At 42.8% G+C, this 57,671-nt stretch carries 51 protein-coding genes; 21 read left to right on the top strand and 30 right to left on the bottom strand.

Annotated elements, in window-relative coordinates:
* Positions 1 to 173 precede the first annotated feature (173 nt).
* Both AUJ82_01005 and AUJ82_01000 read left to right on the top strand, forming a co-directional pair.
* Positions 174 to 980, top strand: a complete 807-nt coding sequence (locus AUJ82_01005; GenBank protein OIO60589.1) for a hypothetical protein — start codon at positions 174 to 176, stop codon at positions 978 to 980.
* Positions 977 to 1,762, top strand: a complete 786-nt coding sequence (locus tag AUJ82_01000; GenBank protein ID OIO60588.1) for a hypothetical protein — start codon at positions 977 to 979, stop codon at positions 1,760 to 1,762. The genes AUJ82_01005 and AUJ82_01000 overlap by 4 nt, the downstream gene beginning before the upstream one ends.
* Positions 1,763 to 1,824: 62 nt before the next feature.
* Here the strand turns inward: AUJ82_01000 and AUJ82_00995 are convergent, their stop codons facing one another.
* The 3 genes from AUJ82_00995 to AUJ82_00985 are packed head-to-tail and all read right to left on the bottom strand — an operon-like array spanning position 1,825 to position 3,395.
* Positions 1,825 to 2,076 (bottom strand): hypothetical protein, encoded by a 252-nt coding sequence (locus AUJ82_00995; protein ID OIO60587.1) that lies wholly within the window; start codon positions 2,074 to 2,076, stop codon positions 1,825 to 1,827.
* Between the two features lie 15 nt (positions 2,077 to 2,091).
* A complete protein-coding gene (locus AUJ82_00990; protein OIO60586.1) occupies positions 2,092 to 2,925 on the bottom strand; it encodes a hypothetical protein in 834 nt (277 codons plus the stop codon).
* A 17-nt stretch (positions 2,926 to 2,942) separates the two neighbouring features.
* Positions 2,943 to 3,395 carry a hypothetical protein gene (locus tag AUJ82_00985; protein OIO60585.1) on the bottom strand — a complete coding sequence of 151 codons (453 nt, stop codon included), beginning with the start codon at positions 3,393 to 3,395 and terminating at the stop codon, positions 2,943 to 2,945.
* Positions 3,396 to 3,563: 168 nt separating this feature from the next.
* Here AUJ82_00985 and AUJ82_00980 point away from each other — a divergent pair, with 168 nt between their 5' ends.
* From AUJ82_00980 to AUJ82_00960, 5 genes are all read left to right on the top strand, one after another.
* Positions 3,564 to 3,797 (top strand): hypothetical protein, encoded by a 234-nt coding sequence (locus AUJ82_00980; protein OIO60584.1) that lies wholly within the window; start codon positions 3,564 to 3,566, stop codon positions 3,795 to 3,797.
* A gap of 14 nt (positions 3,798 to 3,811) precedes the next feature.
* Entirely contained in the window at positions 3,812 to 5,359 is a 1,548-nt protein-coding gene (locus AUJ82_00975; GenBank protein OIO60583.1) for a glutamine-hydrolyzing GMP synthase, read from the top strand.
* A gap of 65 nt (positions 5,360 to 5,424) precedes the next feature.
* The gene (locus AUJ82_00970) at positions 5,425 to 5,859 is read left to right on the top strand and encodes a hypothetical protein (protein OIO60582.1); all 435 of its coding nucleotides are present in this window, start codon (positions 5,425 to 5,427) and stop codon (positions 5,857 to 5,859) included.
* 62 nt (positions 5,860 to 5,921) lie between these two features.
* Positions 5,922 to 6,953, top strand: coding sequence for a dihydrouridine synthase (locus AUJ82_00965; GenBank protein ID OIO60794.1), 1,032 nt, complete (start codon positions 5,922 to 5,924; stop codon positions 6,951 to 6,953).
* A gap of 164 nt (positions 6,954 to 7,117) precedes the next feature.
* Positions 7,118 to 7,471 (top strand): hypothetical protein, encoded by a 354-nt coding sequence (locus AUJ82_00960; protein ID OIO60581.1) that lies wholly within the window; start codon positions 7,118 to 7,120, stop codon positions 7,469 to 7,471.
* A gap of 8 nt (positions 7,472 to 7,479) precedes the next feature.
* Here the strand turns inward: AUJ82_00960 and AUJ82_00955 are convergent, their stop codons facing one another.
* The 6 genes from AUJ82_00955 to AUJ82_00930 form a co-directional block, all read right to left on the bottom strand.
* A complete protein-coding gene (locus AUJ82_00955; protein OIO60580.1) occupies positions 7,480 to 8,241 on the bottom strand; it encodes a succinate dehydrogenase in 762 nt (253 codons plus the stop codon).
* Between the two features lie 22 nt (positions 8,242 to 8,263).
* Positions 8,264 to 10,180: a succinate dehydrogenase flavoprotein subunit gene (gene sdhA / locus AUJ82_00950; GenBank protein OIO60579.1), complete on the bottom strand. Its 1,917-nt coding sequence runs from the start codon at positions 10,178 to 10,180 to the stop codon at positions 8,264 to 8,266.
* Positions 10,181 to 10,201: 21 nt separating this feature from the next.
* Positions 10,202 to 10,915 carry a hypothetical protein gene (locus AUJ82_00945; GenBank protein ID OIO60578.1) on the bottom strand — a complete coding sequence of 238 codons (714 nt, stop codon included), beginning with the start codon at positions 10,913 to 10,915 and terminating at the stop codon, positions 10,202 to 10,204.
* A 134-nt stretch (positions 10,916 to 11,049) separates the two neighbouring features.
* Positions 11,050 to 13,692, bottom strand: coding sequence for a hypothetical protein (locus AUJ82_00940; GenBank protein OIO60577.1), 2,643 nt, complete (start codon positions 13,690 to 13,692; stop codon positions 11,050 to 11,052).
* Between the two features lie 131 nt (positions 13,693 to 13,823).
* Positions 13,824 to 14,498 (bottom strand): hypothetical protein, encoded by a 675-nt coding sequence (locus AUJ82_00935; protein OIO60576.1) that lies wholly within the window; start codon positions 14,496 to 14,498, stop codon positions 13,824 to 13,826.
* Positions 14,495 to 17,143 carry a hypothetical protein gene (locus tag AUJ82_00930; protein OIO60575.1) on the bottom strand — a complete coding sequence of 883 codons (2,649 nt, stop codon included), beginning with the start codon at positions 17,141 to 17,143 and terminating at the stop codon, positions 14,495 to 14,497. Before AUJ82_00930 ends, AUJ82_00935 begins: the two co-directional genes overlap by 4 nt.
* 141 nt (positions 17,144 to 17,284) lie before the next feature.
* Here AUJ82_00930 and AUJ82_00925 point away from each other — a divergent pair, with 141 nt between their 5' ends.
* Positions 17,285 to 17,938: a hypothetical protein gene (locus tag AUJ82_00925; GenBank protein OIO60574.1), complete on the top strand. Its 654-nt coding sequence runs from the start codon at positions 17,285 to 17,287 to the stop codon at positions 17,936 to 17,938.
* Positions 17,939 to 18,037: 99 nt separating this feature from the next.
* Here AUJ82_00925 and AUJ82_00920 read toward each other — a convergent pair whose 3' ends face one another.
* Positions 18,038 to 18,667, bottom strand: a complete 630-nt coding sequence (locus AUJ82_00920; protein ID OIO60573.1) for an endonuclease III — start codon at positions 18,665 to 18,667, stop codon at positions 18,038 to 18,040.
* Between the two features lie 131 nt (positions 18,668 to 18,798).
* On the opposite strand from AUJ82_00920, the gene AUJ82_00915 reads away from it, so the two are divergent.
* Positions 18,799 to 21,750: a glycine dehydrogenase gene (locus AUJ82_00915; protein OIO60572.1), complete on the top strand. Its 2,952-nt coding sequence runs from the start codon at positions 18,799 to 18,801 to the stop codon at positions 21,748 to 21,750.
* 24 nt (positions 21,751 to 21,774) lie between these two features.
* On the opposite strand, the gene AUJ82_00910 is transcribed toward AUJ82_00915, so the two are convergent.
* Positions 21,775 to 22,290, bottom strand: coding sequence for a hypothetical protein (locus AUJ82_00910; GenBank protein OIO60571.1), 516 nt, complete (start codon positions 22,288 to 22,290; stop codon positions 21,775 to 21,777).
* Positions 22,287 to 23,654, bottom strand: a complete 1,368-nt coding sequence (locus AUJ82_00905; GenBank protein ID OIO60570.1) for a succinate-semialdehyde dehydrogenase — start codon at positions 23,652 to 23,654, stop codon at positions 22,287 to 22,289. Before AUJ82_00905 ends, AUJ82_00910 begins: the two co-directional genes overlap by 4 nt.
* A 164-nt stretch (positions 23,655 to 23,818) precedes the next feature.
* Here AUJ82_00905 and AUJ82_00900 point away from each other — a divergent pair, with 164 nt between their 5' ends.
* The 5 genes from AUJ82_00900 to AUJ82_00880 all read left to right on the top strand — a co-directional run bounded on the left by AUJ82_00900 (position 23,819) and on the right by AUJ82_00880 (position 29,133).
* The gene (locus AUJ82_00900; protein OIO60569.1) at positions 23,819 to 25,048 is read left to right on the top strand and encodes a hypothetical protein; all 1,230 of its coding nucleotides are present in this window, start codon (positions 23,819 to 23,821) and stop codon (positions 25,046 to 25,048) included.
* Positions 25,049 to 25,179: 131 nt separating this feature from the next.
* Positions 25,180 to 25,950 (top strand): hypothetical protein, encoded by a 771-nt coding sequence (locus AUJ82_00895; GenBank protein ID OIO60568.1) that lies wholly within the window; start codon positions 25,180 to 25,182, stop codon positions 25,948 to 25,950.
* 85 nt (positions 25,951 to 26,035) lie between these two features.
* On the top strand, positions 26,036 to 27,319 hold the full coding sequence (locus AUJ82_00890; GenBank protein ID OIO60567.1) for a hypothetical protein: 1,284 nt from the start codon (positions 26,036 to 26,038) through the stop codon (positions 27,317 to 27,319).
* Positions 27,320 to 27,432: 113 nt separating this feature from the next.
* A complete protein-coding gene (locus AUJ82_00885; protein OIO60566.1) occupies positions 27,433 to 28,674 on the top strand; it encodes a cysteine sulfinate desulfinase in 1,242 nt (413 codons plus the stop codon).
* A 3-nt stretch (positions 28,675 to 28,677) separates the two neighbouring features.
* Positions 28,678 to 29,133, top strand: a complete 456-nt coding sequence (locus AUJ82_00880) for an SUF system NifU family Fe-S cluster assembly protein (GenBank protein ID OIO60565.1) — start codon at positions 28,678 to 28,680, stop codon at positions 29,131 to 29,133.
* Here AUJ82_00880 and AUJ82_00875 read toward each other — a convergent pair.
* The 7 genes from AUJ82_00875 to AUJ82_00845 form a co-directional block, all read right to left on the bottom strand.
* On the bottom strand, positions 29,120 to 29,617 hold the full coding sequence (locus tag AUJ82_00875; GenBank protein OIO60564.1) for a hypothetical protein: 498 nt from the start codon (positions 29,615 to 29,617) through the stop codon (positions 29,120 to 29,122). The genes AUJ82_00880 and AUJ82_00875 overlap by 14 nt on opposite strands.
* The gene (locus AUJ82_00870; GenBank protein ID OIO60563.1) at positions 29,614 to 29,970 is read right to left on the bottom strand and encodes a hypothetical protein; all 357 of its coding nucleotides are present in this window, start codon (positions 29,968 to 29,970) and stop codon (positions 29,614 to 29,616) included. The genes AUJ82_00875 and AUJ82_00870 overlap by 4 nt, the downstream gene beginning before the upstream one ends.
* A complete protein-coding gene (locus tag AUJ82_00865; GenBank protein OIO60562.1) occupies positions 29,957 to 30,400 on the bottom strand; it encodes a hypothetical protein in 444 nt (147 codons plus the stop codon). Before AUJ82_00865 ends, AUJ82_00870 begins: the two co-directional genes overlap by 14 nt.
* Before the next feature lie 8 nt (positions 30,401 to 30,408).
* Entirely contained in the window at positions 30,409 to 30,933 is a 525-nt protein-coding gene (locus tag AUJ82_00860; protein OIO60561.1) for a hypothetical protein, read from the bottom strand.
* 66 nt (positions 30,934 to 30,999) lie between these two features.
* Positions 31,000 to 31,350 carry a hypothetical protein gene (locus AUJ82_00855; GenBank protein OIO60560.1) on the bottom strand — a complete coding sequence of 117 codons (351 nt, stop codon included), beginning with the start codon at positions 31,348 to 31,350 and terminating at the stop codon, positions 31,000 to 31,002.
* 39 nt (positions 31,351 to 31,389) lie between these two features.
* The gene (locus AUJ82_00850) at positions 31,390 to 31,938 is read right to left on the bottom strand and encodes a hypothetical protein (GenBank protein ID OIO60559.1); all 549 of its coding nucleotides are present in this window, start codon (positions 31,936 to 31,938) and stop codon (positions 31,390 to 31,392) included.
* Between the two features lie 62 nt (positions 31,939 to 32,000).
* Positions 32,001 to 33,341, bottom strand: coding sequence for a glutamate dehydrogenase (locus tag AUJ82_00845; protein ID OIO60793.1), 1,341 nt, complete (start codon positions 33,339 to 33,341; stop codon positions 32,001 to 32,003).
* 263 nt (positions 33,342 to 33,604) lie between these two features.
* Between AUJ82_00845 and AUJ82_00840 the strand changes: the two genes are divergently transcribed.
* From AUJ82_00840 to AUJ82_00830, 3 genes are read left to right on the top strand one after another with little or no spacing between them, the layout of a single operon-like run.
* The gene (locus AUJ82_00840; protein OIO60558.1) at positions 33,605 to 34,309 is read left to right on the top strand and encodes a di-trans,poly-cis-decaprenylcistransferase; all 705 of its coding nucleotides are present in this window, start codon (positions 33,605 to 33,607) and stop codon (positions 34,307 to 34,309) included.
* A complete protein-coding gene (locus AUJ82_00835; protein ID OIO60557.1) occupies positions 34,306 to 35,154 on the top strand; it encodes a hypothetical protein in 849 nt (282 codons plus the stop codon). Before AUJ82_00840 ends, AUJ82_00835 begins: the two co-directional genes overlap by 4 nt.
* A 6-nt stretch (positions 35,155 to 35,160) precedes the next feature.
* Positions 35,161 to 36,351 (top strand): 1-deoxy-D-xylulose-5-phosphate reductoisomerase, encoded by a 1,191-nt coding sequence (locus AUJ82_00830; protein ID OIO60556.1) that lies wholly within the window; start codon positions 35,161 to 35,163, stop codon positions 36,349 to 36,351.
* Between the two features lie 32 nt (positions 36,352 to 36,383).
* Here the strand turns inward: AUJ82_00830 and AUJ82_00825 are convergent, their stop codons facing one another.
* Positions 36,384 to 37,022: a hypothetical protein gene (locus AUJ82_00825; GenBank protein ID OIO60555.1), complete on the bottom strand. Its 639-nt coding sequence runs from the start codon at positions 37,020 to 37,022 to the stop codon at positions 36,384 to 36,386.
* 188 nt (positions 37,023 to 37,210) lie between these two features.
* On the opposite strand from AUJ82_00825, the gene AUJ82_00820 reads away from it, so the two are divergent.
* Together AUJ82_00820 and AUJ82_00815 are read left to right on the top strand one after the other, a co-directional pair.
* Positions 37,211 to 37,837, top strand: coding sequence for a hypothetical protein (locus AUJ82_00820; protein ID OIO60554.1), 627 nt, complete (start codon positions 37,211 to 37,213; stop codon positions 37,835 to 37,837).
* Between the two features lie 175 nt (positions 37,838 to 38,012).
* A complete protein-coding gene (locus AUJ82_00815; protein OIO60553.1) occupies positions 38,013 to 39,806 on the top strand; it encodes an RIP metalloprotease RseP in 1,794 nt (597 codons plus the stop codon).
* A gap of 3 nt (positions 39,807 to 39,809) precedes the next feature.
* Here the strand turns inward: AUJ82_00815 and AUJ82_00810 are convergent, their stop codons facing one another.
* A complete protein-coding gene (locus tag AUJ82_00810; GenBank protein ID OIO60552.1) occupies positions 39,810 to 40,229 on the bottom strand; it encodes a hypothetical protein in 420 nt (139 codons plus the stop codon).
* Positions 40,230 to 40,360: 131 nt separating this feature from the next.
* On the opposite strand from AUJ82_00810, the gene AUJ82_00805 reads away from it, so the two are divergent.
* Entirely contained in the window at positions 40,361 to 41,881 is a 1,521-nt protein-coding gene (locus AUJ82_00805) for a hypothetical protein (GenBank protein OIO60551.1), read from the top strand.
* Positions 41,882 to 42,458: 577 nt separating this feature from the next.
* Here the strand turns inward: AUJ82_00805 and AUJ82_00800 are convergent.
* From AUJ82_00800 to AUJ82_00760, 9 genes are all read right to left on the bottom strand, one after another.
* On the bottom strand, positions 42,459 to 43,826 hold the full coding sequence (locus AUJ82_00800) for a hypothetical protein (protein ID OIO60550.1): 1,368 nt from the start codon (positions 43,824 to 43,826) through the stop codon (positions 42,459 to 42,461).
* 65 nt (positions 43,827 to 43,891) lie between these two features.
* Complete coding sequence (locus AUJ82_00795) at positions 43,892 to 48,184, bottom strand: hypothetical protein (GenBank protein ID OIO60549.1); 4,293 nt, start codon at positions 48,182 to 48,184, stop codon at positions 43,892 to 43,894.
* Positions 48,185 to 48,379: 195 nt separating this feature from the next.
* Entirely contained in the window at positions 48,380 to 49,048 is a 669-nt protein-coding gene (locus tag AUJ82_00790) for a peptidase (protein ID OIO60548.1), read from the bottom strand.
* 28 nt (positions 49,049 to 49,076) lie between these two features.
* Entirely contained in the window at positions 49,077 to 51,113 is a 2,037-nt protein-coding gene (locus AUJ82_00785) for an oligopeptidase A (protein ID OIO60547.1), read from the bottom strand.
* A gap of 89 nt (positions 51,114 to 51,202) precedes the next feature.
* Positions 51,203 to 52,438: a hypothetical protein gene (locus AUJ82_00780; protein ID OIO60546.1), complete on the bottom strand. Its 1,236-nt coding sequence runs from the start codon at positions 52,436 to 52,438 to the stop codon at positions 51,203 to 51,205.
* A gap of 240 nt (positions 52,439 to 52,678) precedes the next feature.
* Positions 52,679 to 54,061, bottom strand: coding sequence for a transcriptional regulator (locus AUJ82_00775; GenBank protein OIO60545.1), 1,383 nt, complete (start codon positions 54,059 to 54,061; stop codon positions 52,679 to 52,681).
* A 29-nt stretch (positions 54,062 to 54,090) separates the two neighbouring features.
* Positions 54,091 to 54,561 (bottom strand): EVE domain-containing protein, encoded by a 471-nt coding sequence (locus AUJ82_00770; GenBank protein OIO60544.1) that lies wholly within the window; start codon positions 54,559 to 54,561, stop codon positions 54,091 to 54,093.
* The gene (locus tag AUJ82_00765; GenBank protein ID OIO60543.1) at positions 54,536 to 55,351 is read right to left on the bottom strand and encodes a metallophosphoesterase; all 816 of its coding nucleotides are present in this window, start codon (positions 55,349 to 55,351) and stop codon (positions 54,536 to 54,538) included. The genes AUJ82_00770 and AUJ82_00765 overlap by 26 nt, the downstream gene beginning before the upstream one ends.
* Positions 55,352 to 55,361: 10 nt before the next feature.
* Positions 55,362 to 56,933 carry a hypothetical protein gene (locus tag AUJ82_00760; protein OIO60542.1) on the bottom strand — a complete coding sequence of 524 codons (1,572 nt, stop codon included), beginning with the start codon at positions 56,931 to 56,933 and terminating at the stop codon, positions 55,362 to 55,364.
* 113 nt (positions 56,934 to 57,046) lie between these two features.
* Here AUJ82_00760 and AUJ82_00755 point away from each other — a divergent pair, with 113 nt between their 5' ends.
* Complete coding sequence (locus AUJ82_00755) at positions 57,047 to 57,538, top strand: hypothetical protein (protein ID OIO60541.1); 492 nt, start codon at positions 57,047 to 57,049, stop codon at positions 57,536 to 57,538.
* The last annotated feature ends 133 nt before the right edge of the window (positions 57,539 to 57,671 follow it).

Below are 57,671 nucleotides of genomic sequence, written 5' to 3'. Positions count from 1 at the left end.
AGTTTCCGGTTACACGTATTTTTTAGGTTGGTATGTGGCTATAATTACACTATTTGTAATTATACAATCATGCTGGCGCAAAAAATCAAATGTTTTGCTCGCGCCCACCTAAAAATAGATGTATCATGTTCTTATAATTACACTATTTGTAATTTTGGAAGCATGACAATCATATGAATCTACAATCTTATATAAAACAGCTCAGGAAATATGGGAAACGAGCCTTCACTATTGAAGAGATTTTGGAGGAATTCAAAGTATCTCGCAATTATGCCCGGGTGGCTTTATATCGCCTTATTCAAAGTGGTGACCTTGTCTCACCCGCTAAAGGTTTTTATGTCATCGTGCCTCCTGAATATCAAACATACGGTTGTATACCAGCAGAACAACTTATTCCGATACTCATGAAGCATTTAAATACCGCTTATTATGTTGCCGTGTTATCAGCGGGTTTATTTTATGGTGCGACTCATCAAAAGCCAGCTAGGTTTCAAGTCATGTTGAATAAAAGGATGAACGGTAATTTGGTTTTTGGTGATGTTGAAATAGAGTTTATTTACAAAAAGTCAATATCTGGACTCCCAACTAAAGATTTCGTTGTTGATACTGGCTATCTTAAAGTTGCATCACCTGAACTCACTGCAATCGACTTACTCAATTACCCCTCTCATGCGGGTGGGCTTAACCACATAGCAACCGTTTTTTCTGAATTAGCCGAAGCCATAGATCCGGGTAAACTGATAGAGCTTGCCGAAAAGATCAATGCTAGATACCAACTACAACGTATTGGTTATATTTTAGAGAAGATTGATGTCATGGATGAAAATAAAAAAGCTGAGATAATGGAAGCCTTAGAAGCTTTTTTAAACGGAAAAATGAAATATTACATACCCATCGCTTCTGAAATAGAAAAAATGGGTTACCCGAGGTCCAAAAGATGGAAAATAATAGAAAATACTGAAATTGAGAGCGATTTATGATCCCAAATATTTTTATACAAAACTGGTCTAATCATGTTAAATGGCAAACACCAGCACAAATTGAACAAGATCTCATTATCAGTAGAGCGTTAGTAGATTTGTACAACGATCCACATATCAAAGACGCTTTAGTTTTCCGTGGCGGTACAGCACTAAACAAACTGTTTATTAATCCTCCGTCCAGGTATAGTGAAGATATTGATTTCGTGCAGAAAAACGCTGACCCAATCGGTCAAACAATTAATGCGATTCGTGAGGTACTCAAACCATGGTTAGGCGATCCGAAATGGAAAATTACTCAAAGAAGCGCAAAGTTGATTTACAAATATGAATCCATAAACAGATCTGCATCAAAACTAAAAATTGAGATCAATACAACAGAGCACTTTCAGGTATTGCCTTTAAAAACAGTGCCTTTCTCTATGGATTCAGCTTGGTTCAAAGGGACTGCTGATATCACTACTTATGAAATGGATGAGCTGATGGCAACTAAATTGCGAGCTCTGTATCAGCGCCGCAAAGGACGAGATTTATTTGATATATGGTATGTGACAACCAACGAATTGATTAACTTAAATCAAGTTTTTGATATTTTTGCTAAGTATTGCACTTATAACGGCATGAAAATCTCACGAGAAGAATTTATAAAAAATCTTGAGCAGAAGAAAGATAATCGGGACTTTCATGTAGATATGAGCCTGCTATTGCCGTCGAAATTGCATTGGGATTTCGAAGAAGCTTATCAATTCGTTGTAGATAACGTAATTAGCAGGCTACCGTAATGCAAAGAACTAAACTGTATAGTCAAATCTCAACAAGCCTAGCATGTCTGAGCAATGAGAAGCTAAAGCAAATTTTGGACGATGCAAAACCAATGCATGAAGGTATCGGTTTGCGGTTTTTGTTTTTTGGCTTTGCGAATGAGGTTTTGAGGATTGTAGTAGTACGGATCGCTGGATGCTTTTCGACTATCAATGACTTTTTGCGTGGTGGCACCATCTGTGTAAATGGAGTTGCTGGTGGTCGTTTTCGTTGCCGGATAGGCGGTAAGGGTTGAAAACGGCGTGAGTAGGATGGTGAGTAGGAGGAGTGGCATGTTTAGGATGATTTTTTACCAGAAGTTGTATGCTCTATAGGTTTGTTTTATTTTTTCAACCTCTTCCAGAGTGGCATTTACAATCGTTTGTTTAAAAACGTTTATGTAATCTTTATCAGTGATATTTATTGCGAGTTCTGTGACTGAGCCTAGGTCATCATTGACTAAAGGAAGACAGTAACCTCTTATTTTTAATTCAAGAATTTTTATATCGTTTTCACCAATCTCTATTTTACTTTCTAGCGTTTTTGCTATCCAAATATATTCGAGTCCGTCTATTTTGGTGTATTCGATAGATTCCTTTAATGGAAATTGCATGGGTATAACTCTCTTGGGTGCTATATTTTTTGGAATATTCATGCCGGCATTTTTTAATGCCACTAAGCAGGCGTTATAAAAAATTATATCCTCCAGTAGCATTTTTGTGCTCTGGATAATAAAAAGTCTCTGTAGAGACCAGCTTTCAGGATACTCTTCTGCTGCTAATTTCATTATTTTTGAGAATTTGTATGTATTAAGGCCTTTGGGGTACCCATGCATGATGTACCAACTTTTTTGCTTTGTTTGTTTGTATAGAGCAATTTCGGTACTAAAAACGTCTAGCTGCCTCGTATAATCTTTTGGCCAATTTCGTGTGCAGAAATTGACTAGTTTGTTGACATAGGAGACATAATCAGGAGAATTCGCACTAATTTCACGTTTGATATTGGAGTGTAGAACTTTGTAAACTTCATCATTCTCGTTAACGAAGTTGCCGTCAAACCCGATTCTTGACGAGCCTTCGCTGCAGTTACTTGTACTTAATAAAAGCAGAAGGTTAAATAGCAAGATCTGAAAAATGTTTTTCATGCTTTTTGAATTCTGTATTAATGTTGCTTCTTGTATTCTTTTAGCTCCCTTTTATACATTTCCTTTTGTTTTACATAATCGTTCGGGTAGGCGGATTGTGCCTTTTGGCGCATGCTGTCTACTTTGTCTGAAGGAACATGGTTACTTTTAGTTTTTTTATGCTTTTCGTAATAGACAGAATTTTGGATAGATTTTTTGGCTTTCTGTTGTTCTGTTGAAAGGTATGCTTTTTGCTTTCGATGGGAGGACTTTGGAGATTTTGGAGTGCTTTTTTTGGGTTTTTTCTTATAGGAGCGTTTAGGTGTTTTGTAAGAATGCTTCTTGGGTTTAGCAGTTTTTGCTTTTGCGATTATATACTCTGTATTTGATAAATAATTGTTCGCTATGATGGAGGAAGCCGGCAAAAACGATAGAAACAGTAGGATTGCAAGTGTTTTTATACTCGTTTTAATTACTTGTTGATTCTTCATTCAAAAACCTCCTTACCCTAAGTTAACCCCATACCCTCTAAATCGCAAAGATAGGGGTGATTTTATGTTAGGTACCGCCTCCTTGCTTGCCTGCAATTTCTCTATAGTTTTGCGTTGATTTGGGAGGGGGTGAACGGCTATTATGGCATGCTTATTTACTGATGCAGGATGTTCTCGGTACCGATACAGTTTTTAGCGTTAATCTACTTGGGGATAGGCATGGTGGGTATTTTTGCTTTGTGGGTGTATTATGACTTTCGGGATAAGGCGGAGTATGAGGCGGAGCGGAATGTGACGGTTTTTCATTGTGTGAAGTGTGGGCGCGTTTATTCTAAAAAAGCAGGAGCGGAAATGGGGGAATGCCCGGATTGTGGCTTCGATAACGTGCGTTTGAAATTTTAATAAAAAAATAATATATGTCTGAAACAATTATAATACTGGATTTTGGCTCTCAATACACGCAAGTGATCGCGCGTAGGATACGGGAATGCCAGGTTTATTCTAAAGTGCTGCCGTTTGATACGCCCGTTGATGTGCTCAAGAGCGAGCCGAATTTGAAAGGGATTATTCTTTCCGGTGGGCCAAGAAGTGTTTTAGAAACAGATTCCCCGAGGCCAGATAAGGGCATCTTTGAGCTCGGCGTACCCGTGATGGGCATTTGTTATGGTCTGCAATTGATGGGAATTATGCTCGGTGGAAGAGTAGAGTGCTCTGAGGCGCGTGAGTACGGGCACGGCCGTATGAAGATCTTCCAGGGCGGGGAGCTTTTACACCATTTGGAAGAGTTTGGTTCCTTGCGTGTTTGGAATTCCCATGGTGACCATATAACGCAGTTGCCCGAAGGGTTTAAGCGCTTGGCCAGTACCGAGAATTCTGAATTTGCGGTGATAGAAGACAGCAAACGCCGTTTCTATGGTCTGCAGTTTCACCCGGAAGTGGCTCATTCGGAGCGCGGTTTAGAGATTATTAAAAACTTCCTCTTCACGATCTGTGGTTGCACGGGAGATTGGGTGATGAAGGAGATTATTGACCACTCGATTGAAGAAATTAAAAAGCAAGTGGGTGATAAACACGTCATTCTCGGCTTGAGCGGTGGGGTAGATTCCTCTGTAGCCGCAGCTCTTATTCATAGGGCGATCGGCAAGCAGTTAACCTGCGTATTTGTGGACAACGGCTTATTGCGCCAGAAGGAACGTGCGTTAGTCGAAAAGCTTTACGGTGATCATTTTCATGTGGATTTAAGAGTAGTTGATGCCTCGGATCATTTTTTAGGCGCGTTGGCAGGGGTGACAGATCCTGAGCAAAAGCGAAAGATCATAGGCCGCGTCTTTATAGAAGTGTTTGATAAAGCCGTAGAAAGTGTTGGAGACGTAGACTTTTTAGCTCAAGGTACCCTGTACCCAGATATTATCGAGAGTGTACCGATTGCGGGTAACCCGGCCTCGATGATCAAAAGCCATCATAATGTAGGCGGCCTTCCTGAGAACATGAAGTTGAAGTTGCTCGAGCCGCTACGTGAGTTGTTTAAAGACGAAGTGCGTGCATTGGGTGAAGCGTTAGGGTTGCCGCATGAAGTTGTTTGGCGCCACCCATTTCCAGGGCCAGGTTTGGCGGTTCGCGTGATGGGAGAGATCAAAAAAGAATACCTCGAAATATTGCGCAAAGCGGATGCTATTTTGCAAGAAGAGATGGTCAAAACAGGTTATTATGACAAAGTATGGCAATCCTTCTGTGTATTCTTACCGATTAAGACCGTTGGCGTGATGGGCGATGAGCGTACCTATGATTACGTGATCGCGCTCAGAATAGTAGAGAGCCAGGATGCTATGACAGCAGACTGGGCGAGAGTACCTCATGATGTTTTGGGGGCTATTTCAACCCGTATCATTAATGAAGTTGCCGGGGTGAACCGCGTTGTGCTGGATATTAGTTCCAAGCCGCCCGCAACAATTGAGTGGGAGTAGGGCAGGACTTGTACAACGTTGTTAAAAGCTTGCTGCTATTGAAGTAAAAATGCTAGTATAATTATATGAAAAAGGATGTCGTAGAGGTAGCAATAAAGGGTGTGATGCCGACATCCAATGGTTGTGCTGTTTTTTTAGGGGATGATTCTAAGACTTTTGTCATACATGTGGATACTGCATTAGGTAACATCTTAACGGCAACGCTTAATGGCGTGCACAATGAGCGCCCATTGACGCATGAGCTTATTGATTATATTTTTAAAGGACTGGGTGTAGATGTAGAACGGGTTGTGATCAACGCCATGGATCAAGGTACTTTTTTTGCACGGTTGATTATCTCTATGTGTAACGAGCTGGGGACAAAAGTAATCGAGATCGATGCTCGCCCCAGTGACTGTATGGTATTGGCTTTGCAAGCGCAGAAGCCGATTTATGTTGCTTCAAAAGTGTATCAAGAAGTTGATGACATGACCGAGGTTCTGCAAAAACTCATTAATTAAACAGGGCTTAGGCCAATCAAGGGGTGAAGGAGTAGGTTGTGGGAAGAGATTTGCCAGAAGGCATGATTAAGGGAAAACCGATTAGCGCGCTGGCGCCGATGCAAGACGTTACCAACTTGCCGTTTATGCAGGTTGTGGGTGGTTTTGGCGCACCGGATTATTTTTTTACGGAGTATTTAAGAGTCCACGAACACTCGCGCTTAGAACCCTCTATACTGGATTGTGTCTTAAAAAACCCGACCGATCGGCCTGTTTTTATACAACTGATCGGGGAAGATATCCCGCATATGATTCGTACGGTAAAAGGGCTACAATCGTACCCATTGGCCGGAATTGATTTAAACATGGGTTGCCCTGCGCCCAAAGTTTATAAGAAAAATGTTGGTGGTGGTTTGTTGCGAGATATAGACAAGGTGGATCAGTTGCTTGGCGCGCTAAGAGAATCAATCGATGGCTTATTTACCGTAAAAATGCGAACTGGGTTTGATCATACAGAGAACTTTGGCCGCTTTTTGGAGCTCATTAACAAACATGAAGTGAATTTACTAAGTGTGCACGGCCGCACTGTCAAAGAGCTTTACCGCGGAGGCGTGAACTACGATTTGATCAAGCAAGCGGTGGAGACGGTTAAATGCCCCGTGCTTGCTAACGGGAATATAGATTCGGTGGAGAAAGCCCAATGGGTGTTGAATTATACCGGCGCGCACGGCGTGATGATTGGCCGGTCCTGTATCAGAAACCCCTGGATATTTAGACAGTTGCGAGAATATTTTTCTGGAAAAGACTATTATAGGCCGAAACTGAGAGATGTTTTCGATTATATAAAAAAACTGCACACGGCTACTTCTATGGGAGAATCCTTTGAGAAACGCCACGTGAATTACTTAAAAAAGTACCTGAATTTTGTAGGACAGGGGGTAGACCCTGAAGGCGTTTTCTTAAAAAGCATGCGCCGAGTACAATCCGCCGAAGAACTCTTTTCCTTGTGCAAAACCCTGCTTTTAGATAACGGAAACGCCGATAAATATTTCGCGGAACAGCCGTACGAAGGCCTGGTTGCTCGCCCTAATTGTGAAGACGGGTGCCGATTGTAGGAAGGGGCTTGTGGTGGTTTTTTTTAGTTATTAAGTTGTTTACTATTAATGGTTTATTTTGTTTCTCCTTAACGAACTTGAGGAAATTTAAAAAACGGCTTAAGTTAAGGATTATAGCGTAAAGTTTACGTTATAAGGGCAAATCGTTTATATAGTCGGGCAAAATGCATACTTCTTTAACCATTTTAGAGAGGAAAGCGGACGTTGGTTATATGGAGCTGACGAGACGTGGGTATGATGCTGCCCTTATTTCCAGCTATGGTATAAACGAGATACCTGAACAAAAGTTTAGCTTGGGGGTGATTTCCTCTACTAAAGCGTTAGGGATTGCGGAGAATAAAAAGATTGCGGATGTGTTTGCGCATAATAGCCCAACTATAGGCGCTTATCATCCCAGGAAGTCGAGTGGGATAGCTTTGATCAGAGAAGATCTGCCTTCCCGTGCCATGCGAGCTTACTATGCCGCGAGTGCACCGAGTGGCTATCTGACAGGTGAGTTTTTAAGCTTAAAAGGTTAGAAATCCCCTTACTTAACTCCCCAAAGGACGTCTTTGGCTTTAGCAACGGCGTAATCACGGTTGAGTTTACCGATCATATCCACCGGAATCTCCTTAGGGCAGACAGCTTCGCAGGAAGTGTAGTTGCGGCAATTACCGAAACCTAATTCATCCATGGTCTGTACCATTTTAAGCGTACGGCGATCCTTTTCCGGCTGGCCTTGTGGAAGCGTATTTAAATGAGCGACCTTTGCTGCTACAAACAGCATGGCGGAACCATTGCGACAAGCGGCTACACAAGCGCCACAACCAATACAAGCCGCAGCGTCCATAGCCGTGTCTGCTTTGTCCTTAGGGACTAAAATAGAATTGGCGTCTTGAGTGCTACCGGAGCGTGCGGTGATGTAGCCACCGGATTGTATGATGGTATCAAAACTACTACGATCTACTACCAAGTCCTTAACCACGGGAAACGGTTTTGCGCGCCACGGCTCGATGGTGATTGTGTCTCCATCATTAAAGTTGCGCATATGAAGCTGGCAAACCGTTAAGCCCTTTTTAGGGCCATGAGGATCCCCGTTGATGACAAGTGAGCACATACCGCAAATACCCTCACGGCAATCATGATCAAACGCAACGGCATCCTTATTTTCGGAGATGAGCTGTTCATTGAGGAGATCGAGCATTTCGAGGAAAGAAGAATCTTCGGAAATATCTTTTACCTGATACTCCACGAATTTGCCGGTATCGGTTGCGTTTTCTTGTCTCCAGATTTTGAGTGTGAGGTTCATGGTCGGTCTTAAAAGTTAAAATTTATTTGTAGCTACGCACTGCCAGTTCAACGTTATCGAAAATGAGAGGCTCTTTAGTGAGACTTGGCGCTTGGTTGTGCCCTTGATATCCCCATACAGAGGCATAACAGTAGTTTTCATCATCCCGCCTAGCTTCACCTTCTTCTGTTTGATATTCTTCACGGAAGTGGCCGCCGCAGGATTCATTTCGGTTAAGGGCATCTGTACAGAGCAGTTCAGCGAATTCTAAAAAGTCTGCTACTCGACCGGCACGCTCGAGTTCTTGATTTAAATTATTACCTTCTCCTGTTACGCGAACATTCTGCCAAAATTCCTGTCGAAGTGCAGGGATAAGTTCTAACGCCTTTTTTAATCCTGTTTCGTTTCGCGCCATACCACAATATTCCCAGAGAATTTTACCTAATTCGTGGTGGAAGCTGCGAGGAGAACGATTACCCTTATTATGCAGGAGTTTATCGTTCAGGCTGACAACATTTTCTTCTGCCTCCTTAAACGGTGTGGCATCCGTGCTCGGGCGGTTATAGCCAACGCGAGCCAGATAATCCGGTAGTGTGTAAGGAATGACAAAATAACCATCTGCAAGGCCCTGCATAAGCGCACTAGCGCCCAGACGATTCGCACCGTGATCCGAAAAATTAGCTTCACCCAGAACGAACAGGCCAGGGATATTGCTCATGAGGTTGTAATCAACCCATAGGCCGCCCATTGTGTAGTGAATGGCAGGATAGATACGCATCGGGCGATCATAGGCATTTTCGCCCGTGATACTTTCATACATATCGAACAAGTTGCCATAACGCTCTTTGATGGCATCCTCGCCTAAACGTTTAATCGCATCCGCAAAATCAAGATAAACACCACGACCCCCCGGACCAACCCCATGGCCGCTATCGCAGGCTTCTTTGGCGGAACGAGAAGAGATATCACGAGGAGCAAGGTTGCCGAAGCTGGGGTACTTCCGCTCCAAATAATAATCGCGATCAGCCTCTGGGATGTCCTTTGGGTTCTTTTTACAATCCTCTTTTTTCTTGGGAACCCAGACACGACCATCGTTACGCAGAGACTCACTCATTAACGTGAGCTTGCTTTGTTGGTCGCCATGTTGAGGAATGCAAGTTGGGTGAATTTGTGTGTAGCAAGGATTTGCAAAACCGGCACCGCGTTTATACGCACGATAGTTTGCTGTCACATTACAACCCTGTGCGTTTGTAGATAAATAAAAAGCATTGCCGTAGCCACCTGTTGCTAAAATAACGGCATCAGCAGACCAGCGTTCTATTTTCCCGTTAACGAGATTTCGTGTGATGATCCCCTTGGCATGGCCGTCTACGATGACGAGGTCTAGCATTTCATGCCTGTTATACATGTTTACCTGACCAAGACCTATTTGCCGACTGAGCGCGGAATAGGTGCCTAGAAGAAGCTGTTGCCCTGTTTGACCACGCGCGTAAAAAGTACGGGAAACTTGAGCACCCCCGAAAGAACGATTTGCAAGTAACCCGCCATATTCGCGTGCAAATGGAACCCCCATGGCCACGCATTGGTCAATGATATTAGCGCTGACCTGGGCGAGGCGGTAGACATTTGCTTCACGGGAACGAAAGTCGCCTCCCTTGATGGTGTCATAGAAAAGGCGTTGGATGCTATCATTATCATTTTGATAATTTTTAGCCGCGTTGATACCGCCTTGGGCAGCTATACTATGGGCTCGGCGTGGGCTATCCTGAAAGCAAAAACAATCAATATTGTAACCCTGTTCCCCTAATGTAGCGGCCGCGGAAGCGCCCGCAAGCCCTGATCCTACGATAATGATTTTGTATTTACGGCGGTTGGCGGGGTTAACCAGTTTGACATTAAATTTATGGTTGTCCCATTTTTCTGATAATTTTCCTTCAGGGATTTTGGCATCTAAGTTCATAGTAAATAAAAAGGCAGAGGATTAGGCGAATATTGTGAATCCAAAGTATTTGGTAAGTAAAACGCAGGCGGGAATTGAAGAGAAGCCGAGGAAGATCACCCAGCCGTATAAACGAGCAAAGCCGTTAAAGAACTTGATCCATTTATTGTTTCTTAGCCCTAGACTTTGGAACATGCTACTGACCCCGTGGGATAGGTGCATACAAAGGAAAGCCATTGCTAGAATATAGAATGCAGATACCCAAGTCTTGGAAAACCCGGTGATGACCATTTTGTAAACATTGTAAACGGGCTCACCGTTGAGTAATGTGTGAAACGCCATGCTTTGGTATTCCGGAAAAACGATCCGCATCGTGAAGTGAGCGATATGGAATACTATAAAAAAGAGAAGAAAGGATCCCGTGAACCCCATGGTGCGAGAGCTAAGCGTTGTGGCAAGCGATTCCGTTTTGGAGTAACCGATTGGCCGAGCCCTTCTGTTTTCTTGAGTGATCAAGATGGCCATCCAGACATGTATGCCGACAGTGAGAATTAATATTGCCCGAAAGCCCCATAGTACCGATCTCGGGAGCGTTTGCAGGAAATGGGCGTATGTATTCATGGCATCGCTGCCGAGGAACATATTTAAATTTCCGAGCATGTGAACCAGGACAAACCCAGTTAAGATTAGCCCCGTAAGAGCCATCAGGAATTTTTTTAGAATGGAAGGGATTCTACCTTTAGGTTGGTGAGGCATAATAAAAAAGTTTTAACAACGAGATGCTAAAGCATTTTTACGAACTTGTAAAATATTTTCCCAAAGAAAGCCAATTGAATTCTAACTATAAGCCATTGACGTGTTGCCCATTAGGAAAAAAGATGACGCGTGGCTCAATCGGTTTTGCAGCACCTTTTATTTAACGTAATGTTTTCCAGAGCTTTGGCGAGCTCGATGACCTTGATGGGCTTGCTGATGAAATGATCCATACCGGCTTGCTTACAGGCTTGTTTGTCTGATTCCGTAACGGCGGCAGTCATAGCGATGATGCAAGGTTGGTGCTCATTAGGAAGAATTTTGCGTATCTCTCGAGTCGCTTGTAAGCCATCAATGTCCGGCATTTGCATGTCCATTAAAATAACGTTATAGGATTGGCGTTGGACGGCTTGGATTGCTTCAAGTCCGTTGCTCGCCAAGTCCGCGTGGTAGCCCATGCGCTTCAATAGCATGAGAACGACTTTTTGATTTACGTTGTTATCCTCTGCTAACAAGATTTTAAGTTTCTTGGGCTGCTCATCTGAATCGACTAAAAAGGGAGCTATGCTGACGGCTGTTTTTACTCGTTTAGGATCGCCGCCAGAGAAAATAGCTTTGAGCGCTTTTTTCAGCTGGTTCATTTTGACCGGTTTATTCAGATGTAAACTAATGTAAGCGTTTTCCGCTAGCCCTTGAACGTCATGGATGTGTGCGGGTAATAAAAGCACAATAGGAGGCCTTTGAAAACCATCATTGGTATAGATTTGTTTAATGAGCTCGCTACCGGTCATCTCAGGCATATTACGATCTATAATGGCTGCGTCAATTGCACGCGATTGGCGGAAGTACTTTAGGGCCTCGTAGCCCGAGGCCGCCAGGAGCACATCCGCTCCCCAGTTACTTAATATTTGGTTAAATGTGTTGCGAACATTTTCATTGTCATCGACAACCAAAATTTTCTTACCCATAAACGACTTGCTGACTGCTCCGCCGGCGATACTAGGATCCAAGTTAACGGAAATGGTGAAGAAGAAGGTAGAGCCCTTACCCACACTGCTGACAACCCACATATTGCCATCCATCATATCGCATAAACGCTTACTAATAGCTAGCCCCAAGCCTGTTCCCTCATATTTACGACTTTTGGAACCGTCTACTTGAGAGAAAGGTAGGAATAGGCGTTCCTGATCTTTTTCCCTAATGCCAACACCCGTATCTTTGACAGAAAAAAGGAGTGTAATGGCATCTTGCGAACGCGGGCGCTTTTCAACCTTTACAATAACCTCTCCCTGTTCTGTAAATTTGATAGCGTTGCCAACGATGTTTGCCAGAATTTGCCGCAGGCGAGTAGGGTCGCCGATGATCTGCGTGGGAATTGTAGGATCAATTTGTAACAGAAGCTCTAAGTTTTTGTTAGCCGCTTTTAGCGCAAAAAGCTCAAACGTTTCTTCAATGCATTGCACGAGCTCAAACGGTGCTACCTCGAGAGACAGGTTACCCGATTCAAGTTTAGAGAAGTCTAGAATATCATTGATAATGGCTAACAAAGATTCGCTGCTGGTACGGATTGTAGAGACGTAATCATCTTGATCCTTATTTAGCGTGGTTGATTGTAATAAGCTACTCATGCCCATGATAGCGTTCATCGGTGTGCGGATTTCGTGGCTCATGTTAGCCAGAAAATCACCCTTAATTTTATTAGCCTCCTCGGAGATGTCTTTGGCTTTGCGGAGCTCTTCTTCGGATCGTTTGCGATCAGTGATATCAATCATAACGCCGTTAAAGATAACTTCGGAAGCATTTGGGCGCATGGGCTTGGCCATGCAGTGTATGTACTTTTGAATTCCATTGGGGTACTTTACTTCACTCTCGAATTCCCAAATACTGAGCCGTTCTTTTGAGGCTTCAATCGTGCTGTTCCATCGATTACGATCTTCAGGGGAGAGATACTCAAAGAGCTGCTGAGGCTCGTCTACCGGAATGTCAAAAATTTCTTCCAGCTTCGGGCTTATATAGGAGAACCCTTGCGTGCCATCAATTCGATCATACCACTGAAAAAGGACACCCGGAACATTTGATGCCATGGCACGAAATTCTGCGTCTCTATCTAACAAATAAGCCTCGGAATGCTTGTGTTGTGTGACATCGTGGACAACCGCGTATATAAACGAGAGCTCTCTATCCGAGATAATATTCCATTGTAGCCAGCAATAAGAACCATCGCTGCAATGAAAACGATTTTCAAAAGAAATAGTGGTTTGCTGGCCAGTCTTAGCCTTGGCAAGCTCTCTTAGCGATCCCTCACGGTCATCCGGATGAATAAACTGTATGTAAGGAGAAGCGTATAGCGTGTCTCTACTATGCCCGGTTACCTTTTCCCACGCGGGATTTAAACTTTTAAAATAACCATCAAAACCGGTGATGCAGAGTAGGTCTTGGGATAGGGAGAAAAATTTCTGCAGTTCGTTATATTTGGGATAACTTTCTCCTCCGCCTGTAGGTGCGTGTGTGGGCTCATCATCGATAAAACCTCTGTTTTTTGCTTCTTCAATATATCGGCGGGCCGTGGTGAGGAGGATAAGCGCGGTTGCCGCCATAAGGGCTCCTGTTACGCCCATCAATGTGCCTTGTATAGGGAGCTCTGTACTGACAACTTCAACGCCCTCGTATTGGGGGATGAGAGGGGCTTTTTTGAAACCGATCGCAACTGTCCAACCTGCTGTGATAATGGATAGCGTCAGCAGGAGTATCAGTAGGGGATTGTTTTTTAATAGGGCCACGTGTTCTGGGTCAATAAAAGCAATTTTGGGGTAGCTTGGAATTAGCAGTAGACCTACTTTAATGCTAATTTAAATAGTGTTAGGACTCAAGTTTTTATTTCCTATTAAATGCCTTCACTGGACGGACAAAATCAAGTCATACTCGAGTCTTTTTCGAGGCTGATAGGTGCGGTCTGCTCTTCATCAGGCAAATCATAGAGTAAGAATTGGACAATGTCGTTGGCAACCCATTCCATGTTATTAACGATAGCAGTTATGCGACCGATTAAAAAGTGGTGAGCAATATAAGCGATAATGGCTATTGCAATGCCGAACAGTGTTGTTAAAAGAGCCTGTGCGATATACCCGGTCAATTCCGGGCTATTTACATACGCACCGATAGATTCCATTTTTAAGTAAGCCTGAAATAATGCGATCAACGTTCCCAAAAGGCCGATCATGGGAGCTATTTTAGCTATCATCCCCAGTGTGCCCGTACGCCTTTCCATGACAGGAATTTCTGCGAGTGCGGTGCTTTGGATGGCAGAGCGAACCTTGCCCTCGGGTTCACTGTGGTGTATCAGAGCGGATTTCACGATCATCGCAATTGGGCTTTGTGTTTCTTCACACACCGTTAACGCTTCAATCAATCTTCTTTTACGTAACAGATTCTTAATTCCGGACAAAAATTCGCCTGAGCGAATATTCCCGCGATGAAGGAAAAGCACACGCTCGATAAAAATAGCCAATCCCAATAGGCTAAGGAGTACTAATGGCCACATTAAAGGCCCGCCTTGCGAAAGTATGTTAATGGTTATCGAGTTCATGAAGCATTATGAGTAGATTGTATTTTTTCTTTTGCCAGGGATTGCCCGGGTAGATTGTATTCGAGTATTAAAGTGTAGGCTGCCCGAGACCGCTCATAAGCGCTTTCTTCTTCAAACAAATTGGCTAGCTCAAAGATCGAGCGCGCGATCCAATACTTTGCTTTTGGAGGGTATGTTATGGCGTTATCACGGTTGATGAGAAATCGGGAAACCAGGTTCCAGTAAATTTCCTTGGCGCGCTTGGGGTTATTTTGTCTCATCAAAGAGAAACCAAGCTTGTAGCCTGCTTCCACCTGTAGATCCTCCTTTAAATTAGGAAGCTCATACAAATGCTCAAAAATGCTTTCCGCTTCCTTGTAATGAACGGCCTCTTTGCTGCCCTGTGCGAGTAAACAATTTCCGCGGGCAAGCTCAGTGTAATAATACTCAGGGTGCTCGGGTTCTTGGTGTAATAGGTTTTCGTAGACGAGCTGAGCAGCGCCAAAATTATTCATTTCACGCAAAATATCTGCTTGTTTTAGCCGAGCATAATATTTCAGGAAATGCTTTGGATACTCTTCGACAATACGCTCTAGAATGAGCAAAGCCTGCCGGTAGGCTTGGGGTGTTCCACGAGATTCCGCATTAATAGCGGCTTCGAAGAGTGCTATGGGGGCGTGTTCCGCATCGGGATGCAGATTTACCAAGTCGATCAGTTTATGTTGGGCGTTAACAGTATTATTACTCGCCGCGTAATGGCGTGCTTCAATTAAATAGGATTGAATGGCGGCATTACTTTGCGGGTACTTGGTTCTTAAAACTTCTAAAACGGCGATCCCCTGTTCTCCCTCTCCGGAAAGAATGAGTGCTTGGCCTTTAAGGAGGAGGGTATGCCCGGCTATCAACTCTTGTTGTTCATTGTCCATCGTGGCAGTATCGACCAGATCCAAGCGGTTAATGATGTAGTCTGCCATTGAGGGGACGACTTGATAGTCTCCGGCTTCCATGGAAAGCTGAGCTTTTAGCCACATGAGCCTCAAGACAAGTTCCGGTGAAGGGTATTCAGAATTTTCTTCAGCCAACTTTTTATTTAAACGCTGTAACGCATTATCAATATTATTCTCCTTTTTGAGTGCGGTGATCAGGTTCCACTCCGCGCGCCAGCGATTTTGATTATCGATAGAAGGGTTTACGCCCCAATCGTCCAATGTTTCCTTAGCCTTTTCGAGCTGTTTGGCAGAAATGTCTGATACCACTTTTTGGAATAAAAGGGTGCCCTTGGGAAAATCCTCCGGAGCATTTTCTAGCGTTTGTTTGTAAATTTCAGACGCGTTCTCAAAATCCTTATTTTTAAAATAACTATCGGCGATCATTTGGCTGATCCAAGCACGTTCATAGGGGTCGCTTACGCCTGCGCGTATCGTGTTTAAATAAGTAGCGACCAAGCGATAGCTGGGCGGGTTTTTACTCCACGCAATTTTTGCCAAAAGCCATAAAGCAGGTGTCCTGTATTCGGATCCTGGAAATTTTTCTAAAAGAACACGTGCTTCCAGTTCCGCTTCCGCGTGTTTATTCAGAACATAATAGGCCTGCGCTTTTGAGTAATATAAAGCATCTCGAAGCGGGTGACCATACGGATCCTCTATTAAGTAACTGATGAAACTAAGGTATTCTTGGGAATTGCTTTTTATATTACGTTCGGAATTCAAAATACTGAGCGCTATTTTGCCCAAATCAGTACGATTTGTTTCATATAAAAGCGATTTTAACGCTACATTGCCCGCAGACGTTTGCTCTCCGGCAATTAATCCTACAAGAAGCAGTAATGTAGGGCGTTCTTCTAATTCTGATGGACTTAACCTCTCCAAAGCCTCTTCCAGGGCTAAAAGGGCTTCCTCTTTTTTGCCCATAGCATCTAGCGCAATACTATACTCCTTAAGATAAAGAAACCTTTCGGGTTTGCCCTCGTTTTGATCCAGTTTCTTCTTGAGCGAGAGGATAAGGCTTTCATCAACCGGCTCAGAGAAAATTTGAATACGAAATAAAATGGCTTCTGCTTGTGCGGTTTGATACGGAGTGCGGCTATGCGTAAGCGCTTTGTTCAAAAGGGAGACGGCACGCTTCTTTTTGTCTGATTTGGTATCAAACGTTATAAAATCGGTAATCACACCATACCAAGAACGCTCGTTGGGTTGCTCAAGCTGGATTAATCCTCCAGTCAAATAATACCAATAATATGCGTTCTGAGGAAGCGTTTCTAGCGTCAGTGCTTGAAAGGTTTCTTGAGCAGCTTTATAGTTTTCTAAATTATAATTAACAATAGCGGATTGAAGCCCATTTTCAGAAACAGTATCTTCTATGCTCGAAAGCAACGCCTGGGCCTCTTCGTATCTCTCTTGGGCGATGAGGCTTGAGATCAGGCCCGTAAGTGATGCATTTCTTTCAGCAGTGCTCAATGATTTACTGGATTCTAACTTTTGCGTGTATAAATGTTCAGCAATCTCAGGAAAACCGTTTTCTAAAGCATCCTGTGCGGAAACGGTAAGCATCCGATCATCCAGAGATGAATCCGGTTGGCTAGCAACGTCTAAGGGGGTAGCCTGCAGTAATAAACCTGCTACGCTCGCACAAAAGATAATAATAAAGGTTTTAAGCCAATTTCCCACAACAATGCTATTATGCCAGTATACGTGAAATTGGGAAGAAAAAATGGGAATGCCGTTTGATTTTGAGATTTATTGGGGTATAGTGAGTATAAGAATTGTTTAATTGCCATTAGAGTTTGAAAATAAGGAGTATTGTTGATTATGGAAATGTTAAAGAATAAATTATTGGGGCGCACTTTATTGGGTATTTGTTTTGTTTTGTTCGGTGTAGGCGTGTTAAATGCGCAAAATCAAACTGCAACAAACACTACAGGTGTTAGTAGCTTGTTAACAAAACCTCCCGTAGAGGATGTTAAGGTAGAAGTTGAATTGGTTTCTGTTCCGTTGACGCGACCGGATGGAAGCACAGTGACATTGACCCCAGAGGTTTTTGCTTTTTATCTATACGAGTTTACTCCTAATGGCGATTATGGTTCTTCTCCACAGCAAGGTAATCTGGAACGAATCGTGAGTTCTAGTGGTAAGTATCCAGATTTAATGATAAAAAACAAAAAGTTGTTTCATGATCAGAAAAAAGGTGTGCATGTTGTACAAATTCTTCCTCTGACAACATTTAAAACCGGAGTGAAATTTCCCGAGACCGTATACGTGAGTATTTTGACAGATAGGCAACTGGAATATAAGGATGGACATAGCTCGGTCACGGAGTTTCCTATAACCCTTGATGCCGATATTGGCCGGAATCGTGTGCCTATGGTAGCAGCAAAGGTTGAGGTGGGGTTTGGACCTGGTGGCACCACACCTAGACTTGTTTTGAAAATCAAAATTACGCCTCTAAAATGGATAGGGGAATAGGGCCTTTTCTCCGGTAAATAATAAATCGAGTTTTCAACAACAACCCACCTCATCAGCACTCACTGAAGGTGGGTTGGTTTTTTGCTCAATTAATAGATTTTATTCAAAATGCTCCTTTAAATAACGGCATATTTCGCATTTTGTACCATCACACCCTCGGGCGGTGCAGTGCTCCCGCCCGTAATAGATCATTTGGAGGTGTAGATCATGCCAGGATTCTTCAGGGAATTGCCTTTTGAGATCCTGTTCAATTTTTTCGGGGGTTTTACCCTGGGATAGACCCCAGCGCTTGGCCAGGCGAATGATGTGAGTGTCTACCGGAAAAGCAGGTTTGCCGAAGGCCTGTGTCATGACAACCGAAGCTGTTTTATGACCCACTGCGGGGAGGGCTTCCAAATCTTCAAAGGTTTGCGGCACCTTTCCACCGTGTTTTTTTACGATTATTTTAGATAATCCAACGATGCCTTTCGATTTCTGAGGAGAGAGACCACAGGGGCGAATGATTTCCTGAACCTCTTCAGGCTTGAGTTTCGCCATATCGTAGGGATTATCAGCTAAGGCAAAGAGAGCTGGCGTGGTTTTGTTGACGCGCTCATCTGTACAACGGGCAGAAAGCACGACTGCAACTAGTAATGTGAAGGGATCTTTGTGGCGTAGGGGGATTGGAGGGCTAGGGTATAACTCTTTGAGCTTTAATGATATATAACTTGTTTTGTTTTTTTTATTCATTCTAAGCTTGCCATAGTTACATTAATGCTATCTTATGTCAAATCGTGGCTTTATAAAAGTCACTATTTCCTCTCCAAATTATACCTAAAGTTTCAAATTACCCAATGAAAATGTCAACATTGCCTTCAATTATGCATAAAAATAATGTTTCAAAGAGGGAGGAGTCTCGGCATTATATACCTGCTTCCGAAAAAGACATTCAAGATATGCTGGATGCCCTTAATTTAGATTCTCTAGAGGCTCTTTTTGCACATCTTCCTAGCGGTGCTTTGTTTGGTGAAGCCTATGATCTCCCTGAAGAACAATCTTACGACGATGTAAAAGCTATCATGGAACAGATTTCTAAAATGAATACACAGTGTGTTTCATTTTTAGGAGATGGCTTACCGGTTTACAAGACACACCCGATTGTTGCTCATATCGCTCAAAACGCAAATTTGGCAACAGCGTACACTCCGTATCAGCCTGAAAGAAGCCAAGGAACTTTAATTAGCCACTGGATCTACCAGTGTTTGATGTCTTCCTTAACCGGATTTGAAGCTATCAACACATCTCTTTATGATAGGGCAACGGCGTTGTACGAAGCGATCTGTTGCGCCTTGCGGATGAAGCCAAATGCAGATACGGTATTACTGAGCTCGGGTCTTTTGCCGCAGGATCTGGAGGTTGTCCGTTCATTGGTGCAACACACTGGCATTCATTTGAAAATGGTGCCGCTTAAGAAACAAACAGGTCTTTTGGATTTCGATGCCTTGTATGATCTGCTTGATGGAAATGAAGAAAAAATCGCAGCAATCGCGTTTCCTCAAATTAACCATTTCGGACTTTTAGAAGACGTTAACACGGTCACTGATATAGCTGATGACTACGATGTTAAAAGTATCGCGGTAGTGGACCCGGCATTATTGGCTACAGGCGGTTTACGCCAGCCCTCCACGTTTGGCCAAAAAGGTGCGAATATACTTGTCGGGGAAGGGCAGCATTTGGCCATTGGCCCTAATTTTGGCGGCCCGGGATTGGGTGTTTTTGGAGTTCGTTATAACGAAGATTGTAAAAACGATGTGCGGCAAACTCCAGGGCGTTTTGTTGGCAAATCGAAGGATGTGGACAACAAAGAATGTTACACCATGGTTCTCTCTACCAGAGAGCAGCACATTCGAAAGGACAAAGCGACTTCTAATATTTGCTCAAATCAAGCTTTTCTGGCTACGTTAGCCGGTGCTGCTATTTTAGCAAAAGGAGAATTTGGTATGAGCTCATCTTGCCTTTCTGGTAAGGATAAGGCCTATAATGTCGCTAGCCGTATTGCATCGATTGATGGTATTTATTTGGCATTTCCACAGTCTCCTTTCTTTAATGAGTTTGTAGTCCTTCTCCCGGAGCCAGCAAAAAAGGCCATTAAGAAGGGGCAAAAGCAAAACCTTCATATTGGCGTGGATATTTCGGATCGGGTTGGTAACATGTCTGAAAACTATTTAAAGATATCGTTCTCCGATTTACAGACAGAGGCAGACCGTGAGCAATTGATTGCCTTTTTCGAGGAAAATTATGGAAAGTCAGCAGGCACTACATACGTTCCTTCTATCCCGCCAAACTATATCCGTTTTGGAAGAGTAGGTATACCGCAATTGTCTTTAGAGTATATCAAGGATTATTATAACCAATTGGGTAATATGAATATTAGCCCAAAGGATACCTGCTATCCCTTAGGTTCTTGTACCATGAAGTACAATCCTTTGTTAAATGAATATGCAGCTAATCTGCCTGGCTTTACAAATATTCACCCGCAAGCACCTGTCGAGGATGTTCAGGGAGCGATGCGTATTCTAGCAGAGATACAAGAGTGGTTTAAGAAAATCACAGGATTGGCAGCCGTTACCACACAACCCGTTGCGGGCGCTCAGGGCGAGCTGGTTGCCTTGAAGATGTTTCAGGCTTATCATAAGGAGAACAGTGAAGAGACGCGTGATATTGTCCTCATCCCCAAATCCGCCCATGGTACCAATTTTGCTAGCGCTGCTATGGCTGGCTACAAGCACGAAAATATTATTGGCTTGGATGCGGATAAAAATACAGGCTGCTTAGATCTTAAGGCTCTGGACGGTGTTCTTGCTAAATATGGTGAGCGGATTTCCGGAATAATGATTACGAACCCAAATACCTCAGGGATCTTTGAGACGGACTTTAGAAAAGTTGCAGACAAAATTCATGCTCTTGGGGGTCTTGTCTATATGGACGGTGCGAATTTAAACGCCATTGCCGGTTGGGTTAATATAGCCGCTCTCGGTGTTGATGCCATTCATAGCAATCTTCATAAAACATGGTCCATCCCTCATGGTGGCGGAGGACCGGGTGACGCTATTCTAGCAGTCAGTGATAAGTTGGCGGATTACTTGCCTGGCTACCAAATTATTGAGAAAATGGGTATGTACAAGCCCGTGCGGCCGAGATCGAGCGTTGGCTCTTTTCACCGCCATTGGGGTAATTTTGCTCATAAAGTGCGCTGTTATGCCTATTTGCTCCGTTTAGGGAAAGAAGGCGTTAAGAATATGTCCGCTACAGCGGTTCTCGCATCCCGTTATTTATTTGATAAACTCAGTGATTCATTTGAGGTTATTCCCGCAAGCAAGAACATACCTCGCATGCACGAGTTTATCATTACCTTGGATGCCAACGAATTTACGCAACTGGAAAAACAAGGTTTTACCAAAGCGTCCCTGCCGGGTAATATAGGAAAACTCTTCCTGGATTTTGGTTTTCATGCGCCTACGGTATCCTTTCCGGATCCTCTCGGTTTAATGATAGAGCCGACTGAAAGTTATACTAAGGCGGAACTGGATCGTTTCGCTGAAGCTGTTCACTTCATCCGTAAAATTGTTAAAGAACGCCCTTCGTTGCTGCTTTCAGCTCCTCATTTTATGCCGATTAAACGCGTTGATGAAGTTGCAGCAAATCGCAACTTGGTGTTGAGTGAAAAGTTGACAATGTTACCGGAATTTAAGCAGGGTAAGTTTACCTTAGAACAACTTGCGCAAATGTCGATTGAGGCTATTTACCAACAGCTCATGAGTCTATCGGCTTAGTAAAATAGGTTTTCTCTGGCGCTACTAGGGGTTTATATCATCGAGGGACTGGATTTTTTTCCGAACTTCAATGCTCTGAGCCCCTGTTCCAAAAGCATCTATGCCTGCTTTTGTTAAAAAAACAACGCCTACGTTTGTTGCAAACATCATTATGTAGACAAGGATTGTCTTAAATCTACCGACACCGATGAACAATGGGGTTAAAAGCAGGAGTGCGACAAGGAATAGGAAGCCCGCAATGATATAGTTGACTGCTAATCGAATCGTGGGATCTTGTATGTAATTGCTTAAATGGTAGTCGCTTAGGGTAAATCCAGTTGCGAAAAACAAAACAGGCAGCCAGTACCCGATAAAACAAGCAATAAAGCCTCTGCTACTCTTGTCGGCTACAACAGCATATAACCGGCCAACCATCAACGTTACAATGCAAACAGCTAGGAAAATAATCAAAAAATGGTTACTGGTCACATTCACGTGAAAATGGATTTCAGCGAGCTTACGAAACGTTCTCCAATAAAGCGTCAAAAAGTCTAAACTCATTTTACAACAACTGTCTTAATATTTACAAATTCATGGATGCCGAAAGATGATAACTCTCGGCCATAGCCGGATCGTTTAATGCCGCCAAAGGGAAGCCGGGGGTCTGACTTCACAAAATCGTTTACAAAACAAGAACCAGCTTCCAGTTCATCTCTTGCTATCCTGCGACCACGCTCAATATCCTTAGTAAACACCGCGGCTCCTAATCCGAATGAGGTATCGTTGGCCATGCGGATCGCTTGGGCTTCATCTTTAGCAGAAATGACGGCAGCGACAGGCCCAAACAGTTCTTCATCAAATGCAGGCATGCCCTTTGTGACATCTGTCAAGATCGTAGCCGGGTAATAAGCTCCATTCCCCTCCGGAAGGGTGCCTCCAAGCAATAATTTGGCACCTTTATGAATGCTGCCTTGTACTTGTTTATGCAGTTGGTCTCGCAGTTTTGTACTCGCCAGCGGGCCTAATTGGGTTCCCTCTTCTAGCGGATTCCCCGGAGTATACGCGCGCATCTCTTCCACGAAGAAATTCTCAAAATTCTTTTTAACGGAGTTTATTACAATAAAACGTTTTGCGGCAATGCAACTTTGACCGGAATTGAGCATCCGGGCTTTCGCGCACAATCGAGCCGCCTTGGCGATATCAGCATCTTCTAAAATGAGATAAGGATCGCTTCCGCCTAGTTCTAAAACAATCTTCTTAAGCTGCATGCCTGCGTTAGACGCTACAATGGCACCCGCTTCTGTGCTTCCGGTGAACGTGACGGCTCGTACATTTTTGTTTGAAAGGACGGCTGATGCTTTATCATTTTCTATTAACAAAGACCGAAATAGCCCTTCAGGAAACCCAGCTTCTTGAAATATACGCTCAATTTTGAGGGCACACCCCGGAACTAAGCTACTATGCTTTAATACCATTGCGTTTCCGGCCATGAGCGCGGGGACAGCGGCACGAAACACCTGCCAGAAGGGGAAATTCCAAGGCATAATGGCAAAGATTACGCCCAATGGCTGATACGTAATAAAACTGGATTGCGCTTCTGTACTAACAAATTCGTCTTTTAACATTAAGGGTGCATTTTGCACATAATACTCGCAGCACCAGGCGCATTTTTCGACTTCCTGGATGCCTTGATCAATGGGTTTACCCATCTCGTTTGCCATTAACTCCCCATACTCAAGGGCGTTTGTACGAAGAATCATAGCCAAACTCCTAAAGCACTCTGTCCTGTCCTTTAACTGAAGCCGCTTCCAGCCCTCAAAAGCCTGCCAGGACTTATCTAATAAAGCATTTATTTCATTAATATGAAGCTCTGGGTACTCTTTTATTGGTGTACCATTTTTGGGGTTAATACTCTGTATGGGCATAATTCCTTGGGCTTTATTTGAACATATATTCTGGAGTCTGAAAAGAAAAAATTTCATATCATTATTTTTTTAATTATGGAATTTTTTATTGACACTGTTTTTATTGTATGAATAATGTGAGTTCATTAAATAAATAATCATTAATTATACGTGAAAATATAGATATGAATACAAAAGTAAATACGAGCATCTCTAGTAGTGATAATAATCGAATAAAAATTAAATTGAGCGAGAAGAATGATTCGCCCCGCATAAAACTAAGTCTTTATGAAAAGTTGAATGACGGCACTTGTAAGAGAATTTATAGCAAGGCTGAAATTGAGAAAAAGACTCAAAAAGCCGAACTTAGGGAGAGAATCGTTGAATGGTTTGACACGAATGACGGGATGACTAATTTGACAGACAACGATACCGAATCCTTTAACGATGAGGAACCTATCATTACAGGTATGTCCATAGAGACATTAGATGAGGGTGATGATGAAGGTGTTGTTATACTGCGGGCCGAAGACGAAGAGCCCGTGAGCAACAAGGATGGAGAAATTTATGATACTAAGTACTGGGACTCAGAAGAAGTCGATGAGTCATATGATTATTCTACAATAGCTAAAAGAGAGGGAGAAGAAGTCGATGAGTCATATGATTATTCTACAATAGCTAATCCGACTGAAGAAAATATGACATATAACAATTTTACAGAAAATAATCTGACTGAAAAAAACAACGTATCGCATAAGCCTGTGGTCGTTAGTGACAATTCATCTGATCTAGATTTGGGTGAGAATTTTAGCATACTTGAGCCTAAAAATCTCCAAAAGCCGGTTAACGAAGAATTTAGCTATTGTAATTGGTTTGGGCGAAAAGTTGTTCAATTGGCATCTACAGCAGGAACAATAGCTCTTTATGGTATATGTAATTACCATTTGGTTGGTAATAGTAAAGTTGATAATAGTTCAGGAGCTGCAAATGTACTAATCGGATTGGCAGATCTAACTTATAAAGCTTACCTCGGATGGAATTACGTAGGACCATGGCTGAGTAACGGGATGGGTTTCTCTGAAAGAACCGTAGTTGAGCGAACTGAAGTTGAAAAAGAAGAGCCGGGTTTTGTCAGGAGAACCTTATCTAAATTGAACAATTTGCCACTAGGTATGTTTGCAGGTCAGGTAGCTGCGATAAGCATTATATTGTTTACTGCAGTTGTTGCTAGTATTCTAGATGCTTTGATTATACATAGTGATCCATCCCATATTGAGGAAGAGGCTGTAAAAGCTTTTATGAAGAATGTTGCTTTCGTGGGCCAGTTTTGGGGTGCTTTGTATACGTTTTGTTATGATATTCCGGTTGTCGGATATTCAAATGATGCCGAAGAAGGTATTCAAAACGTAGCATAAATGTAATTGCAAGATACAGAAACAGCTTAATGTAAAGTTGTTTCTGTATCTGGTTTTATGCCAGGGTATTAACGCCTTTTACTTACTCCTCAAGTGTTTGTAAAATATGATTCAGGTTTTTGTTATAATCGATGAATGGAAGAAGAATAGAATTTTGTAGCAAGTCTCGCTTTGATAATAATCTCTCTACAAATCAATCAGAAGAACCAGTGTTTTTTGGCAGGACTGTTGAGGAAGGAAATGTAAAGGGTGAAAATAGCATTCAAAAGCCTAAATCAAGCGAGAGGATTGATTTTGAAGGTGATGATAGTAAAACAATTGATGAGAGATTAGCCGAGATCAGTAAGCTTGCAATTGAGGAAGAGAAGGTAGAAGAGGAAGGGCATTTTAGCCCCATTGGGGAGATTTGTGTTAAACTAATATGCACTTACATTACTACAAATTTTTCCTTATTTTGTGCTGAAAAATTGACGGGTAAGATTGTCGACCCTAATAATATGTCACCTTATGATGATGCACGCATGGTATATGCATTGGTGAATGGCGTATATGGTGGTATTCATGGATGGAAAAACGTTGGCCCTTGGGTAAGTGAAACGATGGGTTTTTCTGGAAGAAAAGTGGAGGATAAGACTCAAGTTGAAAACGATCAACCTGGCTTTGTAAAAAAAGCCTTATCTCAAGCAGGAAATATATTTGCAGGTATGATGACAGGAGGGATATTATCTCACTATATAATTGGTTTATTTTTGACGGTTGTTGCTCATGGGAGGGATATGACAACTCAAGTGCCCCACGATCCTGCCATTTTGGATGAAAATATGAGGACGGTTGTCAACTTAGGCCAGCTCTTGGGGGCTCTGTGCGTACTGGTTATTACACTCCTGTTTAGTAGAAAGTAAACCGCACTACACATCCTTAGCGTTTTTAGGAAAAAGCATTTGATTTAATGGAATTGCAAAGTATAAGATAGTTTTTTCTCTTAAACTGCTTTTGAAAGTCCTCCTCATTATAGAGCAATGCAATCCTGAATGGGCTTCTGTGCCCCAAATAGGGTATCAAATGTTCGACCATCTATCACGGTGCGCGGATGTTAAACTGGTGACTCATGCTAGGAACAAAAAGGCTTTAGAGGCTGCGGGGCATATCGATAACATTACATATCTCGAGGAACCTTCGTGGCTAGCGAGTTATTTTGCGATTATTTATAAACTCATTCACAGTAAAGCAAAAGGCGTTATTTGGCCGCTTTTTCATGTATTATCCTATCCTGTTTATGCGTATTTTAATAATGCGGTGAATAAAAAATTTGCTAAGCAGGTTCAAGAAGGGGCATATGATATCGTGCATAGTTTTTCTCCGGTTATACCTCGGTATCCTGTGAAAATAGTTAAAGCCTGTCGGAATACGCCTTTTATCTTAGGCCCTGTAAATGGAGGGGTGCCCTTTCCCCGCGCATTTCGTTCCACAGCGTTTAGGGAGCACACCTACTTAAATTTCTTTCGACTTTTTGCTTCTTTTCTTCCTGGTTATAAAAGCACGTATCGTAAAGCCAATAGAGTGCTTGTTGGTTCTTCGTTTACACTCACGTTGATTCATAAGTTGTTCGGTTCAGATACTGTGAGTATGGAGCTTTTTTATGAAAATGGTGTACAAGATAAATTTTTCCATGTAAAGGAAACGCATTCGAGTAAGCGTGCTAGTTCTTTAAATCTGCTTTTTGTGGGGCGTCTTGTCCCCTATAAAAGAGCGGATATGGCCATTAAAGCTCTGGCAAGGTTACCCGAAGCCATTAAACAAAATACATTTTTGACTATTGTAGGCGATGGCCCAGAACGACAAGGTATTGAGGAATTAATTAAGAAATTGAATTTATCCGAACAGGTAACACTAACTAAATGGCTTCCTTATAAGGAATTGATTCACTATTATCACAAGGCGGATGTATTCTGCTTCCCCTCTATTCGTGAGTTTGGAGGCGCAGTTGTTTTCGAAGCTATGGCAGCATCGTTACCATGTATTATTGTGAAGAATGGCGGGATAGGGGAGTATGTTACGGAAGATTGTGGTTTTAGTATAGAACCTACTTCAGAGGAGTATATTGTCGAGCAAATAGCTGTCCACATAGAAACCCTCTTTGATGATCGGGAGCTATTATATAAAATGTCGGAAGCAGCCTATAAAAGAGCGTTGCCTATGCGCTGGGAGAATAAGATTCAACGATTACTCGAGATTTATACTGAAGCGATGAAAGAGGAGCAGAGCTCTTAATCTGCCTAAGCTGCATTTTATCTCCCTTTTTCCCTTATCAAAGCAAACGCCTTTCTTCCCTTGTGCCACCTGGGGATTTATGATATCTGTATTATTGCGTTAAAAAATATAATATGTCTGCTAACTGTCATCAAAAAACTCCATTTTCGGTAGAATCTGTTCGCCAAGATTTCCCTATACTGAGCACTGTGGTTAAAAATAAGCCGTTGGTGTATTTGGACAATGCGGCAACCGCCCAAAAGCCGGCATATGTCATTGACGCCATTTCTCATTATTATCAGGCAGAAAACTCAAATGTCCATCGAGGTGTCCATTACTTGGCGGAGAAAGCAACGAATGCATATGAGAATGCTCGCAAAACGATTGCTAGGGCTCTCAATGCCGCTCAAGAGCAGGAAATCATTTTTACCCGCCAAACAACAGAGGCAATCAACCTGGTTGTGCAATCTTGGGGGCGTACCAATCTTTCTGAAGGAGATGAGGTTATTATCACGGTTATGGAGCACCATGCCAATATTGTTCCGTGGCAAATCTTGGCTGCGGAAAAGGGCTTCAGAATAAGGGTTGCCCCGATGACTGATGCGGGTGAGCTCATGATGGATGAATTTGAGAAATTGTTTAACGATCGCACGAAGTTCGTTTCTGTCACGCACGCTTCTAATTCTTTGGGCACGATTAACCCGGTTCGTTCTATTATTAAATTAGCCCACGATCGAGATATCCCAGTTTTGCTCGATGGCGCGCAATCGATAGTTCATTTCCCGATTGATGTGCAGGAGCTCGATTGTGATTTTTTTGCATTTTCCGGGCACAAACTATATGGTCCTACCGGTATTGGTATTCTTTACGCAAAACGTAAGCATTTGGATAATATGCCACCTTATCAGGGTGGGGGAGATATGATCGAAAAGGTCACGTTTGAAAAAACAACCTTTCGTGCGCCTCCGATGCGCTTTGAGGCCGGTACCCCTAATATTGCGGGAGCTATCGGGCTTGCCAAGGCATTTGAGTATTTGGCTCAATTTGACCCTCAAGAACTGTTGGCTCATGAACAGAAGTTACATGACTATGCAACGGAAAAACTGAAATCAATCGACCATTTGCGCCTGATCGGAACCGCTAAAGAAAAAGTCTCCGTTGTTTCTTTTGTGTTAGACAATGTTCACCCACATGATATCGGTACATTTCTTAATGAAGAGGGCATCGCAATCCGTGTTGGCCATCATTGCAACCAGCCCCTTATGCAACGGCTTAATCTTCCCAGTACCGCGCGCGCTTCATTTGCGTTTTACAACACCATTGAAGAGGTGGATAGACTTGCGGCCGCGGTTCATAAAGTAGCACAATTTTTTTAATTTATGGATAATCATATTTCAGATCTTTATCAGGAAATCATCCTCGATCATAATAAGCACCCGTGTAATGCCCACAAAATGTGTGATTGCAGCCACTGTGCGGACGGGCATAACCCGCTTTGTGGAGACCAGGTCACTGTTTATGTGAAGCTGGAGAATGATAAAATTGAAGACATCAGCTTTGTGGGGCAAGGTTGCGCCATCTTTAAGGCTTCTGCATCATTAATGACCCTTTACCTCAAAGGGAAAACCCTTCCGGAAGCCGTCTCATTGATGGAAAAGGTAAATACTATTCTCACATCTGAAGAAGAGCCAGATGTTGATAATGAGGATCTGGGGGATCTTGTAGCGCTCCTTGGCGTGAGGCGTTTCCCTGTGCGCGTTAAGTGCGCAACACTCCCTTGGCACGCTTTCAAAGCTGCCATTGAAGGAGATAAAGAAGTCTCTACAGAGAGCTAACCCAATTCGTTTCTGCCATAAAATACACTTTTCTATGAAAGGTCGTTCCCTCAAGCATGGTTAAGGTCACGTTCATGAATGGATCCCTTTGTTCGCAGGATAAACCGGTGACGCCAATAGCGATCAATTCTGAATTCTCGGGTTCGGTTATGGCTTCTTGTTTGCCCACAATATGGCTGCGGTATATCCCCTGTGGTTCATTATTCTTTATTTCGTAGGAAATATTATCGGGCTTGTTGCCCGTTGTTTGAAATGTGATCCTGTTTTCTGAAATCTGAACACTTTCGTGATTGGCGGCTTCCAGATCTTTAATGAGATAGGACAATGCTACGTTCCCCTCCTCTATGGCTTGCCCTTTTTCGGAAACACGTTTCCAAGCGTTAATCGCTGGCGTGGCTACGGTTAAGGAGATACCGAGTACTATGATCAGCACGCTCAAGGAAAGGATGACTTCCAGTACGGTAAACCCAGCTTTTGCTTTCATCCCTTGTGTGGATAGACTGTTTGGTAAGTAAATAATTTTTTCCCCTCCTTTCTTAGCTGCACGTGAACAATTTGTGCGTCTTTTGGAGTATACTCAGCCTCGAGTACATTAATGGAAACCGTATAATTCTCATAAACGAAATCGTAAGGAAACGGTTCAATCTTTTCTCCCTGTAACGTATGTTCAACATGGTTTCGGACGGCTTGTATCTCATCCGTTTCGATCACACGTTTTTTATTGTTTAAGCTAACAGAAACAAAACCGACCCAGGTCAAAATAGCCAGGCTTAATATAGCCAAGGCCAAAATGGTCTCTATCAGCGTAAATCCTGTTTCTTCCCTAACTGCCTTCATGTGTTTTCGGGAATACTTTGCCTGTTTTTGTAACCGTAAGCAACCTTTCCCGCGCTTTGTCTTCCGCCATATAAATATGTATTAGGCCTTGAGCATTTTTGTCTAATAAGCCTTGTGGATTAATAGACCACTCCTGTTGGGCGCTGATACTAATGCCTTTTGGTAGATAAAATACTTCATTACCGACATTAATTTGCTTGGTCTCGGGCAGTAATTGGATCGTGACAGATTCTTTTTTGAGTACCGCTTTCATTCGGCCAATTTCAAATGCTTTGGCGATACAGGTTTCCGCGCTATTTAAAAGGGCTGTATTCTTGGGCCTACTGACCTTGTAAGTCATCAAGAGCAGCACACCCGTTACTAAGCTGATTACCAGAATCAATTCCAGTAACGTAAAACCGCATTCCTTATGTTTGGGGTTAAAGCGCATGGGGGAAATTATTCCCAGCTGTATACATTTTCGATATCATTCTTCTTCCCATCACTTGTAAGTGAGAAAATAGCGACATTGGCATGCAGCTTTGTATCCTGAGTCGGCATTTGCTCATTTTCGATAACACCATCGCCGTCATTATCCACCGCGATATAAATATTGGGATTATTAAAGCCCTCCAATAGCACACCGTTGCGATACTCCTTTTCCGAAAAACTGTAAAAACCAATCCCACGTTCATTCAATGCGGACTTCTTAGCACTCAACGCTTCCATTAATTCTTGGGCTACTTTAGGATCCGTGAGCTTGATGGGGTTTTCGCTTAGAAAGCTGGGGTAACGGCCGTATTCGAGTTGGTAATTCTCTAATGCCATCGCTAATTGCTGAAACTGGGACTTTGCTTGGAATCGAGCGGATGCTTTCCTTGCTTTATAAAAACCAGGCAATACGACTCCAATCAATATTCCTATTACCGCAACGACCAATATTATTTCAAGTAGGGTATACCCTTTAGAAGATTTTCTAAACATATGTGAAGACAGTAAAGCAGAAAATAACTAACATTGCAAGCGGAAAACGCTATAAGTTATTTATTATCAACCTTGTTTGGGAAGTGGATCATTCTCGTCCTCAGAGTCCGTCCATTCGCACATTCCCCAGAAGCTGTTTTCCTCGTAGGCCTCTTTATTGAAAACATTATTACTTGTTTTGTTTTGAGTCTCTTTAAGAGGGACATCTTTATCCTTTTTAAACTGTTCGGATTGAGCTGTTTCTAAAAAACTCCAATTTGGTTCTTCATCGTCACTCACAAAAGTATCAATGATAACTTTCTTGGGGCTCTTATCTTCTTTTATTTTTGTTTGAACGTCCCACTTGGAAAAATTTCCGGTGTTATTGGAATTTTCTTCTTTGGTTTTGGTAGGGGTTTTTCCGGTAACTTTTTCCATGATTTTCAGAAGTTGGGGGTTGTGGATTGTGGATATCAATTAAAACATATCTTCAAAATTAAGATCATTCTCATTGTCAGAAGATTTCTTATCGGAACTTTCTTTTTGTGAGACTTTCACTTTCTTTTTCAATTCTTTTTTTGGGGTTTCTACGATGAAGTCAAATACATCATCAAAACTAAATTCTAGATTATCAATATCTTCCTCGTTCTCATTGCTTTTCAATTCATTTTTTGAATCTTCCTTAGTCTCTTCTTTTTTTATATCCAAGTCCAATTCTTCCAGATATTTTACGAGTTCGATATCTGGTTCTTCATTGTTTTTTTTAGTTTTCTTCTTCTCGAATTCGATTATTTCATTGGGTTTTTCCCCTGTTTCAGCCCAACGTTCGAGCAAAGATGGAGGTGTATACGTGAAGCTATCATGTTTAAGGTAATGCGTTTGCTTTGTTGGTTTTAGACTCAAATTCCCTGTGCTGAGATTCTTTTTATCTTCCTCAAGACCCTCTTTTTTTACTAGGGAAACATCGCTATTTGAACGTTTTTCACGGTTTTTAATATTCGGAATTTCCATAAAATATTTCTTCAACAATAAATAAAAGAATACCCCTGCGAATCACAAGGGTATTCGAAATTCAACCAAAAATGGGCTTAAACGACACCATGAGCGATCATGGACTTTGCAACCCGTAGGAATCCACCAATATTAGCGCCAGCAACGTAATTGCCAGGGTTGTTGTATTGAGCGGCATATTTCAAGCAAGTCTCATGGATTCGTTTCATAATGAGGTGTAAACGATTGTCTACATCTTCAAACGTCCAATTCGCCCAGGTCACGTTCTGCTGCATTTCAAGGGCAGATACAGCCACGCCGCCAGCATTTGCGGCCTTGGCAGGTCCAAATAACACACCATTCTCTTGTAGGATCTTTATACCTTCGTTTGTCGTCGGCATGTTGGCTCCTTCGCAAACTAAGCGACAGCCGTTTTTGACCAAGGTCTTGGCATCACATTCTGTTATTTCATTTTGTGTTGCGCAAGGGAACGCCAAATCACAAGGAATTTCCCAGATAACACCCTTTGGCTTGTACTCTGCTTTAGGATGCGTGTCGAGGTATTCGGAAACGCGTTTGCGCTCCACTTCCTTGAGTTTAATTAATGCAGGGAGGTCTAGTCCACTTGGATCATAAATATAGCCTTCAGAGTCCGAACAGGCCACCACTTTAGCACCTAGTTGCTGTAGCTTTTGAATAGTATAGAGTGCTACATTTCCAGAACCAGATACGATCGCAACCTTACCGGTCAACTTTTCGTTTACGTTCTGCAACATTTCTGCTGCGAAATAGACGCAACCATAACCGGTAGCTTCTTTACGGACCAACGATCCGCCCCATTCTTCGCCCTTACCTGTCAAAACGCTCAGGTCATAACGTTGGGTCAAACGCTTGTACTGACCAAATAAATAGCCAATTTCGCGAGAACCCACGCCGATATCACCAGCAGGTACATCAGAGCGGTCTCCAATGTGGCGGTAAAGCTCATTCATGAAGCTTTGGCAAAAACGCATAATTTCACGATCCGAGCGACCCCTTGGGTTAAAGTCAGATCCGCCTTTGCCGCCACCGATTTGTAGACCGGTTAAGCTGTTTTTAAAAACCTGCTCAAAGGCTAAAAATTTCATCACACCCAAGTTTACGGTAGGGTGGAAACGTAATCCGCCCTTGTAGGGCCCTAACGCGCTATTGAATCCTAAACGATAGCCACGGTTTACGTGGACAATGTTGTTGTCATCATGCCAAACCACTTTGAAAATAACTTGGCGCTCAGGCTCACACATGCGCTCTACCAGGTTAAATTCTTCTGCTTGAGGCATTGTCTCAACGACTGGATCTATGCTCTCTAGAAATTCTTGAACCGCTTGTATGAAGAGTGGCTCGTTGGTGTTCCGGGCGCTTACTTTTTCAAATACAGATTCTACGTAAGGTGAATGCATAGTTTTTTCCGTGGTTTTCATAGATGAATATCGTGAATTAAAGCTTAATTTTAGGTCATATTTCTTATGCGATGTCAAAATCTATTTTTGGAACCCCGCTAAAAACCCTTCCATTATCTTTATGTCATATTCTAGACCCGATTTTTTCGGGTTGAAAGCTCCTCATAAAACGGGTATACCATTCCAAACCACTTGTTTAGCTAACTGTGTCTCATTATACTGCATTTTCGGATAAACCGCCACTCAACCATGTTGCCGTCATCATGGATGGGAATGGTCGTTGGGCTAAGCAGCGTGGTTTAAGTCGTCTTGAAGGCCATAAGAAAGGGGCAGAGGCGATACAGAAACTTTTAAATGCCGCAAAGGATGCTTCGGTTAACTATATAACCCTTTTTGCTTTCTCTACGGAGAACTGGAATAGGCCGAAGGAAGAGATCACTGGGCTTATGCAGCTCCTAAATGTTTTTCTGTTTAAATATGCCAAGCGTGTTGTGCGTGAGAAAATTCGTTTTCGCGTCATTGGGGACTACACGGCATTTCCCGAAAAAGTCGTGAATAGGCTCGATAAATTGATGCAAGACACGCGTGCTTTTTCAGAAAAAAATTTGACATTGGCTTTAAACTACAGTTCCCGTGCTGAAATCGTAGCAAGCGTAAAGCGCTACGTGGCAGCAGCCAGCGAGGGCATAGAAGATCCTGCGTCTCTCGACTGGGAAAAACTTTCCGGGTTCCTGGATACTAAAGATATTCCGGATCCCGATCTCATCATACGTACTTCAGGCGAGCACCGATTAAGCAACTTCCTGTTGTTGCAGGGTGCATACGCTGAAATATATGTTACTCAAACCTATTGGCCTGATTTTAATGAAGCGGCTTTTCAACAAGCCCTTGACTCTTATTACGCCCGTGAACGTCGTTTTGGCAAAACAGGAGACCAAATTCAGCAATTATCTTCTCCTATCTCATGATTCGTCGTATCCTCAGCACTATTAGCCTCTGGCTTATCGTTATTCTCGTCCCGGTCTTTTTGGGAACACAAGGAGGTGTTTGGTTACTTGTGGCCATCACAGCACTCACCCAAAATGAGCTCTATAACTTATTGGCTAAGACCCAGTTTAAGCCAAGGCGCCTCATGGGTATCTCTTTTGGCATCCTGATCATCCTGGCCACGTGGTATATCCCTGAATATACTCAAATACCGGATCATGACGCGGGCACGGAAGTCTTTGCTATTGCCCTGATTGTCATTAATTTAACACTCCTGAGACGTCCCTCATTGGCAGAAATGACAAGTTCGCTTATGCCCACGCTCTTTGGGTTAACCATGGTGCCCTTCATGCTCCATTATTACGTTCGCCTTTTCCGACATTACCAGGATCTTGACTTGCCGGCTACAGGCCTTGTACTCACTCTCTGGTTGATTGCGGTTGCCAAGTTTACGGATGTTGGCGCCCTCCTTATAGGAAAATTATTTGGTAATAAAAAACTAGCGGCAAATATTAGCCCGGGTAAAACCATCGAAGGTGCGTTAGGGGGCATTGTCACTTCAAGTATTATAGGAGCGGTTATTGTTTTTTGTTTCTCTCGGTACATGCCAGAGAATTTTTCACCCCTTATTGCGGCGATCATAGCCATTCCAATCGCAGCGCTTTCCATTGCATCTGACTTGGTGGAATCTGCCCTCAAGCGTCAGGCTGGAGTGAAGGACTCCGGTAAAGTTATCCCGGGTATCGGCGGTATGTTTGATTTAACGGATAGCCTTCTTTTTAGCGCTCCTTTAGGATTCCTTCTCCTGCGGTACACTATCTTTTAATTTGATATGAAGAACGTTGTATTATTGGGCGCTACCGGTTCCGTAGGGGAAAATACCCTTAAGGTTCTTCGTAAGCATTCTGATAAGCTAAACTTGATTGCAATAGCTGCATACAAGCAATTTGATAAATTGGCGAGTATTGCCCAAGAATTTGATGTTAAACATATCGCGCTCATCGATCCGGATGCTTTCATCGGCGCCAGCGAGTCCTCATTGTTCAGTCGGGATCAAATGCTCTACGCTGGTATAGAGGGTTTGATGGAGATTTCAACATTGCCTGAAGCTGATATAGTGATCTTTGGCCTTTCAGGAACGGCAGGGTTAAAACCAGCTCTCGCAGCACTGGAGGCGGGCATCGATGTGGCTATCGCGAATAAAGAAATTCTCGTTCTCGGAGGATCCTTTCTCATCCAAGCTGCAAAAAATAACAACGCCCGTATTTTACCTGTAGATAGTGAGCATAATGCCGTTTTTCAATGTCTGGAAGGCGTTTCAGATCGCAGTACAATTTCAAAAGTCGTTCTGACGGCCTCCGGGGGCTATTTTAGGGATTGGCCGCTAGAAAAGCTCAAAGATGCCACACCTAAATGCGCTACTAAGCATCCTAACTGGAATATGGGCCCAAAGATTACGGTTGATTGTGCCACTATGGCCAACAAAGGCCTGGAGCTCATGGAAGCGCGATGGTTGTTTGACCTGCGTCCAGAGCAACTCGATGCAACGCTACACCCGCAGAGTATCATTCATGCTTTAGTTCAATTTGTAGACGGCTCTGTTTTGTCTCAAATGAGCCCGGCATCCATGACATTCCCTATTCAGTATTCTCTTTTTTATCCAGATCGCTTTCCTGGGGCAACGGAAGGCATAGACCTCGCGTCTTTCTACAGCCTGCAGCTCTCGCCTATTGATTCGGCTCGTTACCCGTGCTTCTTTATTGCTAAAAATGCCATGGAATCCGGTGGAGCTTACCCGGAGGCCTTTAATGCGGCTAATGAAATAGCAGTTCAGGCTTTCCTGAAAACACAAATTGGTTTCCTGGATATCCCCCGAGTGATCGAAGCTGTTCTCGAGAACCCGATCTTCTCAACTTCAGCGCGCTCACTCAAGGAGGCGCTTGAAATTGACCAGCAAGCCCGATTGTTGGCAAAAGAGGAAGTCTGTGGTTTAAAAGAAAAAGCGAGTATTATGATCAAATAAGACTCGCTTTTAAAATAAGTGGACTCGAGTTTTTACATATTGCTTAAACTCTGATCGCCATTGACATTGCTGCCATTATAATTGCCGATTGATATCATCTCATTTTCATAACGGGCTCGAGCCTCATGCATAGCTAATTGTTTCTGGGGATTTTCTTCGTTACGGCAGAAGTAGCTACCGATTATTTCTTCTTTGAATTTTGAGATCTTTAGTGTGAACCCGCTTTTAGCAAGCTCTTCTAGTGTTGAGAAATGCAAGCGGTTCTTGTTGATAAGTACATCATTTGCCTCAATAAGTCTTGAAGCTTCTTCCGGCTTACTCACCTTCCCGCCGTCAAAACCTTGTTTGAAGGCTCTTTTTATTGTATCGATAGTAACATCACCACCAGTTCTCGCGCAAAGTATAATAAAGTTGTTAGCGGCATCTACCTGTTGTTTAATTTGGTGTGCTTGGGATTGTGTTATTGCCTTATCTTTCGTTGCTTTTACGAGTTGACCTAAATTATTAGATAGCGTCCAAATGTCTGTTACTAGTATATTGCCAACGGAGTAGCAGCAACCTTCTGGCATATCAAAGTAATCTTTCAGGTCATCAGGGCAGTCTTCAGCATAAAGGTTGCTTATGGCTGCAATAAAAATAGATAGTATTGTTATTTTTTGTTTAATATTCATGTTTTATTTAGTTAGTGTTAGATGTTAACGGCAGAGTTTAAGCTCGAAGTTAAAGTTAAGAGTTTTAACTCGGCTTGTCAAGCGAATCTTAAATTTACCCCTTGACATGAGTGTAATGCGGGGGGAAAATGTTGAATGTTGACTAGTTACCCTCATAACTGATCAATGTTTAAACCCCAAATAAAGGAATGAATATGATTAAGAAACGTAGCATAATAGCCGTATTGGCCTTCGGATTGTTTTTTGGTGCCCTAGCAAGCAAAGGATACGCCTTTGGCGGCCTCATGGTAGAAAAATTAAAGGTAAATGCTGAAGTATGGGGAACCTTCTTTAGTGAAGATTTCAAGAATATTAAAGACGTTAATATAACTGTAACTTTCTACAAAAGTGGAGCAGAGGTGGCTAAAAAGACCTTCACGAAGCTGGAAGAGATGCAATCTTTTGATAAAGCAATGGCTTTTGATTCCGTTCAGGCTGAAGGGAAATTTACTGTTGTCAAAACAGGATCCAAAGAGGCTACCGTATCACTTGTTCCCAATAGGTTTACGCTAGACCCAGAAGGCACATTAATTCAAAAGGTGCTTTCTGTTCCTTTTCACGTGCCTGCGGGTAAGGCTGCTCCTGCTGGCAAAGATGAACCTGTGGGTAAAGCTACTCCTGCCGGAACTGGAATGCGTGAAATTGGCGGTGAAGTCATCTTTCATTTCAATGGTAAAGGAAGTTCGATATACCTCACGGATATTGATTTCGTCACACGCGCCAGTGAGTTTGAAGACAGCGACTTCGAGCATCCGGGACTTTTCCCTAACCTATAAGTCTTGATAAAGATTTTTTTCACAATGGGGTAACTTGTTAAAGTTGCCCTGTTTTCTTTACAGATTGCGCTTTTAGGTGTGTGGGCCTTCTTTTTTTTGGTATGTTGGTTTATAACCCCTTACTGCTCTTTACCATTGCTTTTGCCTGGTGTATGACTTTGAATATCCCCAATCCATGGAGTACTTATCTTCCTTATTTTCAAATATCTGGTCTATTTTCCTTATCGTTGTCTTCTTTGGGGGATCGATTTTCATTCATGAATTAGGCCACTTCTTGGCCGCTCGTAGACGCGGGCTTAAGGTAGACCGCTTTTCCATCGGCTTTGGGCCTAAAATTTTTGGATGGACGCGTAATGGTGTAGAATACCGTATCTCTCTACTGCCGCTTGGGGGCTATGTTGCCCTGCCTCAGTTGGCTGATATGGGCGCTATTGAAGGGGGAGATTCTCCACAATCAAAAGAGCCGCTGCCTCCAATTGGCTATGCGGACAAAATGATTGTCAGCGTCATGGGTGCGGTCTTCAATATCATTTTCGCATTTTTACTGGCAATTATTCTATGGCAAGTTGGCCAGCCAACGACAGAGGATAGGGAAACTACGGTCATCGGTTACGTCCCAAAGCTCTTAAAAGTTGATATCGATAAAGAGGTTGATGGGCCCGCTTATAACGCCGGATTAAGACCAGGGGACAAGGTCTTGGCAATCGATGACGTGGAGGTTTCTAATTGGGGCGATATTCAGAAAATTCTTGTTACCGGCACCGGCAGAGATGAGAATAACCATAGCCCTAAAGCCCTATTTGCCATTGAGCGCAATGGCAAGCTGCTCGATATACCCGTTTATCCCCAATTGGTTAAAGTAAACCCGCTATCGGGCGATGCGATGCGTGTGGCAGGTGTTTCTCCCGCGCAAACAGTCCTCATCGGAGGCATTATGGAGCATTCCCCGGCAGCGATCGCCGGCCTCAAAGTCGATGACATCATCACGCATGCCAATGGCCAAAAGCTTTATTCCCTGCATGGTTTAAGCGATATGCTTAATGAATCGCCTCATGAAAAAACGCTTCTTACGGTAGAGCGAAAAGGGGAAACGCTGCAGCTGCCTTTATTAGCAGAACAGGTTCCCTATACAAAGCCCCTAGCAAGCCTCAATATTCATTCTGGCGAAAAACCCTTGCCTTACATCCATTTTCTCCCATTAGAAAAAAATGGGGATGAGCAAAGTACATTGATTGTCTTTGAGATGGAAGCTGGTTCTTATACGCCCCTTGATTTTATTGATGAGGATGATACCCTCATTGCCCTCAACGGCAAGCAGGTCCATAGCTTGAGTGACTTTAATCACATCGCCAGATCGATCGAAGGTAATTCCGTGAAACTAGAGTTTCTGAGTTTTGATGACGGTCCCTATACAGTCACAATTAATAAACCGGTGACGGCCTCCATTATTCCTGCGAAAACACAAGCGATGATCGGGATTGAGCTCAAGCGCAAAATCTTTCTCTCTCACATTAACCCGATAGACCAGTTTAAAGACACCATTTCCATGACCTTGCGTACGCTGGCCAGCTTGATCAGCAGAGATTCAGATGTTAAGCTCAGTAATCTCATGGGGCCTCCGGGCATTATACGAGTATTCCACACTTTTTCTTCGGAAGATCTGCGTTTGGTTATCTGGTTCACGATCTTTGTTAACATTAACCTCGCGATATTGAACTTATTGCCAATACCAGTCCTGGACGGAGGTCACATGGCCTTTGCGACAATAGGCAAGCTGATGGGAAGACCCCTGCCTCCCAAACTTGTTATAGGGACCCAAAGCATCTTTATGTTCCTTCTTTTCTCGCTTATGATCTACGTCAGCTTCTTTGATGTGCGACGTTGGCAAGGCGACCAAGAGCTGGAAAGACGTGTGAAACGACAACAGGCACTGTACGTCCCAATTGCATTTGAAGACGATAAATCTTAAAACCTAGTTGTCAGTTTTTTTCATCAAAAAACTTTCTTTTGATGAAGCAATTTTTGTCCCAAAGCGCAACAGCTCTAAAGATTTGCCGGCTTTCTTGCGATCGATTTTGCCGTCTAAATACTTGTAAAAGGTATCTATTTTATCCTTTTCGCTCATTTCGGTATATTCCTTTGTGAATATGATGTATTCTTTTAACTCCTTTTCAGTCATATCCTTCTGGAGGAAGTCGTCCTGGAAAAGGCTGTTATTTAGCTTGCTATAGTCGTTCTCGATTTTGTTGAGCAATTCGATGTCTCGATCGCTGAATTTTTTTTCAATACTAGAAATTTTATTCTCTGATTTAATCTTTTTCTGGGAGTCTTGATTGCTGTTGCCAGTGCTCTTTCTCCAGATTTTTTTGAAATTTGTTGTTAATTGATTCATTATATATTATTGGTTTTTATAAATTTATTATACGTTTTTCGGGAAGATAATCAATGCAATTTTGAAGAATAAAAGATGGACAATATTTTTGCGTTTTTTAGAATGTATCATTAATTTAATTAATAAAGCTTATGCCCCTATCTACGGTTGATATTGTTATTATATGTGTGTATTTGATGGTGGTTTTGGCTGCCGGGTTTTACTTTGCGATACGTGGGGGGAGCGCGCAGCGCTTTATGGATGCAGGAAGGTCGCTTTCGGCTTGGGTTGTCGGGTTTTCGTTGTTGGGGACGTGGATGAGCAGCATTACCTTTCTGGCGTACCCTGCGAAGACGTTTGGGGGGAATTGGTCTCCCTTTCTCTTTGAGCTTGTGCCGCCGCTTATGGCTGTTATTGCCGTTATGTATATCATTCCGTTTTATAGGAAATCAGGGCATATTTCGGCGTATACGCATTTAGGGGAGCGGTTTGGGCCTTGGGCTTGTATATACGCGGTGGTGTGCTTTTTCTTGACCAAGATGGGCCGGATTGGTGTTATGATGTATTTGGTTGCAGTGGCGCTGACACCGTTGACAGGGTGGAGTAATACCTGGGTGATCATTGTTGTGGGCGTGGTTGTGACGGCGTACACCTATTTTGGTGGTATTGAAGGCGTGATCTGGACGGATGTGCTGCAGAGTATCGTATTGATGACGGGCGCGGTTGTATGCGTTTATTTTATTTTTGCCAAGATGCCCGGTGGAGCTACGCAGGTGTTTGAGATTGCTAAAGCGGGTAACAAGTTTAGCTTCGGGGAGTGGGATTTAAGCCTGATAAAGCCTACAGGGCTGGTTGTGATCCTGTATAGCATATCGATTAACTTTAGGTGGCTGTGCATTGATCAGTCCTTTGTGCAGCGGTATATGGTGGCTAAATCGGATAAGGCGGCTACAAGAAGCGTGTGGATTGGTTTGTTGATGACGGTGCCTGTTGCTGGGCTGTTTTGTTTGATTGGGACAGGTTTGTACGCCTTTTATACTGCTCAACCCGGGTTAGTGACGGCGGCTGGAGACGTCTTTAATAACAATGATGCTGTATTGCCCTACTTTATTATGAATGAGCTACCCAGTGGCGCGGTAGGCTTCTTGATAGCGGCTATATTGGCGGCGGCGATGAGTAGCATAGACTCAGACTTGAATGCAGCGGCAACCCTGTTTCTCTGTAATATATATAAACCCTATGTGTGCCTGAATATGGAAGTTTCCGATCGGGAGTCTAAGAATGTGCTTCATGCTGTATCCCTTATTCTAGGCGGGTTGGCGATTGGTATGGCATTTTGGTTGACGCATATGGAAGGAGCCATTTTGGATCTGTGGTGGAAGCTTTCAGGCGTTTTTGGAGGAGGAATCTTGGGATTGTTTTTGTTGGGGCTTATTTCTAGAAAGGCAACAAGGCCTGTGGCTATATGGGCTGTAGTGCTTGGGGTGGCTACGATCATTTGGATGACGGTATCCCCGGGTTGGACTGGCGATTGGGCCGCTTATAAAAGCCCCTTCCACAGTTTCATGATATCTGTAATGGGGACGGCCGTGATCTTAGTGGGCGGTTTGTTCCTTACGATTTTTGTACAAAATAAACGTAAGACAGGGCAGACACCAGGCTTTAAAGCTTAATTTTAAATCGTTTATTTTTTAAAGCTATTTACTATCCGATTGCGGTTTATTTGGTTATTTTTTGATCATTAATTGTTCATTATTTCGCTATTTTTTAGTAATTGGAGGGCCGGTTTGTTTCACCTGAAACAAACATGGGGGCCTTGAGTGAACATAAGTGCACTAATGGAAGGAAAGCTTGGGGTAGGAGAGGTTTCTTGAGAAACGAAAATGGCAGGAATTTTTTAGTGGACATTATCTGCTTAATGAAGTGCCATCGAGGTGTTGCGAGGGTATTTTTGGAATGCTTCCCGATTGACTGATTTAAGAAAATACTGAGGGTAAGAGGGGGATGCCGGTAAGGGGGTGAGGAATTGAGATGTTAAGGGAATTGCAAAACAGTACCTAAAGTGATCAATACTACAAGTCTCAAGACAGCTTACCTTTTTGGAATAATGAAATCTAGAGCTGATTTACAGTAAGTTTCCGAATTCAGGTTTAATGAGCGACGCCATGGCCCTTATCCTTTAACGTTAGGAATTATCGGAAGTTGGCCGCTTAAGTTGCCATGACAACAAAGGCCAATAGGTTTTTTGCGTTAGGAAAGAAAGAGCAGAATTAATATTAAAGCAAGAGCGCCAATGATGAAACCAACACGCGCCATATCCTTTGTCGTAAAAGCATTGGATGCGTAAGCGAGGGCATTTGGGGGGGTGCTTACAGGAAGCGCCATAGCCGCCGAAGACATAAAAGCGATACTGAGAGCAATCTGCAGCACATTACTAGACCCCGGGAGATTGGGGGCGATCGCGATACCAATAGGGAGAAGGAGATTGGCCGCTGCGGTGTTCGACATAAATGTACTCAGTGTATACGTGATGAGAAGGATAGCAATGAGGCAGGCAGTAAGCGTGAGTGGGTTATTGAAGGCGAGTATGAATTCAAGGAAAATGGTGTCTAAATGAGTTACTTGAATGCCTGCTCCCAGGGAGATACCACCTGCGATAAGGATAAGGACACTCCAGTTGATCTTGTTTATTTCGGCGCGAGTAATGATATTAGCAATCGCCAGGGCAAGAATAGGAAAAATGACTACAACCGGTGCAGGTAGGTTATGAAGTGGCTCGGTTAGCCAAAGCAAAATGGTTATGCTGAAAACAGTAACGACATACCAAGCTCGGGGAGTCATACTCTGCCTGGGAATAGCAAGATGAGATAGAGGCTCCTGTGGACGGTAAAAGAAATAAAGCAAGAGCCAACAGGCCAAAAGGAGTATTAGCATAATCGGCGAAGCAATAAAAATCCATTTAATGAAGCTAATTGAGTGGCCGGACTGCTTGATGTAACTGAAGGCGAGTGCGTTAGGAGGAGTGCCAATGGGAGTTCCCATGCCCCCAATATTTGCGGCAAAAGGGACAGCGAGGTAGAGCGCTTTGCGAAAGGGATCTCGATCACTAAGCGCTGCGGTTAGCGGAGCGACCAAGGCGATCATCATCGCACAAGAGGCAGTATTGCTCATCCACATGGAAAAGAGGGCAGTTACCAGAATGAAGCCAAGGAGTACCTGGCGGGGTTTATTGCCGAAGACCTGAATAATAAGCGAGGACATTTTTTTATCCACACCCTCTTTTATTGCGGCCTGAGCCATCAGAAGCCCTCCAAAGAAAAGAAAAACGACAGGATCAGCGGCGCTGGCAAGGATTGAGCGAAAAGAGGGCCCCGGGGTATTTTGAAAGCCCAGGTAAAGCCAGTTACCGGGGTTAGCAAAGAGGATTACCTGAAGCCCTATAACAATCAGGGCTGTAGAAAAGAGGGGTATAGCTTCTGTCGCCCAGAGAATAGCGGCAAGAAGGAAAATGCCCGCCATAAAGGAAGCTTCACGGGGCAATGGGGTTTGTGTGAGCAACACAAAGGATAAGGCCGTAGAGAAGATGAAAGCAAGAAGTACATAAAAGTAGCGGGGCATTGGCCTAAGGTTAATAAATAAAGACAGCAGGTAGCAAGCGTTTCCGCATCACGTAACACGGTAAACTAGTTGTTTTGATTTGCATAGTAGTTGCGCAGGGTTATGTCTTTAAGCATGATTTTTTCTTCAGAGCTCAATGATTTTCCTTTGAGCATTTCAATCAAAAGAAGATTATCGGAAGAAAGTTGCTGAACATTTCTTTGTGATGTCATTTTTGGTCCACGAGGTATTCTTGGGTTTAGTTTATTCAATTGGATAAACTTGTCTGGATCGATATCTGATTTTTTCCATAATTTATCAAGCATCTTATCCATTTCTTTAACGTTTATGGATATTTTTTTGTGTTTTTGTTTCGTTTCTATTTTGCTTTCTTCTATTTTTGAAACCTGCAGCTTTGATTCATTAAGCGGTTCTATTTTCTTAACAAATTTTACCGGAGCCAAGTTATCCTCTTCGATCACGATGTCCTTGTTTACGGTGACGATCTTTGAATCATCGATGCTTTTGAGGGTGACACGTTCTTTTTCTAAATTTAAGTTAGGTTTGCTTTTGGTGTCTTTAATTTTGGAACGGGAAGGAAAGAACGGCCTTTTGCTTTTGGTTTTCTTTTTAACGAGAATGAAATCACCTGTTTCCGTATCTTCATTAAAGAAGTTCTGGTTAGGTAGAACGATTTCTTGAACGTTGTTTACCGAAGGCTTAATGGTTTTAGTGATCTGTTTTTCTGTCTTAATGTCTTCAATGATCTCTTTCTCTTTTACCTCGGTTACGATTTTTAGATCTTCCTTAATAGGGGTGAGATTCTTCACCTGTTTTTGATTTTTCTGAGAAGATTTATTTTTGGGAGGTGTTTCAAATTGTTTCATTATTTCTTCGAAGCTTCTTGTATCCCTGGTTTGATTTGACTTTAGGAGAAGCGGTTCCTTTTTTTCGTCGTTAGGATTGATATGTTTCAGCCATAGATCCAGGTTCTTGAAAAGATTTTTACTCTCAAAGGTAGCTTTGAATTTTTTATTGAAGAGCTCGAGATTCTTTTGGCCATTTGTTTTAATTTCATCGATAACGATATTATTGTCTAGATTAGAGTAGTGTAGGCTTTCGATGACGAAGTGTTGAATTTTTGCATGTTCGCAGAGAAACGCCTGTAATATCGGCAAGACTTGAGCTCCGCTGACAGGAAAGACCTTCCATACCAGAATATCTCGTACTGTATCTATAATGAGAGACAGTTTTTCATCGTCTGATTTACATGATTTAAGATTTTTGTCAAAGAGCTCAGCAATTTTGATGAGGATAGTTTTAGAGCGGATGAAATCATTTTCATCAAATTTTTTGTTAAAGAGCTTATCTTTAGGGTGTTTCAGGTTCTCTAGACTGAATGCGGTATTATAACGTTTATTGAAGTCGGTAAGGAACTTTTCTTGATTTTCAAGATCGGTGGGCGGCAGGATGATTGAATCGCTTACATTGAACGCACCCGGATTATCCAGGTAGTAGATAGCTAGGTTGGAGCCTTTAGTCATTGTAATCATAGGCCTATGCGCTGTGAGCAATTCTTGGGTGTGCTTTTTTATGTATTCCTGAAAAGATTCTTCCGGCTTTAAGCTATTGTTCAGCATGATTAATTGGCTTTCCAGATAACCCTTCGCAAACAATTCCAAAGAAAAGAGATTCGGCATGTGGAGAAATAGATCCGGCAAAACGAAAGGAATATCCCGTTTAGTACCATTATTGTTTTCGAATTCAGTTTTTAATTGATAGAGGCTCTGTAAGGCATTGAGAACGACTGTTTGATCTTTGCTGATATATGCTGGCTCAATTGTATTATTCTTAGCCTTAAGCCAATCAAGGAATTTTAAGAGGTTATTGCCAAATGCCAGGCTTAATGCGCCTTGCCCTTTATGGATCTGCATTAGATCGATTGTTTTTTTGTGTTTTTTTAAATATTGAATGGCAAGGTTGGTATTTTCGTTTCCATCTATGAGGAAATTAAAGTCCAGCTTTTTATTATCTTGAACAAGAGTCCTGTAAAAATCGTAGACATCATTTTCTTCATCGTTCGTGATGGATGCCTTGGTGACCCCTGTGAATGTCTTGAGCGAGAGTTCGTATTTACTTTCTTTATACGGATCGATTGCCGGGAGCATATCCAGTAAATTATACATTTCTGTGCTCGTTGCAGTGTTCATGATGGCTATGTAGGTGAGGTCGATCGCTTTTTCTTTTTCCTTTTGGGTGAGGGTTTCGTCATCCCCTTTTTTTACGGAAAACTTGAATGTTTCCGGATCTACGATAATGATGTGGTTTTCGGACAGCAGCATTTTGCGAGCCTCTTCAATTATCAATACATTTGTTTCATTAATTGACAGGAGGGTATTTTTATCCAATGAAATATTCGTTTCCTTAAATTCGCCTAAGAGTTCTTCATCCGCATATAACGAGTGCGATGTGAGGAACTCTAAGAATTGGTCCTCTTTTTGGAATGCGAGGGGATTTAAGTTCTTCAAATGACCTTCTATTGATTGTAACTGATTTTCTGCTAAACGCTTTGCTAGCTGAGTCAATATAAGGAATTTGGCCAAGCCAAACATTGCGGGAACTTTGTTATTTATATGCTTGATGGAAGTGAATACTGCCTGAGTTATCTTGATAACTAAAGCGGTCCAAGAAGGATAGGAGGGTTGTTTTGTGATAGAGAGTGAGAAATCAGTATCTATCTTTTTCAAGATCTCGCCAAGCGAAGTAGGTGGCTTTGTACCCTCAGGATATTTCCAATCAGAGTACACGGTTGTTTCGTGACTAAGCTTTTCTAGAACAAATTGAACATTTTTTGCATTGCAAAGTTTTCTTATAGACTTGTGCGAGAGGTTAACCGGTATAGGCAAGTTATTTGAAATGTAGCAAGCGAGAGAAACCAGTATGAAGAAAACGGGGTCAGTCCCTAAGGCTTCCATCTGGCAAGCTTCATCTGTAGCTAATGTAAACAATAATTGGGAGATATGTTTCCAGGGGTTCTCCGGATTCCTTCGGATAGCTACTTCATATATTTTAATGGCTTTAAGAATGGGCTGTGGGATGACGTTTTTTTCGTTTTCGTAGTTCTGAATGATGGTTGTTATCATTTCCAAAGAACTGTCCTCTTTCTTTTCCTTATAATCTAGAATACATTCTTTTATGGATTTTAGAACCGAAGGATCTATGGGGTTATCGGCCTTTTGCTTTTCACATTTATTGATGATATTCGTGATTTTTGTAACGATAAAATCACTACCGCCATCCTTATTATTGTCTATTACTGCGTTAATTTCAGCAAGGTATGAATTTTTAAAGCCCCACAATTCATCTTCTTGCCAGCCATAGTCGCATCTTAAGTGGGCATCGCTTTCGTTATCTTGTTTTAAATCAATGTTTGCGACATATGCTGGAAAGGAGGATTTTAGAGTGTTATTAAGGATGGTGCTTAATGACCGTTTGGACTGAGTTTCTATTAGAATAGAATGAAAAAGGCATAGGATCCTCATGGTATCGTATGCGCGGCAGCCATCTCTTTTAAAAATGTCTATGCGATTTTTTAAGCCTTGATCTCTTGTGAAAAGCTTGGGGTAATCAAACAAATCAAGGCCTGATAAGCTTATTATTTTTTTTTCTTGGACGTAACTGTGTATTATAAAGCATTTAGCTAGTACGGCCTTGAGGTAAGGATTTGAGTTTTTGAGAACTAGTTCGATGATATTCGCTTCTTTTTCGTTCGCATTTTCATAGCGATTGATGAGTTTTAGCAACTTTTCGAATTCTTGCCTTAGCTGGTTACTGAATTCCACATTGAAAGCCAATCGGTAGGCAAAGAGCTTTTCTGGGGGAAAGTTTAGGAAGGTTTTTGTGTCATCGAAGTTAACCGCAACATTGCCTTCGAATTGAGAGACCATGTTTTCCGTTATTTTGGGAAACGATATATTTAGAAGTTTAAACGGTGCTTGAAAAGATTTTATAAAATATTGGATGCGCTTTTTTTCTACGCTATGTTTGATGTTTAGGACATCACGCAGCATTAACGGTTTGCTGCTTTTTGAGTCAAATAAGGCCTTATACTCTATGAAAATTTCTTGAGCGATAGGTGCGTGCACTCCATCAAATATAGCACACCAGAGGAAATTTCTGGCAGCTTTGAATCCTATAATTTCTTCCTGAGTGTGCGTTTTATTGGTTATTTTGCGGCATGTGATGTGAGATTGATTATTAATTTTCCTATGTGACAAACAGAGATCGTTTACCTCATCTTTGTGGTTCTTTAGAAACTCAGGATTGATAAATTGTTGAAATTGGTTAAGCGCATATTGAGGGGAAAAATTAGTATACATAAGGTAAGATAATATGAATATGGGTTTTGTTTGAGTATGCTGCTTGTTTGACCAGGAAAAAAGCCTGGACAAGCGATTCTAGGGTAAACTGCTAAAGGTGATATGCAAGCCCTTTTTTAGCCAGGGGCGCAAAAGGGAGTCCCGTAGTACTAGGTACATACGGGACTCGTAGGGGTGAGTTGGGGTAAGGAAGTCTTAGTGGTCTCTGCGAGACAACATGAAAAAGTAGAGCAAATTGGCTAAACTTGCTACAAAAGCTGCAACGTACGTTAAAGCGGCTGCGTTTAGGGTTTGGTTTACACCCGGCATTTCACTTTGTTGTAGGATCCCTAAACTCATCAATTCTTTTTTTGCGCGCCTACTGGCATCATATTCTACGGGTAACGTAACTAATTGAAAGACAGTAAGTATAAGGTAAATGATAACCCCTGCTTTAATCAAGCCTAATATTCCAAGAAAAAAACCGCCTAAGATAATAAAGGGTAATAACTGAGAGGCAAAGTTTGTGACGGGAATAAGCGCGGATCGAAATTGTAGCGGAATATATTTCTTTTTGTGTTGGATAGCATGCCCCGCTTCGTGTGCGGCAACACCTAAAGCAGCGAGACTTGTTCCGTGAAAATTCTCTTCACTGAGTGCAAGGCGTTTGTGAAGTGGGTCATAATGATCTGTTAAATGGCCTCGTATGGGAACGATCTCGACATCATGTATGCCTGCTTTTCTCATGACGGCATCCGCGGCTTCGGCGCCGGTAATTCTGCCGAGTGAAGGGACTTTTGACCAATGGGAGTAAGTCCGTGATATCTTCGACTGAGCCCATATGGCCAGGATGAGAGGGACGATAATCAGTAAGAGTATTGTCATATATAATTATGTTTGTTGTTGGTATGGTTTAAAGTAAACCGGAGCGTTCGAGGAGGGCATTCATGTCCGGCTCGCGACCCATGAAGTTGCTAAACAATTCATCCGCGGGCCTGCTGTTACCTTTGCTTAACACCTTTTCACGAAATTCCATGCCGACCTTTGCGTTTAGGATGCCCTCTTTTTTGAATTTCGAAAACGCATCCGCCTCGAGTACTTCAGCCCATTTATAGGAGTAGTAGCCGGAGGCGTAACCGGTTGGGTTACTGAATAAGTGGCCGAATTGACGGGTTATGTTAGGTGCTTTTGTTTGATAAGGAATGACATAGGTTGCTAAAATAGTGTCTACCAAATCGTCTAAATTTTTATCGGCAAAACGATCGTAGTGTAGGTGGAGCTCCATGTCCATCTTGCCTAGAGATAATTGCCGCATGGTGATGATGGCAGATAAATGATTACGAGCCTTTGTCATTTTATCAAACAAATCATCGGGAATGCGGTTGCCGGTTTCGTAATGTTTAGCAAATAAATCCAGACTTTCGCGCTCCCAAGCCCAGTTTTCCATGATTTGTGAAGGCAACTCTACGAAATCCCAAGCGACTTGTACGCCTTGTAGTGATTTTACGGGTACATTGCCTAAGGTGTGGTGGAGTAGGTGGCCGAATTCGTGGAAAATGGTCAAGACCTCATCATGTGTGAGCAGAGCAGGTTTACCCTCGGAAGGAGGTGTCATGTTACCACTGATGCAACCTAAATGAGGTTCGCCGGGGATGCCGGTAATCAAGTCTGTCATCCAGGCACCGCCGCGCTTTGCATCCCTAGGGTGCCAGTCTGTGTAAAACGAACCTAAATGCTCACCATCAGCATCAAAAATATCGTAGCATTTAACATCCTCATGCCAGGCCTCAACGTTTTTGTTTTCTTTGATTGAAATATTGTAGAGCCTTTGAACAATTTGGAACATGCCGGCCATGACGTTATCAATGGCGAAGTAAGGGCGTAAGCTTTCCTCATCAAAATCATAATAAGCCTTACGGTGTTTTTCAGCCCAGTAGGCGAGCTGCCATGGTTGGAAGTGCTCTTGTGCGGCGTGCGTTTCCTTTGACTTGAATTTTTCTAAGGCATCTACCTCATTTCTGAATTGAGATTCAATACGATCGTGAAAATCGTTAACAAATTTTAAGGCATTTTCACCCCCCTTGGCCATGCGGCGCTTGAGAATAAAATCTGGAAAATGAGGGTTGCCCAGGAGTTGGGCCTGTTCGTGGCGAAGGGCTAGGGTGCGCCAGATGAGTTTTGTGTTGTCGTAGGGCTCTTTTTTGCCGATATCGCCGTGGGCGGCCCAGAGTTTTTTTCTCAAATCCTCGTTGTCTGCATATTGAATAACAGGAACATAGGACGGAGCCTGGAGGTTAAAGAAAAATTTGGGGGCTTCCTTTGAGCCATGGCCTTTTTTAAGAGCAGCTTCTTGGGAACGCGCGATTGCAGATTCCGGTAAACCCGTCAGCATGCTACGATCATCGGTTACGAATTCCCAGGCGTTAGTGGAATCCAGGACGTTTTCGGAAAATTTTTGGGTGACCTCGGCCAACTCGGCATTGATTTTTTTAAGCTTCTCTTTGTCAGAAGAGGATAGGTTAGCGCCCTGTTCGATGAAATCGGCTACGGTCTCTTCCAGGAAACGCTTTTTGGGGCCAGTTAATTGTTTAGCCTCTGCTGTCTCCGAGTAGGTGCGGATGACGTTCCACAGTTTATCATTTAAATAAATTTGGGTAGAGAACTCGGTTACCTTGGGCAGCATTTCGTTGTAGGCATCCCGAAGTTCCTTGCTGTTATTAACGGCATCTAAGTGGGAAATAAAACCCCAGGGGCGAAATACAGCTTCCTTGGCATCTTCAAACGCAAGGAGAGTGCTTTCATAGGTTAAGTGATCGAGTGGTTGGTTTGTGATGGCTTCGATTTTTGTGCGAGCGTTGAGAAGCGCCAGTTCCATATCCGGCTTGATGTGCTCGGGTGCCATTTTTGACCAAGGGATAAAGAAGGAAGTGATGAGAAATGGATGCAGCATAACGTGGTATTCTTAAAAGAATCATAATACGTCAAATATAAAACAGGCTCAAGGGAATATTGAGCACTGTAGTTCCCTTTTACGTTTGTTTAACGCAGTTTTTGAATGCGTTCAGGCGACAAACCATCAAGTTTGAGATACGCAATAACGTTTTTAACAGATTCATCGTGTTCATAGTTTCTTGCGTCACCCAAGGGAGTATCACCGTTATTATTTCTTTGTAGTAGAAGTTCTTCGATTTGATTAACGTTAAAATAAACATTCATGAGTTCCACTACAACGTCTTCCAGATGCCCCTTATAAGCCGCAATATGTAAAGGCGTGTCGCCCGTTTCATTTTTTTGCAACAGGAGTTTTTTAATTTCCTCTACGGAAGAACCCTTATTTTCAAGTCCAGTAATGTACTGGTCCAAAGTACCCTTTTTAGCGGCTAAAAACATTTCCTTTCGGATGGTTTCATTTGTTGAGGACTCATTTATTGAGGACTCCTTGTCGATATTGGTTTCCTCTTTACTATGCTTTATCCAGGTGCAATTTTTGAGTACTGTATTTTCGATGGAAGATATTTCCGTTTGAATTCCCTCATGATTAAGTGACTCCAGTGATTCCCAAGATGCGCCTTCCGGTAATGAGGCTTCGATTTCGAAATTGTATTTTTCCTTTTCGCGAATGGACTTATACATATCAAAGTCTTCTATGTATTGGTCACCCGGCCAAACTTTGCTTTCCCAGGGATCGCAAACCCAAAAGGGTTTTTCGGGGTGTTTCCAGTTTGCAGGGTCATTAATATCGGTGTTCGGGTCTCTTCCAATGATCAAGAAGACGTGATCAATGTCATTGTCGTAGACCAATTCAAGCCCGCGCACACCATTGTTTGCGAGATAGTCAAAAGCTACAGTGGCCATTGGACCGCAATTACCCACGTTTAGTAAACGATGAATTTTAGCATTTATCATAATCCGCAACAGACATCCCTTGCCTCCAAGTTTTTCTTCAAATTCTTTTACTTCGGAGGGAAATTTATTGTATATCTCATTCTCAATCCATAGATATTTACAGGAATTGACAATTTGAGCATAGTCATAATCAATTTGGGAAACTTTTCCGTCAACGCTCAGAAGATTATACAGCTTGTACTCTTCAATTTTGCGATTGGTTGATACCATTCCTAGTTCTTCTCGAACATAATTTATAGCATCCCCCGATTTTATAAAATTGGTTTTATAAGTTTCATTTTTTATAAAATTACTTTTCTTGAAAGAATTATCATTTTCCTTTGACAAGTTTAGGAGATGATATCCTTTTTTTGAGGTAACTTTATTCATAGTAGAAGATAACTCTGTTTTGAGTTAAAATCAAGTGGTCGAACAACTTGATTGACTAGGCGAATTAATCAAGTCGTTGATTACCAGTAAGAAATGAATATTCAGGGCTATCAGAGAGCGAATCGCTGAGTTTTGAGAGATGGAATTTCAATTTAAAAAATCAAGAAGTCACAGCACTCTTTGACAGGGTAGAACGTGGTACGATTGTTTTGATCGACCTATACTAAATTAAAAAAAACTCTAAGCATTCACCTCAAGCTCAGGCCATTGGGCGAGCTTACGGTGAAGGGTTCTTCTGCTGATGCCCAGACGCTTAGCGGCCTCGGTCTTGTTCCCGCGGGATTCGATTAAGGCCTGTTTTACGAGATCCTTTTCATTTTCAGCGACAGATAAGGTGTGAGGGCTGTGCGTATTTTGTGTAGACTTTTCTGTCTTATTGTTGGTGGGGATTTCTTTTTGTAGAAAGCGGGGAGGGAGATCCCTTTCTGTGAGCTCTCCGCCTTGGTGCATGACGACAATGTTTTCGCAAAAGTTACGGAGCTCTCGAATATTACCCGGCCAATAGTAGTGGGTGAGTATGTTGAGCGCTGAGCTGCTTATGGGAACCGGTTTTAAATAATTTTCTTTGCTGAAACGATCTATGTAATGGTGAACCAGGATAGGGATATCCGCCTTTCGAGCTCTTAAGGGCGGGAGTGTGATGTTGACAACGTTTAGCCGGTAATAAAGGTCTTCCCTAAAGGTGCCTTCTTTGACCATTTCTTCCAGGTTTCTATTGGTCGCGCAAATGAGACGTACATCAACCGGAATGGGTTTATTGCCGCCCAGTCTTTCTACCATACGGGTTTCCAGGAAACGGAGTAATTTTACTTGGGTTGAGGCATCGATCTCTCCAATTTCATCTAAAAATAAAGTGCCCCCGTTGGCGGCTTCGAAACGACCTGTGCGGCGTTGTGCGGCTCCCGTAAAAGCGCCTTTTTCGTATCCGAATAATTCGCTTTCAAGTAGGTTGCTTGATAGTGAAGCGCAGTGGACGGGTGTGAACGATGCGCGAGCCCTGGGGCTGTTTTGGTGGATCATCTGGGCAAAAAGCTCCTTGCCTGTACCGGTTTCCCCGTATAAAAGTACGCTAGCTTTTGAGGGCGCTACGCGTTTAACCTCATCAATCACTTGCAGGAGCGGTTTTGAATGGCCGACAATCTCTTGGAAACTAAATTTTTGATCTAGCCGCTTATGTAGCACCACATTTTCTTCTTCAATGATGCGGGATTTAAGCGCTCGTTTGATGATGATTTCCAATTTTTCTAAATTGACCGGTTTTGTTAAAAAATCAAACGCGCCGCGCTTCATGGCCTCAACCGCGGTTTCTACGTTTCCGTAGGCGGTGATCATGATGCAGATAGGTTTGTTGGGAAGCGTTACCGCTTTGTCGATAACGGATAGGCCGGATTTATCCGCCATACGCAAGTCCGTCAAAATAACATCAAACTCCTCGCTCTCCATGAGGCGGAAAGCCTCATCGGGGTTAGCTGCCAGATAAACATCATACGTATCGTCCAGCGCTTGCAAAAGCCCCTCGCGAGTATTCTTTTCATCTTCAACTATGAGCACTGAAGCCGGCATGTTTTTATTGTATCGGGTTGCGTAAGATTTTACAAGCCACCCATTTTTGAAACAAGGCTAAATTCCTCCCTTGTGACTGGCTGGATGGAGAGCCGTTGGCCTTTTTGGACCACCTTCATATCCTTTAGATTATCATTTTCTTTAAGCGCCTTTAAAGAGACGAAGTTCTTGAACTCGCTTTTGAAAGTAACGTTTACCATAAACCATCTGGGGTTATCCGGGGACGATTTTGAATCGAAGTACGGCGATTTAGCATCCCATGAAGACGGATCCGGATAGGCTGATTTTGTGATTTCTACGATACCCGCAACACCCGGCTCAGCACAACTGGAGTGGTAAAAAAGCGCCAGATCGCCCACTTGCATATGGTAGCGCATGAAATTACGGGCTTGGTAGTTACGCACACCATCCCAGCCTTCTGTTTGACCGGTTCGCTTCTTTAAATCATCAAAAGAAAACGTGGAAGGCTCGGATTTAATCAACCAGTAATTTTTTGCCATCAGTATTTGGTTTAAAATGCACGACCTTCTCGAAGCCGCAGGCTAGGCCAGTTGCTTCATCTATGCTGATGATGCAACCGTGGAGTTGGACGTTGTCTTTTGCAACAGAGAATCTACGCGGCATACCATCAAAAAAACCTTCTATGATGGGATCCTTTTCCGAACCGATGACAGAGTCATAGGGGCCAGACATGCCGACATCTGTCACATAAGCTGTGTTATGATGTAAGAGGCGTAAATCCGCAGTCGGCACATGAGTATGCGTTCCCAGAACAGCCGCTACTTTACCGTCCACAAACCAGCCATAGGCGATCTTTTCAGCAGTCGCTTCGGCATGGATTTCGCCTAAAATAGCATCCGTTTGTTCGCTGAGATGAGGCAGTAATTTTTTAGTCGCCTCAAAAGGGCAATTTGCCCGTATCTTCATAAAAGTGCGCCCGAGCATGGTGTATACCCCTAGCCGAAAGCCACCCTTTTCGATAACGAGATAACCTTTACCCGGAGCCTCGCAGGGGAGGTTAGTGGGCCGACAGACATAAGGAATTTTATCAATAACCTCGCTAAAGCCACGTTGATCCCAGACATGGTCTCCCAGCGTAATGGCATCAACACCTGCATTGTGAAGTTCTTCGCAAATGCCTTGGGTGACACCCGCGCCGCCTGCTGAATTTTCCGCATCTGCGATCACGAAATCGAGATTATGACGTTCGATGAGCCCCTTAACGGAATGAATGACAATATCCCTTCCCGGTCGGCCAAAAATATCGCCTATAAACAGAACCTTTTTCATACGCGATCGGCTAGAAAGGCTCTGAGAGATAAGTATCCCAGAAATGGATCATTTGCTCCTCTGTGGGCAACTCCTTACATAAGTCTGTGACCTGCATACGGTGCTGTATGCTTAAGTAAGGTAAAAGCTCAAAATGCCGCCACTGGTGGTATAGATAGTCAAAGCGATTACGCACCTTTTTCTGATAAGCGTAGAGCGGCCTCCAGAAATGACGTGAATCGGAACGACACAATAAATCGGCTAAAATGGTACACGATTCCAGAGTGAAGCCTAAGCTGGCTGGGCTTTTGGGGTGAAACGCATAAGAAGAATCTCCCAACAACGCGAATCGCCCTTGCACGATATCCTGCACGTTATATTGGTAAATAGACTCATGTGTTACAAAATGGGCATCCTTGAGAGACTTGAGTACTTCGGGCACATGGCCCGCGAAATCCTTAAACGCAGCCCTTAAAAGCGTCAAGGAATCCTTAGGCGGGATATCCTCAATCTCCGCGAACTTACAACTGGCCTGGCCATAGAGGACATCGCCATACGGGAATACGGAAAAATTTCTGTCAGCATGCCAATATTCGGTACGGCCGTTAATATCAATAGAGTTTCTATCGAGTGCAAAACGCCATATGACGTACCCTGAGTATGAAATGCCGATACGCCCAAAAACCTTCTCACGTATTCCGGATTGCGCTCCATCACAAGCAATCACGTAATCATATTGTTCCTGAGAGTCATCCGACAAACGCACCTTAACTTCATTTTTGCTCGGTAAAAGCTTTGACACCGAGAGCCCCTTGACGAGCTGTTTATCCGTAAAACGCTCTGAGAGAATATTGATCAATCTTTCCTTGGGAAGAACAGCAATGGGGCCATATTTTTCAATAATAGAATCAAACGAAATTGTGCGCAGTAAATCGCCCCTGGCGTTATAGATATGGTAAGATCGGATGAGTTCACTGGCATCGAGCACAGCTTTGTATAAACCGGTACCCTTAAAAACATCTGCTGCATTAGGAAAAAGAATAGAAAGCCCCTTGGACTTTGCTATATCAAGCGATTTTTCCATAATGGTCGGGTTAAACCCCCTTTGTTTCAGCAATGCGCCAAAGGATAGCCCTGTGAGGCCCCCGCCGACAATCAGCACCTTTTGCTTAGAACCGTACCGAGCCTTTTTGGGCGCAATATTCGGGCGACACTCCTCTGGTAATGTATGCTCAATGCCCTCTTGGATCCAGGCCCAAGCCAATTTTCTTTCTTTGCTTGAAAAGTAACGGAAATTTTTCCCAAACCAAGGGCTAAAAGGTTTGTCTAAGAGGATGGCCTGTTTATCGAGGTCTGTTTTTACGACAAATGCGGTGCGCTCGATCTTAAAACTATTTTTTACCCCAAAAATAAAATCATCAAACGTGGCATGCGTATCCCACCCGTCCCAATTATCAAGTTCGATCAACAAACGTATCTTACCAAACTTATGGATGCGCTCCTCCAGGTAAGGTACAAGCTCTCGGTACTCACTGTGGGACAGTTTCCCTGTTAAAGTAATGCCAATGATATTAGCGGCGCTGCGTTTTTTAATTCTGTGCATCTTGGAGCCTATTTGGGCGGTTTATATTAATTTTAGGGCAGGAATTTAAAAAAAACAATAGGCAAGGTTGAGTATTTTGTGAAAATGCTCTAAATAAAGGGAAAATACTTATTATGAATAATTCTCCAGAAATACAAAAAAGGAAGCCATTGATCATGAGAAGATTTCAGGTAAGGGAAATTAAGATTCCAGAGAAAAAACTGGCATACCCTTTTAATCGGGTTGTAGAAGAGTTGATTACTGAAAAAAAGGAATTGTATGATAAGCGAGAACTTATTCGGCAGAAGAAGAAGATTTACGAAAGGCAGATCGTGGAGCAACGGATTATTCTCGCTGATATAGTGGATCAATTGAAAGTGCTTGAGTCTAACATACAGGATGTGAGTAGTTATCTCGAAAATGGAGAGCCCTTAAGTGAAGAGACCGCAGAAAAGTTAAGAAAACTAGAAATAGAAGTTGACAAGCTAGAAACAGACGGGTTTGAAAGAGAGAAGTCCGTGTTGGAATCCTTGGATAAGATCCAGGAAATTGAAGAACTGGGTAATGATTACGACTCGAATGACGAGGCAAAAAAGAGTTTAAAAAAGGTAAGTAAAGAGATGTAATGAAGGAGTGGTTCAAGAAACGATCAAATGCTATCATTGCGGGAGTGAAGATGTTGTAAAAAACGGAAAGGCACCGAATGGGAAACAGAAGTACAAGTGCAACGCCTGTGGGAAACAGAGTCGGGAAAACCCG

It is taken from the genome of Verrucomicrobia bacterium CG1_02_43_26 (genome assembly GCA_001872735.1).
Classification (GTDB): Bacteria; Verrucomicrobiota; Verrucomicrobiia; order Opitutales; family CG1-02-43-26; genus CG1-02-43-26.
The sequence above is the reverse complement of the archived record's forward strand: the minus strand, read 5'-3'. Positions and strand labels throughout refer to the sequence as shown.

Excerpts from the sequence above, each read along its gene's own strand:
- AUJ82_00975 (OIO60583.1), top strand. The coding sequence starts at position 3,812 with ATGTCTGAAACAATTATAATACTGGATTTTGGCTCTCAATACACGCAA.
- AUJ82_00860 (OIO60561.1), bottom strand. The coding sequence starts at position 30,933 with ATGTTTAGAAAATCTTCTAAAGGGTATACCCTACTTGAAATAATATTG.
- AUJ82_00990 (OIO60586.1), bottom strand. The coding sequence starts at position 2,925 with ATGAAAAACATTTTTCAGATCTTGCTATTTAACCTTCTGCTTTTATTA.
- AUJ82_00900 (OIO60569.1), top strand. The coding sequence starts at position 23,819 with ATGAATACAAAAGTAAATACGAGCATCTCTAGTAGTGATAATAATCGA.
- AUJ82_00865 (OIO60562.1), bottom strand. The coding sequence starts at position 30,400 with ATGCGCTTTAACCCCAAACATAAGGAATGCGGTTTTACGTTACTGGAA.
- AUJ82_00980 (OIO60584.1), top strand. The coding sequence starts at position 3,564 with ATGTTCTCGGTACCGATACAGTTTTTAGCGTTAATCTACTTGGGGATA.
- AUJ82_00870 (OIO60563.1), bottom strand. The coding sequence starts at position 29,970 with ATGAAGGCAGTTAGGGAAGAAACAGGATTTACGCTGATAGAGACCATT.
- AUJ82_00765 (OIO60543.1), bottom strand. The coding sequence starts at position 55,351 with ATGAAAAAGGTTCTGTTTATAGGCGATATTTTTGGCCGACCGGGAAGG.
- AUJ82_00820 (OIO60554.1), top strand. The coding sequence starts at position 37,211 with ATGAATATGATTAAGAAACGTAGCATAATAGCCGTATTGGCCTTCGGA.
- AUJ82_00760 (OIO60542.1), bottom strand. The coding sequence starts at position 56,933 with ATGCACAGAATTAAAAAACGCAGCGCCGCTAATATCATTGGCATTACT.
- AUJ82_00985 (OIO60585.1), bottom strand. The coding sequence starts at position 3,395 with ATGAAGAATCAACAAGTAATTAAAACGAGTATAAAAACACTTGCAATC.
- AUJ82_00825 (OIO60555.1), bottom strand. The coding sequence starts at position 37,022 with ATGAATATTAAACAAAAAATAACAATACTATCTATTTTTATTGCAGCC.
- AUJ82_00830 (OIO60556.1), top strand. The coding sequence starts at position 35,161 with ATGAAGAACGTTGTATTATTGGGCGCTACCGGTTCCGTAGGGGAAAAT.
- AUJ82_00910 (OIO60571.1), bottom strand. The coding sequence starts at position 22,290 with ATGAGTTTAGACTTTTTGACGCTTTATTGGAGAACGTTTCGTAAGCTC.
- sdhA (OIO60579.1), bottom strand. The coding sequence starts at position 10,180 with ATGAACTTAGATGCCAAAATCCCTGAAGGAAAATTATCAGAAAAATGG.
- AUJ82_00780 (OIO60546.1), bottom strand. The coding sequence starts at position 52,438 with ATGAATAAAGTTACCTCAAAAAAAGGATATCATCTCCTAAACTTGTCA.
- AUJ82_00775 (OIO60545.1), bottom strand. The coding sequence starts at position 54,061 with ATGCCGGCTTCAGTGCTCATAGTTGAAGATGAAAAGAATACTCGCGAG.
- AUJ82_00845 (OIO60793.1), bottom strand. The coding sequence starts at position 33,341 with ATGCATTCACCTTACGTAGAATCTGTATTTGAAAAAGTAAGCGCCCGG.
- AUJ82_00785 (OIO60547.1), bottom strand. The coding sequence starts at position 51,113 with ATGCTGCATCCATTTCTCATCACTTCCTTCTTTATCCCTTGGTCAAAA.
- AUJ82_00840 (OIO60558.1), top strand. The coding sequence starts at position 33,605 with ATGGATGGGAATGGTCGTTGGGCTAAGCAGCGTGGTTTAAGTCGTCTT.
- AUJ82_00905 (OIO60570.1), bottom strand. The coding sequence starts at position 23,654 with ATGCCCATACAGAGTATTAACCCCAAAAATGGTACACCAATAAAAGAG.
- AUJ82_00880 (OIO60565.1), top strand. The coding sequence starts at position 28,678 with ATGGATAATCATATTTCAGATCTTTATCAGGAAATCATCCTCGATCAT.
- AUJ82_00925 (OIO60574.1), top strand. The coding sequence starts at position 17,285 with ATGGAAATGTTAAAGAATAAATTATTGGGGCGCACTTTATTGGGTATT.
- AUJ82_00875 (OIO60564.1), bottom strand. The coding sequence starts at position 29,617 with ATGAAAGCAAAAGCTGGGTTTACCGTACTGGAAGTCATCCTTTCCTTG.
- AUJ82_00935 (OIO60576.1), bottom strand. The coding sequence starts at position 14,498 with ATGAACTCGATAACCATTAACATACTTTCGCAAGGCGGGCCTTTAATG.
- AUJ82_01000 (OIO60588.1), top strand. The coding sequence starts at position 977 with ATGATCCCAAATATTTTTATACAAAACTGGTCTAATCATGTTAAATGG.
- AUJ82_00965 (OIO60794.1), top strand. The coding sequence starts at position 5,922 with ATGATTAAGGGAAAACCGATTAGCGCGCTGGCGCCGATGCAAGACGTT.
- AUJ82_00920 (OIO60573.1), bottom strand. The coding sequence starts at position 18,667 with ATGAATAAAAAAAACAAAACAAGTTATATATCATTAAAGCTCAAAGAG.
- AUJ82_01005 (OIO60589.1), top strand. The coding sequence starts at position 174 with ATGAATCTACAATCTTATATAAAACAGCTCAGGAAATATGGGAAACGA.
- AUJ82_00800 (OIO60550.1), bottom strand. The coding sequence starts at position 43,826 with ATGCCCCGCTACTTTTATGTACTTCTTGCTTTCATCTTCTCTACGGCC.
- AUJ82_00755 (OIO60541.1), top strand. The coding sequence starts at position 57,047 with ATGAATAATTCTCCAGAAATACAAAAAAGGAAGCCATTGATCATGAGA.
- AUJ82_00895 (OIO60568.1), top strand. The coding sequence starts at position 25,180 with ATGAATGGAAGAAGAATAGAATTTTGTAGCAAGTCTCGCTTTGATAAT.
- AUJ82_00805 (OIO60551.1), top strand. The coding sequence starts at position 40,361 with ATGCCCCTATCTACGGTTGATATTGTTATTATATGTGTGTATTTGATG.
- AUJ82_00970 (OIO60582.1), top strand. The coding sequence starts at position 5,425 with ATGAAAAAGGATGTCGTAGAGGTAGCAATAAAGGGTGTGATGCCGACA.
- AUJ82_00885 (OIO60566.1), top strand. The coding sequence starts at position 27,433 with ATGTCTGCTAACTGTCATCAAAAAACTCCATTTTCGGTAGAATCTGTT.
- AUJ82_00835 (OIO60557.1), top strand. The coding sequence starts at position 34,306 with ATGATTCGTCGTATCCTCAGCACTATTAGCCTCTGGCTTATCGTTATT.
- AUJ82_00955 (OIO60580.1), bottom strand. The coding sequence starts at position 8,241 with ATGAACCTCACACTCAAAATCTGGAGACAAGAAAACGCAACCGATACC.
- AUJ82_00790 (OIO60548.1), bottom strand. The coding sequence starts at position 49,048 with ATGACAATACTCTTACTGATTATCGTCCCTCTCATCCTGGCCATATGG.
- AUJ82_00855 (OIO60560.1), bottom strand. The coding sequence starts at position 31,350 with ATGGAAAAAGTTACCGGAAAAACCCCTACCAAAACCAAAGAAGAAAAT.
- AUJ82_00960 (OIO60581.1), top strand. The coding sequence starts at position 7,118 with ATGCATACTTCTTTAACCATTTTAGAGAGGAAAGCGGACGTTGGTTAT.
- AUJ82_00810 (OIO60552.1), bottom strand. The coding sequence starts at position 40,229 with ATGAATCAATTAACAACAAATTTCAAAAAAATCTGGAGAAAGAGCACT.
- AUJ82_00945 (OIO60578.1), bottom strand. The coding sequence starts at position 10,915 with ATGCCTCACCAACCTAAAGGTAGAATCCCTTCCATTCTAAAAAAATTC.
- AUJ82_00915 (OIO60572.1), top strand. The coding sequence starts at position 18,799 with ATGCATAAAAATAATGTTTCAAAGAGGGAGGAGTCTCGGCATTATATA.
- AUJ82_00795 (OIO60549.1), bottom strand. The coding sequence starts at position 48,184 with ATGTATACTAATTTTTCCCCTCAATATGCGCTTAACCAATTTCAACAA.
- AUJ82_00995 (OIO60587.1), bottom strand. The coding sequence starts at position 2,076 with ATGCCACTCCTCCTACTCACCATCCTACTCACGCCGTTTTCAACCCTT.
- AUJ82_00815 (OIO60553.1), top strand. The coding sequence starts at position 38,013 with ATGGAGTACTTATCTTCCTTATTTTCAAATATCTGGTCTATTTTCCTT.
- AUJ82_00770 (OIO60544.1), bottom strand. The coding sequence starts at position 54,561 with ATGGCAAAAAATTACTGGTTGATTAAATCCGAGCCTTCCACGTTTTCT.